This is a genomic window from Bordetella genomosp. 6 (assembly GCF_002119705.1).
In the GTDB taxonomy this organism is placed as follows: Bacteria; Pseudomonadota; Gammaproteobacteria; order Burkholderiales; family Burkholderiaceae_B; genus Bordetella; species Bordetella bronchiseptica_F.
The window spans coordinates 4,608,049-4,665,719 of the sequence record NZ_CP021107.1 but is presented as its reverse complement, the minus strand read 5'-3'; the positions used below and the strand labels follow the sequence as shown (position 1 = coordinate 4,665,719).

At 66.3% G+C, this 57,671-nt stretch carries 50 protein-coding genes (2 of these 50 only partly in view); 33 read left to right on the top strand and 17 right to left on the bottom strand.

What is annotated here, in order from left to right; all coding sequences use genetic code 11:
* Window positions 1-321: the beginning of an efflux RND transporter permease subunit gene (locus CAL11_RS21945; protein WP_086094269.1), read on the bottom strand. Its footprint begins 2,865 nt before the window's first position; the window shows 321 of its 3,186 coding nt (coding positions 1-321); the start codon lies at window positions 319-321; the stop codon falls past the left edge of the window.
* A gap of 16 nt (window positions 322-337) precedes the next feature.
* Complete coding sequence (locus CAL11_RS21940; RefSeq protein WP_086094268.1) at window positions 338-1,519, bottom strand: efflux RND transporter periplasmic adaptor subunit; 1,182 nt, start codon at window positions 1,517-1,519, stop codon at window positions 338-340.
* A 243-nt stretch (window positions 1,520-1,762) separates the two neighbouring features.
* Here CAL11_RS21940 and CAL11_RS21935 point away from each other — a divergent pair, with 243 nt between their 5' ends.
* The 4 genes from CAL11_RS21935 to kch all read left to right on the top strand — a co-directional run bounded on the left by CAL11_RS21935 (window position 1,763) and on the right by kch (window position 6,249).
* Window positions 1,763-2,785, top strand: coding sequence for a LysR family transcriptional regulator (locus tag CAL11_RS21935; protein WP_033463048.1), 1,023 nt, complete (start codon window positions 1,763-1,765; stop codon window positions 2,783-2,785).
* 197 nt (window positions 2,786-2,982) lie between these two features.
* On the top strand, window positions 2,983-4,086 hold the full coding sequence (locus CAL11_RS21930) for an AI-2E family transporter (RefSeq protein WP_033463047.1): 1,104 nt from the start codon (window positions 2,983-2,985) through the stop codon (window positions 4,084-4,086).
* Between the two features lie 86 nt (window positions 4,087-4,172).
* On the top strand, window positions 4,173-4,937 hold the full coding sequence (locus CAL11_RS21925; protein ID WP_033463046.1) for a phytanoyl-CoA dioxygenase family protein: 765 nt from the start codon (window positions 4,173-4,175) through the stop codon (window positions 4,935-4,937).
* Between the two features lie 121 nt (window positions 4,938-5,058).
* A complete protein-coding gene (gene kch, locus CAL11_RS21920) occupies window positions 5,059-6,249 on the top strand; it encodes a voltage-gated potassium channel protein (RefSeq protein ID WP_086094267.1) in 1,191 nt (396 codons plus the stop codon).
* Window positions 6,250-6,256: 7 nt separating this feature from the next.
* Here kch and CAL11_RS21915 read toward each other — a convergent pair whose 3' ends face one another.
* Complete coding sequence (locus tag CAL11_RS21915; RefSeq protein ID WP_086094266.1) at window positions 6,257-6,652, bottom strand: RidA family protein; 396 nt, start codon at window positions 6,650-6,652, stop codon at window positions 6,257-6,259.
* 169 nt (window positions 6,653-6,821) lie between these two features.
* Between CAL11_RS21915 and CAL11_RS21910 the strand changes: the two genes are divergently transcribed.
* Together CAL11_RS21910 and CAL11_RS21905 are read left to right on the top strand one after the other, a co-directional pair.
* Entirely contained in the window at window positions 6,822-7,523 is a 702-nt protein-coding gene (locus CAL11_RS21910; RefSeq protein ID WP_086094265.1) for a glutathione S-transferase, read from the top strand.
* Window positions 7,524-7,776: 253 nt separating this feature from the next.
* On the top strand, window positions 7,777-8,637 hold the full coding sequence (locus tag CAL11_RS21905) for a prohibitin family protein (RefSeq protein ID WP_033463039.1): 861 nt from the start codon (window positions 7,777-7,779) through the stop codon (window positions 8,635-8,637).
* Between the two features lie 79 nt (window positions 8,638-8,716).
* On the opposite strand, the gene CAL11_RS21900 is transcribed toward CAL11_RS21905, so the two are convergent.
* From CAL11_RS21900 to CAL11_RS21890, 3 genes are all read right to left on the bottom strand, one after another.
* Entirely contained in the window at window positions 8,717-9,052 is a 336-nt protein-coding gene (locus CAL11_RS21900) for a YegP family protein (RefSeq protein WP_086094264.1), read from the bottom strand.
* Between the two features lie 140 nt (window positions 9,053-9,192).
* Complete coding sequence (locus CAL11_RS21895) at window positions 9,193-10,338, bottom strand: DSD1 family PLP-dependent enzyme (protein ID WP_086094263.1); 1,146 nt, start codon at window positions 10,336-10,338, stop codon at window positions 9,193-9,195.
* 27 nt (window positions 10,339-10,365) lie between these two features.
* The gene (locus tag CAL11_RS21890; protein WP_086094262.1) at window positions 10,366-11,022 is read right to left on the bottom strand and encodes an HAD-IA family hydrolase; all 657 of its coding nucleotides are present in this window, start codon (window positions 11,020-11,022) and stop codon (window positions 10,366-10,368) included.
* 92 nt (window positions 11,023-11,114) lie between these two features.
* On the opposite strand from CAL11_RS21890, the gene CAL11_RS21885 reads away from it, so the two are divergent.
* The 14 genes from CAL11_RS21885 to CAL11_RS21820 all read left to right on the top strand — a co-directional run bounded on the left by CAL11_RS21885 (window position 11,115) and on the right by CAL11_RS21820 (window position 28,981).
* On the top strand, window positions 11,115-12,023 hold the full coding sequence (locus CAL11_RS21885; protein WP_086094261.1) for a LysR family transcriptional regulator: 909 nt from the start codon (window positions 11,115-11,117) through the stop codon (window positions 12,021-12,023).
* Window positions 12,020-12,244 carry an Arm DNA-binding domain-containing protein gene (locus CAL11_RS21880; RefSeq protein ID WP_086094260.1) on the top strand — a complete coding sequence of 75 codons (225 nt, stop codon included), beginning with the start codon at window positions 12,020-12,022 and terminating at the stop codon, window positions 12,242-12,244. The genes CAL11_RS21885 and CAL11_RS21880 overlap by 4 nt, the downstream gene beginning before the upstream one ends.
* Before the next feature lie 114 nt (window positions 12,245-12,358).
* Complete coding sequence (locus CAL11_RS21875) at window positions 12,359-12,730, top strand: hypothetical protein (protein ID WP_086094661.1); 372 nt, start codon at window positions 12,359-12,361, stop codon at window positions 12,728-12,730.
* Between the two features lie 31 nt (window positions 12,731-12,761).
* Window positions 12,762-12,893, top strand: a complete 132-nt coding sequence (locus CAL11_RS21870; RefSeq protein ID WP_086094259.1) for an entericidin A/B family lipoprotein — start codon at window positions 12,762-12,764, stop codon at window positions 12,891-12,893.
* 440 nt (window positions 12,894-13,333) lie between these two features.
* Complete coding sequence (locus CAL11_RS21865; protein ID WP_157668873.1) at window positions 13,334-19,717, top strand: autotransporter-associated beta strand repeat-containing protein; 6,384 nt, start codon at window positions 13,334-13,336, stop codon at window positions 19,715-19,717.
* Window positions 19,718-19,855: 138 nt separating this feature from the next.
* A complete protein-coding gene (locus tag CAL11_RS21860; RefSeq protein ID WP_086094258.1) occupies window positions 19,856-20,428 on the top strand; it encodes an ureidoglycolate lyase in 573 nt (190 codons plus the stop codon).
* 490 nt (window positions 20,429-20,918) lie between these two features.
* On the top strand, window positions 20,919-21,896 hold the full coding sequence (locus tag CAL11_RS21855; RefSeq protein ID WP_086094257.1) for a Bug family tripartite tricarboxylate transporter substrate binding protein: 978 nt from the start codon (window positions 20,919-20,921) through the stop codon (window positions 21,894-21,896).
* 13 nt (window positions 21,897-21,909) lie between these two features.
* On the top strand, window positions 21,910-23,484 hold the full coding sequence (locus tag CAL11_RS21850) for a class I adenylate-forming enzyme family protein (protein WP_086094256.1): 1,575 nt from the start codon (window positions 21,910-21,912) through the stop codon (window positions 23,482-23,484).
* A gap of 7 nt (window positions 23,485-23,491) precedes the next feature.
* The gene (locus CAL11_RS21845) at window positions 23,492-24,232 is read left to right on the top strand and encodes an IclR family transcriptional regulator (RefSeq protein WP_086094255.1); all 741 of its coding nucleotides are present in this window, start codon (window positions 23,492-23,494) and stop codon (window positions 24,230-24,232) included.
* A 23-nt stretch (window positions 24,233-24,255) separates the two neighbouring features.
* The gene (locus CAL11_RS21840) at window positions 24,256-25,020 is read left to right on the top strand and encodes an enoyl-CoA hydratase/isomerase family protein (RefSeq protein WP_086094254.1); all 765 of its coding nucleotides are present in this window, start codon (window positions 24,256-24,258) and stop codon (window positions 25,018-25,020) included.
* Window positions 25,021-25,062: 42 nt separating this feature from the next.
* Window positions 25,063-25,398: a carboxymuconolactone decarboxylase family protein gene (locus CAL11_RS21835; RefSeq protein WP_086094253.1), complete on the top strand. Its 336-nt coding sequence runs from the start codon at window positions 25,063-25,065 to the stop codon at window positions 25,396-25,398.
* Window positions 25,399-25,451: 53 nt separating this feature from the next.
* Window positions 25,452-26,432, top strand: a complete 981-nt coding sequence (locus CAL11_RS21830) for a Bug family tripartite tricarboxylate transporter substrate binding protein (RefSeq protein WP_086094252.1) — start codon at window positions 25,452-25,454, stop codon at window positions 26,430-26,432.
* A 101-nt stretch (window positions 26,433-26,533) separates the two neighbouring features.
* Window positions 26,534-27,556: an MDR family oxidoreductase gene (locus tag CAL11_RS21825; protein WP_086094659.1), complete on the top strand. Its 1,023-nt coding sequence runs from the start codon at window positions 26,534-26,536 to the stop codon at window positions 27,554-27,556.
* Window positions 27,557-27,727: 171 nt separating this feature from the next.
* Entirely contained in the window at window positions 27,728-28,981 is a 1,254-nt protein-coding gene (locus tag CAL11_RS21820; RefSeq protein ID WP_086094251.1) for a CaiB/BaiF CoA transferase family protein, read from the top strand.
* Here CAL11_RS21820 and CAL11_RS21815 read toward each other — a convergent pair.
* Window positions 28,959-29,921 carry a LysR family transcriptional regulator gene (locus CAL11_RS21815; RefSeq protein WP_086094250.1) on the bottom strand — a complete coding sequence of 321 codons (963 nt, stop codon included), beginning with the start codon at window positions 29,919-29,921 and terminating at the stop codon, window positions 28,959-28,961. The two genes, CAL11_RS21820 and CAL11_RS21815, sit on opposite strands and share 23 nt — an antisense overlap.
* Window positions 29,922-30,052: 131 nt before the next feature.
* Here CAL11_RS21815 and CAL11_RS21810 point away from each other — a divergent pair, with 131 nt between their 5' ends.
* From CAL11_RS21810 to CAL11_RS21800, 3 genes are all read left to right on the top strand, one after another.
* Entirely contained in the window at window positions 30,053-30,550 is a 498-nt protein-coding gene (locus tag CAL11_RS21810; protein ID WP_167382559.1) for a MaoC family dehydratase, read from the top strand.
* Window positions 30,547-31,779 carry a CoA transferase gene (locus CAL11_RS21805; RefSeq protein WP_086094249.1) on the top strand — a complete coding sequence of 411 codons (1,233 nt, stop codon included), beginning with the start codon at window positions 30,547-30,549 and terminating at the stop codon, window positions 31,777-31,779. The genes CAL11_RS21810 and CAL11_RS21805 overlap by 4 nt, the downstream gene beginning before the upstream one ends.
* Window positions 31,780-31,843: 64 nt before the next feature.
* Window positions 31,844-32,809 carry a Bug family tripartite tricarboxylate transporter substrate binding protein gene (locus CAL11_RS21800; RefSeq protein ID WP_086094248.1) on the top strand — a complete coding sequence of 322 codons (966 nt, stop codon included), beginning with the start codon at window positions 31,844-31,846 and terminating at the stop codon, window positions 32,807-32,809.
* Here CAL11_RS21800 and CAL11_RS21795 read toward each other — a convergent pair.
* A complete protein-coding gene (locus tag CAL11_RS21795) occupies window positions 32,796-33,782 on the bottom strand; it encodes a LysR family transcriptional regulator (RefSeq protein WP_086094247.1) in 987 nt (328 codons plus the stop codon). The two genes, CAL11_RS21800 and CAL11_RS21795, sit on opposite strands and share 14 nt — an antisense overlap.
* A 143-nt stretch (window positions 33,783-33,925) precedes the next feature.
* Here CAL11_RS21795 and CAL11_RS21790 point away from each other — a divergent pair, with 143 nt between their 5' ends.
* The 6 genes from CAL11_RS21790 (at window position 33,926) to CAL11_RS21765 (ending at window position 42,743) form a co-directional block, all read left to right on the top strand.
* A complete protein-coding gene (locus CAL11_RS21790) occupies window positions 33,926-34,330 on the top strand; it encodes a RidA family protein (RefSeq protein ID WP_086094246.1) in 405 nt (134 codons plus the stop codon).
* 178 nt (window positions 34,331-34,508) lie between these two features.
* Complete coding sequence (locus CAL11_RS21785; protein ID WP_086094245.1) at window positions 34,509-37,880, top strand: molybdopterin-dependent oxidoreductase; 3,372 nt, start codon at window positions 34,509-34,511, stop codon at window positions 37,878-37,880.
* Window positions 37,881-37,910: 30 nt separating this feature from the next.
* Window positions 37,911-39,371 (top strand): short-chain fatty acid transporter, encoded by a 1,461-nt coding sequence (locus CAL11_RS21780; RefSeq protein WP_086094244.1) that lies wholly within the window; start codon window positions 37,911-37,913, stop codon window positions 39,369-39,371.
* 8 nt (window positions 39,372-39,379) lie between these two features.
* Window positions 39,380-41,008: an L-glutamate gamma-semialdehyde dehydrogenase gene (gene pruA, locus CAL11_RS21775; protein ID WP_167382558.1), complete on the top strand. Its 1,629-nt coding sequence runs from the start codon at window positions 39,380-39,382 to the stop codon at window positions 41,006-41,008.
* Window positions 41,009-41,093: 85 nt separating this feature from the next.
* Window positions 41,094-41,753: an FCD domain-containing protein gene (locus CAL11_RS21770; RefSeq protein ID WP_167382557.1), complete on the top strand. Its 660-nt coding sequence runs from the start codon at window positions 41,094-41,096 to the stop codon at window positions 41,751-41,753.
* A gap of 84 nt (window positions 41,754-41,837) precedes the next feature.
* Window positions 41,838-42,743 (top strand): LysR family transcriptional regulator, encoded by a 906-nt coding sequence (locus CAL11_RS21765; RefSeq protein ID WP_086094241.1) that lies wholly within the window; start codon window positions 41,838-41,840, stop codon window positions 42,741-42,743.
* A gap of 25 nt (window positions 42,744-42,768) precedes the next feature.
* Here the strand turns inward: CAL11_RS21765 and CAL11_RS21760 are convergent, their stop codons facing one another.
* From CAL11_RS21760 to CAL11_RS21735, 9 genes are all read right to left on the bottom strand, one after another.
* Complete coding sequence (locus tag CAL11_RS21760; protein ID WP_086094240.1) at window positions 42,769-43,743, bottom strand: Bug family tripartite tricarboxylate transporter substrate binding protein; 975 nt, start codon at window positions 43,741-43,743, stop codon at window positions 42,769-42,771.
* A 10-nt stretch (window positions 43,744-43,753) separates the two neighbouring features.
* Window positions 43,754-45,340 carry a choline-sulfatase gene (betC, locus tag CAL11_RS21755; RefSeq protein WP_086094239.1) on the bottom strand — a complete coding sequence of 529 codons (1,587 nt, stop codon included), beginning with the start codon at window positions 45,338-45,340 and terminating at the stop codon, window positions 43,754-43,756.
* Between the two features lie 7 nt (window positions 45,341-45,347).
* A complete protein-coding gene (locus tag CAL11_RS21750) occupies window positions 45,348-46,376 on the bottom strand; it encodes a Bug family tripartite tricarboxylate transporter substrate binding protein (protein ID WP_244172873.1) in 1,029 nt (342 codons plus the stop codon).
* Between the two features lie 152 nt (window positions 46,377-46,528).
* On the bottom strand, window positions 46,529-47,761 hold the full coding sequence (locus tag CAL11_RS21745) for a glycosyltransferase (RefSeq protein ID WP_086094237.1): 1,233 nt from the start codon (window positions 47,759-47,761) through the stop codon (window positions 46,529-46,531).
* On the bottom strand, window positions 47,758-48,339 hold the full coding sequence (locus CAL11_RS21740) for a TetR/AcrR family transcriptional regulator (RefSeq protein ID WP_244172872.1): 582 nt from the start codon (window positions 48,337-48,339) through the stop codon (window positions 47,758-47,760). The genes CAL11_RS21745 and CAL11_RS21740 overlap by 4 nt, the downstream gene beginning before the upstream one ends.
* A 689-nt stretch (window positions 48,340-49,028) precedes the next feature.
* Window positions 49,029-50,189, bottom strand: a complete 1,161-nt coding sequence (locus CAL11_RS24450; protein ID WP_157668872.1) for a PIN-like domain-containing protein — start codon at window positions 50,187-50,189, stop codon at window positions 49,029-49,031.
* Window positions 50,190-50,378: 189 nt separating this feature from the next.
* Window positions 50,379-50,966 (bottom strand): Swt1 family HEPN domain-containing protein, encoded by a 588-nt coding sequence (locus CAL11_RS24445; protein WP_157668871.1) that lies wholly within the window; start codon window positions 50,964-50,966, stop codon window positions 50,379-50,381.
* Window positions 50,963-51,607 carry a DUF5343 domain-containing protein gene (locus CAL11_RS24440; protein WP_157668870.1) on the bottom strand — a complete coding sequence of 215 codons (645 nt, stop codon included), beginning with the start codon at window positions 51,605-51,607 and terminating at the stop codon, window positions 50,963-50,965. The genes CAL11_RS24445 and CAL11_RS24440 overlap by 4 nt, the downstream gene beginning before the upstream one ends.
* A 176-nt stretch (window positions 51,608-51,783) precedes the next feature.
* Window positions 51,784-52,017: an antitoxin VbhA family protein gene (locus CAL11_RS21735; protein ID WP_086094235.1), complete on the bottom strand. Its 234-nt coding sequence runs from the start codon at window positions 52,015-52,017 to the stop codon at window positions 51,784-51,786.
* A 1,166-nt stretch (window positions 52,018-53,183) separates the two neighbouring features.
* Between CAL11_RS21735 and CAL11_RS21725 the strand changes: the two genes are divergently transcribed.
* The 4 genes from CAL11_RS21725 to CAL11_RS21710 form a co-directional block, all read left to right on the top strand.
* Window positions 53,184-53,609: a serine/threonine protein phosphatase gene (locus tag CAL11_RS21725; RefSeq protein WP_086094657.1), complete on the top strand. Its 426-nt coding sequence runs from the start codon at window positions 53,184-53,186 to the stop codon at window positions 53,607-53,609.
* 575 nt (window positions 53,610-54,184) lie between these two features.
* Window positions 54,185-55,048, top strand: a complete 864-nt coding sequence (locus tag CAL11_RS21720; protein WP_086094234.1) for a hypothetical protein — start codon at window positions 54,185-54,187, stop codon at window positions 55,046-55,048.
* A 2-nt stretch (window positions 55,049-55,050) separates the two neighbouring features.
* The gene (locus CAL11_RS21715; protein WP_157668869.1) at window positions 55,051-57,258 is read left to right on the top strand and encodes a UvrD-helicase domain-containing protein; all 2,208 of its coding nucleotides are present in this window, start codon (window positions 55,051-55,053) and stop codon (window positions 57,256-57,258) included.
* A 267-nt stretch (window positions 57,259-57,525) separates the two neighbouring features.
* Window positions 57,526-57,671 carry the beginning of a GIY-YIG nuclease family protein gene (locus CAL11_RS21710; protein ID WP_086094232.1) on the top strand. It continues 424 nt past the right edge of the window, so only the first 146 of its 570 coding nucleotides appear in the window; the start codon lies at window positions 57,526-57,528; its stop codon lies off the right edge, out of view.

Genomic DNA, 57,671 nt, shown 5'->3' with positions numbered 1-57,671 from the left:
CTGCTGCGCCTGGTCGGGGTCCACTCCCAGCTTGAAGTTGACCGTCAGCGTCAGGTTGCCGTCGCTGTTGGCCTGCGACTGCATGTAGAGCATGTCCTCGACGCCATTGATGGCTTCTTCCAGCGGCGAGGCCACCGTCTCGGCGATGACCTTGGGGTTGGCGCCCGGATACTGGGCGCGCACCACCACCGACGGCGGCACCACTTCCGGATATTCGGCGATGGGCAGCTGGAACATGGCCAGCAGGCCGGCCAGCAGCACCACCACCGACAGCACGCCCGCGAAAATCGGGCGATCGATGAAGAATCGGGAGATATTCATGGGAATCCCGCCTTGTTCAGCGCAGCGCCGCCGCCGCGGTCTTGACCGCGCCCGGCGCCGTGTCCATGGAAACCTGGCTGGGCGCGACCACATCGCCCGGCCGCACGCGCTGCATGCCGTTGACGACGATGCGCTCTCCCGCCCGCAGGCCGTTCTCGACCACGCGCAGCGGCCCGACGTTGGCGCCCAGCGACACCTCGCGGTAGGCGGTGCGGTTGCCGTCTTCCAGCACCAGCACGAAGCGCTTGTTCTGGTCGGTGCCGATGGCCCGTTCGTCGACCAGCACCGCGTCGCGCGGCGCGCCGCCGCCCAGGCGGATGCGCGCGTACAGGCCCGGCACCAGGCTGCCGTCGGCGTTGTCGAACACGGCGCGCACCCGGATGGTGCCGGAGGTGGGATCCAGGCGGTTGTCCACCGATTGCACCCGGCCTTCGCGCGAGTAGCCGTCCTCGTTGGCCAGGCCCAGCTGCACCGGCACCGTGCCGTTGCGCGCCGGATTCACATACTTGAGGAAAGTCTGCTCGTCCACGTCGAACGAGGCATACATGCGGGCCACCGATACCAGCGTGGTCAGCGGCACCGACGCGGCGCCGGCGGCCACCACGTTGCCCACCGTCACCTCGGCGCGCGACACGCGGCCATCGACCGGCGCGGCGATGCGCGTATAGCCCAGGTTCAGCTCGGCCGACTCCAGGGCGGCCTGCGCCCCTTGCAGGTTGGCGGCGGCTTCGCGGGCGGCGTTCTGCTTTTCCTCGAAATCGCGCCGGGCGATCGCGTTCTCGGCCAGCAGGCGCTGGCCGCGCGCCAGGTCGGCGGCGGTGTACGACACGCGGGCACGCGCCGCCGCCAGCGCCGCGCGGGCCCGGTCGACCTCGGCCACGTAGGGCCGCGGATCGATGGTGAACAGCACGTCGCCCTTTTTCACCAGGCTGCCGTCCTGGAAATGGACCTCGGTCAGGGTGCCGGAGACCAGCGGCCGGATGTCGATACGGTCGATGGCTTCCAGGCGCCCCGAGTAGCGCTGCCAGTCCACGATGGTGCGGCCCAGCGCCGGCGCGACATCCACCGGGGCGGCCGCCGGGGCGGCCTGGGCCTGGGCGGGTCCGCCCGGCGAGCGAAGCAGGGAATAGGCGCCGCCCGCCGCAAGCAGCGTCGCGACGACCGCCAACAGCGCGATACGATGGCGTGAAACAATCATGGTGTTTCCTTGAAACTGGGCTGATAGGGGAGAAACGGGCCCGGCCGGCCGGGGCTGCGAGCGCAGCGCCCCGGGGGTGCAAGGGACGGCGGGAGAGCCGGCGGGCGATTCGGATGGGCAAATTCTGAGTGTTTTGTCGGCCCGGATAAACAATGCCTGGCCGTCAACACTGTTTGTTCCGGGCGAACAATCCGGGCCAAAACAGCGTTATGCTTTGCGCACACACTTATTCAGGACACCGCCATGGACCGTTTCCAAGCCATGCAGGTCTTCGTGCGGGTGGTCGAAGCCAACAGCTTCACCCGGGCCGCCGACGCGCTGGTGCTGCCGCGCACCACCGTTACCACCGTCATCCAGGGCCTGGAGCGCCACCTGGGCGTGCGCCTGCTCAACCGCACCACGCGCCGCATCAGCCTGACGCCGGATGGCGCGGCCTACTACAAGCACGCCACCCGCATCCTGGCCGAGGTCGAGGAAACCGAGGCCTGCTTCCAGGACGCCGCGGCGCGCCCGCAGGGGCGGCTGCGGGTCGACGTGCCCCCCTGTATCGGCCGGCTGGTGCTGATTCCGGCGTTGTGCGAATTCCACACCCGCTATCCCGATATCGAGCTGGTCATCGGCATGGGCGACCGCCGGGTCGACCTGGTGCAGGAGGCCGTCGATTGCGTGATCCGCTCCGGCGAGCTGGAGGACTCCAGCCTGGTGGCGCGCCGCATCGGCACCTTCCAGACGCTGACCTGCGCGGCGCCGTCGTACCTGGCGCGCAAGGGCATGCCGCATACGCTGCAGGAGCTTGCCGAGCACCAGGCGGTGCATTATTTCTCGGCCACCGGGCGCAACTGCAGCTGGGATTTCGTGGTGGACGGCAAGGAAACCCTGGTCGACGTTCCCGGCGTGGTGTCGGTCAACGACCTGGGCGCCCATCTGGCTTGCGGCCTGCAGGGGTTCGGCCTGATCCAGACGGCGCGCTATATCGCGCTGCCGCACCTGCAGTCGGGCGACCTGATCGAGGTGTTGCCGCAATGGAAGCCCAAACCCGTGCCCATGTCGCTGCTTTACCTGCAAAGCCGCCAGCTTTCGCCGAAAGTGCGGGTGTTTTCGGACTGGGTGGCGGAATTGTTCGCCCGTTGCCCGCTGCTCAGCGGCCGCACCGAGCGGGACGGCGAGTTGGAGCAGTGCCAGGTCGAGAAGGCCGAGCTCACCCCGGCGGCGGCAGCCGCCGCCCGCCAGCGCATGCCATCCGAGGCGCCGGAATTCGTCATGTAGCGGGCGCGGGGCCGGGGGCGCCTGTCCCCGCGGGGACAGGCACCGGACTCCTGCGGAGACAGGCGCCCTGCGACCCGGGCGCGCCCGCCCATCTGTAACAGGAGCGCCCCGGACAATTCAGCTTGCGGTCAGGGCCGTAAAACTCTGTATATTCCCAGGGTTCGCCCCGAATCCATGCAGAGAGACCGCTTTCGCCTATGCATCAACCCGTACTGCCCGCCTTCCTGATCGCCCGCTGGCTGCTGTTGCTGGTCCTGCTGGCCGGCATTTATTTCCTCAGCGGCTTCCTGGTGCCGGCGCTGGCGGCGCTGATCATCGGCCTGGCGACCTGGCCCCTGTTCCAGCGCCTGGTGCGCGCATTCGGCGGACGCACCACGCTGGCTGCCACCCTGGCCCTGGTCGCCGTCATCGTGATCCTGGTGGTGCCGCTGTCGATGGCGCTGTCGTACGCCATCAAGGAGGCCGGCAACTTCTTCGCCTGGGCGCTGGCGGCCAACAAGCACGGCGTGGACGTGCCGGCCTGGATCATGTCGCTGCCCATGGTGGGGGAGCGCTTGGCCGAATACTGGCGCACCTACCTGGGCGAACCCCATGCCCTGGGCGCCCTGGTCGAGATCGTCAGCGGCGAGCACCTGGGCAACATCTACCGCATGGTGCTGTCGGCCACGGGCAACGCCTTCCAGCTGCTGCTGACCGTGCTGTTCATGCTGATCACGCTGTTTTTCGTCTACAAGGACGGCACCCGCATGGTGGGCCAGCTCGACATCCTGGGCGAGCGCGTCCTGCCGGCGCGCTGGCAGCGCTTTTCGCGCGTGGTGCCGGCCACGGTCAGCTCCACCGTGACGGGCATGTGCCTGATCGCCCTGGGCGAGGGGGTCGTGCTCGGCCTGGCCTATTGGGTGGCCGGCGTGCCCTCGCCGGTGCTGCTGGGCGTCATCACCGGGTTCATGGCGCTGGTGCCGGGCGGCGCGCCGCTGTCGTTCACGCTGGTGTCGCTGTACCTGGTCGGCTCGGGCCATCTGGTGGCCGGCATCGGCCTGTTCGTCTGGGGCACGGTCGAACTGTTCATCGTCGACAAGACGCTGCGGCCGCGCCTGGTGGGCGGGCCGGTCAAGCTGCCGTTCCTGCCGACCTTCTTCGGGCTGGTCGGCGGCGTCAAGACCATGGGCATCGTCGGGCTGTTCGTCGGCCCGGTGCTGATGGCGCTGCTGGTGGCGATCTGGCGCGAATGGGTGCGCAATGTCGAGCGCGAGCGCGACCAATCGATCCTGGACCTGGAAGGCGACGAGCCGGCGGCCTGACGACGCCCGGCAAAGGAGTATGCTTGCAGGGCGCGCGGCCAAGGGTTGAGCCGCGCGCATCCAATCTGCCAGTCAAGAGGTTCGGGATGTCCGCCGCATTGGTCGCACAGCAGGTCGCTACGCTGCGTGAGCAGGGTTTCGTGGTCGTGCGCAATTTTGCTTCCCCGCCGGCGCGCCAGGCGCTGCGGGAATTGGCCTTGCAACACCTGGCGCAGACCGTGGACCCGGTCGAGTACGAGGCCGATCTCAAGTACCCGGGCGCGCCCAGCTCGCGCCAGGCCGCCGGCGGCCAGACGGTGCGCCGGCTGCTCAACGCCTACGGACGCGACCCGCGTTTTCGCGACTGGGCCACGCAGGCGGCCATCGGCGCCTTCCTGCGCGCCTATTTCCAGGACACGCCGGTGCTTTCCACGGTGCATCACAACTGCATCATGACCAAGCATCCGGCCTTCGGCAGCCTGACCGGCTGGCACCAGGACATCCGTTACTGGTCATTCAGCGACGACGACCTGGTGTCCTGTTGGCTGGCGCTGGGCGACGAGCGGGCCGACAACGGCGGGCTGTACTTCGTGCCCGGTTCGCACACGGCGTCGTTCATGCCCGAGCAATACGACGCGCGCAAGTTCTTCCGCGACGACCTGCCGCAGAACCAGGAATGGATCGGCCAGGCCGTCTGCCCGGAATTGCAGGCCGGCGACGTGGTGTTCTTCCACTGCCGCACCCTGCATGCGGCGCGCCAGAACGCCACCGACACGGTCAAACTGTCGCTGGTGCACACCTACCATCCGGCCAGCTGCCACGCGCTGCCCGGTACGCGTTCGGCCGGTTCGCCCGGCGTGCCGCTGCCTTGACGCCCGGCCACGCGCGGCGCCTCGCGCCGCCCGGCCGCGTCGGACGCATGCCGCGGGGGCGCACGGCGGCGCGGCGCTACGCTACACTGGCCGCGCTGTTTCGTCCGCGAGCGCTTGCCCCATGATCAGACTGCGCAATTTCCTGCGCCGTATCGGCCGCTACTTCCCGCCCAATTGGTGGTTGGCGGCGCTGGTTGCCATCGACGGCTATCTGTTCGTACGCCCCGTGCTCGGCCGGGCGGCCGACTACCCCCTTGATTACTGGCTCTCGTTCGACAGCTGGCGCGATGCGATGGACGCCGTCGGGCTGCTGCAGATCCCGCGCGTCATCCTGGGCGCCGGCCTGCTGCTGATGGCGGCCGGGCTGGTGCTCAAGGCGCGTATCGCCTGGGCCTTCTCGCTGGTGCTGCTGGGCGCCGTCGGCGTGGTGGCAGGGTGGGACGGCGGGCATGGCCTCCTGCTCGCCTACACGGGCGTGCTGATCGCGGCGCTGGTTTGCTTCTGGCGCCGCTTCGATCGCCCCAGCCTGGCGGCCGGCAGCCTGTTCGCGCTGATCAGCATCACCTCGCTGCTGATCTATGCCGTATTCGGCACGCTCTATCTGGGCGCCGAGTTCTCGCCCAAGGTCGAGAGCCCCGCCACGGCGTTCTATTTCTCCATCGTGTCGATGTCCACCGTGGGCTATGGCGATATCACCCCGCAGACGACCGCCGCGCGGCTGTTCGCGGCCTCGATCATCATCCTGGGCATCACGGTGTTCGCCACGTCGATCAGCGCCATCGCGGGGCCGGTGATCGGCGGCAATCTCAAACGGCTGGTCCGAGGACGGATATCCCACGCCATGCGCAAACATCACATCATCATCGCCGGCGCCACGCCGCTGGCGCAAAGCGTCTACGCCGGCATGCGCGAGCGCGGCAACAACGTCACCGTCGTGGTCGCGCCGGGCATCGCGCACGATTATCCGGAGGATGCCGACCTGGTGACCGGCGATCCCTCCAACACCGCCGTGCTGGCCGAAGCCGGCGCCGCCCATGCGCGCTACGTGCTGGCGCTGCGCGACGACGACGCCGACAACGCCTTCATCGTGCTGGCCGCCAAGGAGGTGGCCGGCCCGGACACCAGGACGGTGGCGGTGGCCAATACCGCCATGCACCTGGCCAAGATCCGCCGGGTACAGCCCGACATGGTGTTCTCGCTGCAGCTGCTGGGCGCCGAACTGCTGGCTCGCACGCTCAGCGGCGAGACCATCGACAATGCGCTGGTCACCGACCTGTTCTTCACCAAGGCCACGCCTGCCGGCGCGGCCTAGCCGCGCTTCACGCCAGCGCCACGGCTTCCACTTCCACCTTGAAGCCGTAATGCAGCGGCCCGGTCGGCACCACCGCGCGGGCCGGGCGCGCCGAGCTCGCCCACTCGGCGTAGATGGCGTCGAAGGCCGGCCAGTTTTCCACGCTGTCCACATACACGCGCACCTGGACCAGGCGGTCGATGCCGCTGCCGGCCGCCGCCAGCGCGGCCGCCACGTTGTCCAGCACCTGGCGCGCCTGCGCCTCGAAGGGCGCGTCGGCCAGCTTGGTCCCGTCGGGGCCGATCGGCAACTGCCCGGACACGTACACCATGCCATTGGCCACGCAGGCGTGGCTGTAGTGGCCGCCCGGCCGGGCCAGGGTGTCGGGGGCAAGATAGCGGGCAGGGGCGCTCGGGGCAGGCATGGACGGCTTTCCAGAAAATGGGGGCAGGCTCGACTATAAACCGCGGGGCGCGCGGCGGCCTTCAGCCCCGCTGCACCTATCGTTCAACCGGGGTTAAGGCGGGTGGACGCTTTCGCCGGCCCCGTGGCTTGCGTTACAACAGGCATATCGCGACCCGCAAGGAGCACCCATGGCTTACGACCTCTGGTACTGGGACGGCATACCCGGCCGCGGCGAGTTCGTGCGGCTGGCGCTGGAGGCGGGCAAGATCCCCTATCGCGACCGCGCGCGCGAGCCCGGCGGCGACATGCTGGCCGACATGCGGCGCCGGCGCGACACGGCGCCGTTTGCGCCGCCCTATCTGGTCGCCGATGGCATGACCATCGCGCAGACGGCCAATATCCTGCTGTTCCTGGGCGTGGAGCATGGCCTGGCCCCGCCGGACCGCGCCGGCCGCCTGTGGGTCAACCAGCTGCAGCTCACCATTGCCGACCTGACGGCCGAAGCGCACGACGTGCACCATCCGGTGGCCGCCGGCCTCTACTACGAAGACCAGCAGGACGTGGCGCTGCGCCGGGCCGCCGATTTTCGCGAGGCGCGCATGCCGAAGTTCATGCAGTACTTCGAGCAGGCGCTGGACAGGCCGGGCGGCTGGCTCACCGACATGGGCCGCTGGAGTTATGCCGACCTGTCGCTGTACCACGTGGTCGAAGGCCTGCTGCACGCTTTTCCGCGGCGCATGCGCACCTTGATGCACCGCTATCCGCGGCTGATGGCGCTGCACGCGCGCGTGGCCGAATTGCCGGAGTTGCGCGACTACCTGGCCAGCGACCGCCGCCTGCCCTTTGGCGACGGCATTTTCCGCCACTACCCGGAGCTCGACGGCGCCTAGCCCGGGCGCCCAGCCTCGCCGTTTTTCGCGCCCAAAAGGGCGTTTCGTCAACTTTTGTTGCGTTTCAACTCATCTCGTCGTGCCTTGCGGCAAGCCCCGGATAGAATTGCGTCCGCGCAATATTCGGAGGGCTTGCCATGAGGTATTTCCTGATCCTGGTGGGGGCCGCTGTGGTGGCCTATTTGTTGGCGCGCGGCATCGCCGCCGTGCTTGCCGATAGAAGGGCCCGGAAAACCCAACGGAGAGAAATCGAGTGATCCCGCGTAACGCCAAACTTGCCGCCGGCGCCGGCGTGCTGTTTGTATTGATTCTGATGCTGGCCTTCAGCTCGTGGTTCCAGGTGGACCAGGGCGAACGCGGCGTGGTGCTGCGCAACGGCAAGCTGGTGCGCGTTTCCGAGCCGGGGCTCGATTTCAAGACGCCCTTCATCGATTCGGTCAGCACCGTGTCGGTGCGGGATCACACCTTCATCTTCGAGAACCTCGAAGCCTATAGCTATGACCAGCAGCCCGCCACGCTGCGCGTGTCGGTAACCTACCGGGTGCCGGCCGAGCACGTGGCCGAGCTGTATGCCGAGTACGGCACGATCAGCAACCTGCAGATGCGCGTGCTCGAGCGCAAGACGCCTGACGCGGTCAAGAATGTGTTCGGCCGCTACACCGCGGTGCGCGCCATCCAGGAGCGCCAGAAGCTAGGCGTGGACGTGAATACGGCGGTGCTTTCGGCCATGGACGGCGCGCCGGTGCAGATTGTTGGCGTGCAGGTCGAGGAAGTGGGTTTCTCGAAGGCCTACGAGCATTCGATAGAGCAGCGCATGCTGGCGCAGGTGCAGATCGAGACCACCCGGCAGCAGAAAGAGACGGCCATGATCACCGCCGAGATCCAGGTGGTCAAGGCCAAGGCCGAAGCCGATGCGCGCCGCCAGCAGTTCACCGCCGAAGCCGACGGCATCCGCCTGCGCGGCGAGGCCGAGGCCGCCTCGATCCGCGCCAAGGCCGAGGCGCTGGCCGCCAATACCAACCTGGTCAGCCTGAACGCCGTGGAAAAATGGGACGGCGTGCTGCCGGCCACGCAAGTGCCGGGCGCGGCCCTGCCGTTCATCGGCATCAAGTAGCCAGGGTACGCCCATCCCTGCGAGAAACCCCGCCGGCGCTGGCCTGGCGGGGTTTTTTCATGGGTGGACGCGCGGCGGCTCAGGCCTGGGTCTGGTCCTTGGTGGGCGCCCCGGGGGCGTTGGACTTGACCGAGGCGATGCCGTTGTCGCGCGCCTGGGTGGTCTTGTACATTTCGCTGCGCCCGATCGACTGTCCGTTGGTCGCCGTCAGCGAAAAATAGGGCGAACCGTCCTTGGCGGTCAGCCGCTGGTAACGCGCGTCGTCGGGCGCGTTCTTCTGCACCGACGCGATGCCGTCCTGCGCCGCCGCCTTGCTGGTGTAGCGTTCGCTGGTCAGGATGATTTCGTGATTGCCCGCGTGCAGATTGAACATGTACTGCGTACCGCTCGCCTTGAGTACAAAGTAGCCGCTCATGGATATTCTCCGCCTGGTGGAAGGATGAGGGGGTGACTACGGGGTGTGACTACGCTGGGTACGGCGCTGCGCCGGCGAAAACGGCGGCGCGCGTCGAGCATAGCGTATTGCGCGGCGGGTAGCCAGGCGGGCGCGGGCCGCTACCAGCCGTGCGCGCGTTCCCAGGTCTGCAATCCGCCGCCGGCTTCCAGGGCATGGTATTGCGGGAACTGCGCTCCGGTGGCGCAGGCATGGTTGGGCAGGATGCGCAGCCGCATGCCCACCGGAAAACGCGTCGTCACATCCTCGCCGGCCGGCCCGCCGGCCATGATGCCGTGCTCCTGGTTGGCGCCGATCAGCGTATAGCCCGCCAGCGGCGCGCCGTCCACCGTGCAGACCTGGCCATAGCCGAAATCCTGCTTTTGCTTCTGCGTGCCGCGGTCGCGGCTCATCGCCATCCAGCCCGCGTCCACGATGACCCAGCCCTTGTCGGCCTGGTGCCCGATCACGGTGGCCAGCACGCTGAGGGCCAGCTCGTCGACGCGGCACACGCCGATGTTGTGCATCACCAGGTCGAAGAACACGTAGACGCCGGCGCGCACTTCGGTCACGCCGCGCAGCTGCGCGGCCGACAGCGCCGTGGGCGTCGAGCCGACGCTGACCACCGGGCACGGCAGGCCGGCGGCGCGCAGGCGCTCGGCGGCGCGCACGCAGCCGGCGCGTTCCTGTTCGGCCATGGCGGCCAGGGCTTCGGGGGTATCCAGGTCGTAGCTCGAGCCGGCGTGCGTCATGACGCCGCCCAGACGCATGCCGCCCTCATGCAGCGCCGCGCCCACCGCCAGCAGCGCCGCTTCCTCCGGCTTGATGCCCGAGCGGTGGCCGTCGGTGTCGATCTCTATCCACACCTCGAACACTTCGTCGTGGGCGCGGCCGAAGTCGGCAATGGCGCGGGCCGACCCGGCGTTGTCGGTAATGATCTTGAGGTCGCAGCCGCGCCGGCGCAGCGCCAGCGCCGCCGGCAGGCGATGCTCGGCCATGCCCACGGCGTACAGGATGTCGGTGATGCCGGCGGCGAAGAACTGTTCGGCTTCCTTCAGCGTCGATACGGTCACGCCATGCGCGCCGGCGGCCAGCTGCGCCAGCGCTACCGGCGTGCATTTGCTGGTCTTGACGTGCGGGCGCAGGCTTACGCCCAGCCCGTTCATGCGGTCCTGCATGCGGGCGATGTTGTGCTGCATGCGCGCCACGTCGATGATGGCGGCGGGCGTGTCGAGGGTATCGAGAGAATGGGCGTGAGTGGCGGTCATGGTATGCGGATGGATGGGAAATTCGGGTCAGCCGGCGCGCCTGAACGCCTGCAGCCAGGGCAGCGCGGCGGCCAGCGTCGCGGATTGCAGCTCGGGTTCGGGCGCGCCTTGCGGGCGAGCCAGGCCAAGGCGGTTGTGCCAGCATGTGCGCAGCCCGACCGCGGCGGTGCCGAACAGGTCGTGGCCGGAGCCGGCCACGAAGGCGGCGTCGTCGGCCGGCACCTGCAGCGCCTGCAGGGCCATGCGGTACGGGCGCGGGTCGGGTTTGTAGAAGCCGGCTTCCTCCGCCGTCACGATCGCGTCCCAATCGACGCCCAGCAGGCCGGCGGCCTGGCGGCCCAGGTCGCGCGAGCAATTGGTCACCACCGCCAGCTTGCAGTGCGGACGCAGCGCCCGCAGCAGCGCGCGCGCGTCGTCCCAGACAGGCAGTTCATGCCAGCCGGCCTCCAGCGCGGCGGGCGCGCTGCCGGGCAGGCCGGTGGCGCGCGCGGCCTCGCGCACCAGTTGCTCGTAGGGAACATAGCGCCCGCAGCCGTACGCCAGGCGCAGGTATTCGGCGCGCCAGGCGCGGCCGGCGGGCTCCGAGCCCGCGGCGGCGTTCCACGCCGTCCATGAATCGAGCAGGCCTGTCAGCAGGTCGAACAGGACGGCGCGCGGATAACCCGTTGGCGTGGCGATGGACATGGATCGCTCCAGGTGGGGGAATGCATCGACTATAGGACAGCCAGCCATCTGCATGATTTAATGATTCTTCATCAATCGTTAAGCAGAACTGAATGCTCAGAATCGAGGACCTGCAACTGGCCGCGGCCCTGGCGCAGGCGCCGTCGCTCAGCGCCGCGGCGCGCGCGCTGAACGTGACGCCGCCGGCGCTGTCGATGCGGCTGCGCAAGCTGGAGGCCGGCCTGGGCCTGGCGCTGGCGGTGCGCAGCGCGCGCCGTCTCAGCCTGACGCCCGAGGGCGAGCGCCTGGCCCGCGAAGCCGCCGTCCTGCTGGCGCAACTGCAGGCGTTGCCCGAATCGCTGCGGCGCGACGACACCCGCCTGACCGGCACGCTGCGGATCGCCGCGCCGTTCGGCTATGGCCGCCGGCATATCGCGCCCGTGCTGGCGCGGCTGGCGCAACGCCATCCGGATCTGCGCGTGCAGCTCGACCTGCGCGAAACGCCCTGGCCCGATCACCAGGACGCCGACGCCGTCGTGCACATCGGCGCGGTGCGCGATTCGTCGTGGGTGACGCGCCGGCTGGCCGACAACGAGCGCTGGCTGTGCGCCAGCCCGCAGTATCTGCAAGACCACGGCATGCCGCGCGAACCGCGCGATCTGCTGCATCACCGCTGCATCTGCATCCGCGAAAACGACGAGGACGCCAGCCTGTGGCGCTTCCGCCGCGCCGATGCCGGCGCATCGGGCCGCAAGGCGGCCGAAACCGTGCGCATCGCGCCCGCCTACGTATCCAACGACGGCAACGTGGCGCGCGCCTGGGCCGAACAGGGGCTGGGCCTGGTGGTGCGCTCGCAATGGGATGCCGAAGGCGCGGTGGCGCGCGGCGCGCTGGTGCGCGTCATGCCGCAATGGCAATTGGACAGCGCGCCCGTCATGCTGCTGGTGCCCGGCCGCAAGGGCCGCAGCGCCCGCGTCAAGGCGTTGCTCGAATGCTTCGACGAACAGGCGGGGCACGCATGAGCGGCAAGTTCGAAGGCGTGCGGCCCGCGTCCGAATCCTCGATAGAGATCAGCTTCGTCTACCAGGGCAAGACTTGCGTGCGGCGCCTGCGCATGAAGCCCACCGCCGCCAACCTCAAGCGCGCGGCCGAGCAACGCGCCGCCATCGTCGAGGCCATCGCGCGCGGGGAATTCGACCCGGTGGGGCAGGGCCAGGCGGGAATGAACGGCAACACTCGATAGCCGTCTTCGCGGGAGCGTGGGCACACCACTTGCTGGGGGCGTTGGCGCACAGGCCGATCGCTCCCACGGCAAGCGGCACGAGTGCGCCTTTCATACCTACCGAAGGAAGACAACATGAAGACCTGCATCCATGCCCTTGCCGCCGTATTGATCGGCGCCGGCGCTCTGGCGCTGCCTGTCCACGCCCAGAGTACGGGCGGCGTGCTCACCGACGATCAGATCGACGCCCGCTACGACGCCGCCAGAAAGCAATGCGATGGCCTGAGCGGCAACGATAAAGACGTCTGCATGCAAAAGGCCAAGGCCGACAAGGAGAGCGCCCAGGCCCAATCCAAGGCCGGCAAGGAAAAGGCCGAGGCCGACCGCGAGGCGAGCAAGGAGCGCCGCAAGGCCGACTACGACGTCGACATGAAGAAATGCGACGCCATGTCGGGCGACGCGCAGGACAAGTGTGAGGCGGACGTCAAGAAGCGCTACGGCAAGTAGCCGCGGCCCATCCAACGACAAGGAGCCAATCATGAACAACCGTATCCGGGCGGCCCTGCTTGCCGCCATCACGCTCGCCGCGCTGGCGGGCTGCAACACCATGTCGGGCGCCGGCAGGGACATCGAGCGCGGCGGCGAAAAAATCCAGGAGAAGGCGCAGTAGCAACAGTGCGTCGGACGGGGCGCGCTGCCGCCCCGGTAAATCCACACCGCGATGCGCGTTCCGCGCATGGCGCCATCCAGGCATTGCCCGGCACCGTGCCGGGCGCCGGCGACCGTCGCAAATCCAGAGTATTACGAGGTTGAGATGTTTCCTACTCAACCGGGCAGGTAGCGCCTGCATCTTTGAATGCCGAATCTCCCTAGGATTTCTAGCTTGCTGGTGTCAGTAGTCACTGGCAAGCAAGCTGGGAAGACTACGACTTCCTGTCAGGTTTCCGTTGCAATGCACGCGTACGGCCACTGACCGCGTCAGATCGCCGCGGCCGTACCGCCCAAATCGCTGCGCGGCCGCTTCATCCCTCTTGCTTCATCCATAGACCTTGCCGGCGTCGTGGGGAGTTCCCCGCGTGCGCCCATACATTTCATTTCGCGGGAGAGATCATGAGACGGTTAAAGGCCCAGGCTTTCGAGGGGCGCCGCAGCAGGCCGGCAGGACATGGGGTGGCGCCTACCTTGCTGGCCCTGGCCCTGGGGTTCCAGGGGGCGGCGGCGTGGGCGAATTGCACCACCTCGGGGTCTGCCACCACCTGCACCACGGCAGGCGGAACGCATCGCGCCAAGGTGGGCGGCGGCTCCGGCGGGAACAACCAACAGGTCACGGTGCAGGCCGGTGCGCGGATCGAGGCCGGCGACAGCACGGCCATCAGCGTGGGCAATAACAGCCGGGTCCGGATCCACGACGGCGCCGTCGTGCAAAGCACGGTGGTCACGCCACCCACCAACGGGGCCCCTCACGCCAATACGCTGGAGGGAGTGGGCGGCAACACCATTGACATCGATGCCGGCGCCCAGGTGCTGGCCAAGGGCACCGACTCGGCGGCCGAGGCGATCGGGCTGGCAGGGGCCGGCAATACCGTCACCAACCGTGGCACGATCCGGGCCGACCAGGCCGCGGCGATCTGGGTGGACGCCAATTCCGCCAATGCCGCCAACACCATCCACAACCACGGCACGATCGAGACCCGCGTCAACGGCGGGGAGGCGACGGTCATAGGCAGCTCGCGAGCCCCGGCCTCCACCGGGGCGGGCGTGACGGTGCACAACCATGCCAACGGGCGCATCGTCGGCCACCTGGAACTTGCGGGCGGCGACGACCGCGTCATCCTCGATGGCGGTTCGACCCTTGCCGGATCCTTGAACGGCGGCAGCGGCAACAACAGCCTGAAGCTGAACGCCGGCGCGGGCACGCTGGACCGGGATATCCGCAACTTCGGCACGATTACCAAGGCAGGTGCCGGAACCTGGGCCTTGAACGGCCAGGTCGGCCGCAACGACAACAATCTCAAGTCCACGGTCCAGGCGCAGGGCGGCACGCTGGTCCTGCGCGGCGACAACAGCGGCGCCACCCAGGGCGGCGTGCTGCAGGTGTCCGCCGGCGCCACGGCGGACGTAACGGCCGCCAGCGCCATGCGGTCCATCAGCAATGCAGGCACGGTCCAGTTCACGCAGGACGGCAATGCCGCGTATGGGGGCGTGCTGAGCGGCGCGGGGCGCATCGTCAAGCGTGGCGGCGGCGACCTGGCGCTGACGGGCAACAACACCCATACCGGCAAGCTGGTGGTGGAGGCGGGCAGGCTCAGCGTATCGGCGGCCGGCAACCTGGGCGGCAACGGCAGTTCGGTGCAGCTCCACGGTGGCGCCCTGGCCATCAAGAACAGCATCGCGGTCAATCGTGGCCTGACACTCGATCCCGGGGCGCAGACGTTGATCATCGAGCCGGGAACGACCACGACCTGGCAAGGCCAGGTCACCGGTTCCGGCAAACTGGTGACCCAGGGCGGCACGCTGGTGCTGGAGCACGCCTCCAATACGTATGGCGGCGGCACGGAAATCAACAACGGAACGCTGCGCGTGGCGCATGACGCCAGCCTGGGTTCCGGTACGTTGGCGCTCAAGCACAGCCAGCTGGCCGCCACGGACAGCTTCACGGCAACGCGTGCATTGACGCTCGCCGGCAACGAAAGCATAGACGTCGCGGCCACCAAGATACTCAGCTGGAACGGCGAAATCAGCGGCGCCGGCGCACTGGTGAAGGAAGGCCAGGGAACCTTGCTGCTGCGCGGCACCAATAAGCACGATGGCGGCACGACCGTCAATGCCGGCAAGCTGCAGATATCCAGCGACGCCAATCTTGGCCGAGGGCCGCTGGCGCTGAACAACGGCACACTGCAGGGCACCGGCAGCTTCGCGACCTCGCGCGCGGCCGCATTGAGCGGCCAGGCCACCATGGAGGTCGACGCCTCGCATACCGTGACCTGGAACGGCAATCTGAGCGGCGGCGGCATGTTGCGCAAGTCAGGCCAGGGCACGCTGGTCCTGGCCGGCGCCAACACGCACTCGGGCGGTACGGTGGTCGCGGCAGGCGTGCTTCGGGCAGGCCACGAAGACAACCTGGGACGGGGCGCAGTAACCCTGCAGGGCGGAAATCTGCTTGCCGGCGGCAGTTTTTCGAGCAACCGCGATCTCACGCTGGTCCGTGGTTCCTTGGACGTGGCTCGCGGCGCCACCCTGACCTGGAGCGGCGCGATATCGGGCGCCGGCGATCTGGTCAAAATGGGGGGCGGGACCCTGGCGCTCACTGGCGTCAACGAGTACGCCGGCCAGACCGTGGTCCGGGCAGGCAAGCTGCGCGTGGCCAGAGAGGAAAGCCTGGGCCGCGGTGCACTGGTGCTGGAAAACAATACGGCGTACGAGAGCATGGGTTCGCATGCCACCTCGCGGCGGGTCACGCTCAAGGGCGCGGCAACCGTGGCAACGCCCGCGGGCGACACGCTCGAATGGCGCGGCACGGTCGACGGCAATGGCAAGCTGTCCAAGCAGGGCGGCGGCACGCTCGTGCTGAGCGGCAACAATACCTACGCCAAGGGCGTCGAGGTCTTGGGCGGGGTCGTGCAAGTCTCTCGCGACCAGAACCTGGGCGCGGCCAAGGGCGCGGTCACGCTCAACGGCGGCGGGTTGGCGGCCAACGGGGATTTCACCAGCAATCGCCAGCTGACGCTGACCGCCGGGGCCAAGGCCGTCGACGTCGCGGCCGGCAAGGAGGTGGCGTGGCGCGGCGTCGTCAACGGCGCCGGCGCGCTGACCAAGGCCGGCGACGGCACCCTGAGGTTGGAGGGCGTCAACACGTACACCGGCGGCACGCGCCTGCGGGGCGGCACCGTGCAGGTATCGCGTGACGCCAACCTGGGCCGGGCCAACGGCATGGTCACGTTCGACGGCGGGCGGCTGGCCAGCACGGGCAGCTTTGCGACCGCGCGCAGGGGCCAGCTCGAGAACGCCGGCCTGATCGATACCGCCCAGGCCACCACGCTGACGTGGAACGGCGCCATTGGCGGCAAGGGCGAGCTGCGCAAGCAAGGGGCGGGCACCCTGGCGCTGGCCGGCGCCAACACTTACAAGGGCGATACCCGCGTCGAGGCCGGCACGCTGCAGGTGTCGTCCGATGCCAACCTGGGTGCCGGACAGGGCGCGGTGACGCTGGACGGCGGCACCCTGGCGGTTTCGAGCGGGTTCTCCAGCGGGCGCGAGATTGTCGTGGGCGCCGGGCACGGCGCGCTTTCGGTGGCGGGCGGCCACACCCTGCAATGGCAGGGCCAGGTCGGCGGGGCGGGCGCGCTGACCAAGACGGGCGCCGGCACGCTCGTGCTGGAGCACGACAATACCCACGCCGGCGGCACTCGGGTTACCGGCGGGGTGCTGCGCGTCGCGCGCGACGAAAACCTGGGCGAAGCGCATGGCATGCTGACGCTCGACGGCGGCACGCTGTCGACCACCGCCGGGTTCGCGAGCCGGCGCAACGCCACCGTGGGCAACGGCGGCGGCCGGATCGTCGTCGCCGACTCCGCCACGCTGGATTTGCAGGGCGACGTTGCCGGCGCGGGCCGGCTGGTCAAGCAGGGCGCTGGCACGCTGGCCCTGGGCGGCACGAACACGTACGCCGGCGGCACCGTGGTCGAGGCCGGCACGCTGCGGGTTGCGCGCGACGCCAACCTGGGCGGCGGCGCGCTGACCCTGGACAACAGCCGCCTGCATGCGACCGCCGGCTTTGCCACCGGCCGCAACGCGACGCTCACCGGGCGCGCCTCGATCGACACCGACGATCGGGCGACGCTGCAATGGCGCGGCACGGTCGATGGCGCCGGCACGCTGGTCAAGCAAGGCCCGGGCACGCTGGTACTGGACGGCGACAACCGCTACGCGGGGGGCACCGAGGTCAATGCCGGCACGCTGCAGGTCTCGCGCGACGCCAACCTGGGCGCGGGCGACGTGGCGCTCAATGGCAGCCGCCTGGCCGCGACCGCCAGCTTCGCGACCGCGCGCACGGCCACGCTGAGCGGCGCGGCCGTCATCGATACGGCCGACGGCGCCATCCTGGGCTGGAACGGCCTGCTCGACGGGGAGGGCGTCCTGGTCAAGCAGGGCACCGGCACCCTGGTGCTGGCCGCGGCCAACCATTATGGCGGCGGCACCATCGTCAATGCGGGCACAGTGCGAATCGCGCGCGACGCCAACCTGGGGCGGGCCGGCACGGGCGTGACCCTGGACGGCGGCGCGCTGGCCACCACGGCGGATCTCGCGACCAGCCGCGCAGCGACCCTGGGCGCGGCCCACGGCACGCTGGACGTGGCCGCCGGCACCCGGCTGGACTGGAACGGGGCGATCGGCGGCGCCGGCGCGCTGACCAAGATCGGCGCCGGCACGCTGGCGCTGAACCACGACAACCAGCATGCCGGCGGCACCCTGGTCTACGGCGGCACGCTGCGCATCGCGCGCGACGCCCACCTGGGCGCGGCGGGCACGGCGGTGACGCTTGACGGCGGCACGCTGGCCACCACGGCGTCGTTGGCGCTCGACCGCGCGCTGCGCGTCGGGGCGCGCAACGGCGTATTGCTGCCGGACGCGGATACGACCCTGGATTGGCGGGGCGTGGTAGCCGGCGCGGGCAAACTGACCAAGGCCGGTCCGGGCACGCTGGTGCTGAGCGCCGATAACCGTCATGCCGGCGGTACGGCAGTCACCGGCGGCACGCTGCAGGTCTCGCGCGACGCCAACCTGGGCGCGGCGGCCGGCGCCCTGACGCTGGACGGCGGCACCTTGGTGACCACCGCCAGCTTTGCCTCGACGCGTGCCGCCACCCTCGATACGGCAGGCGGCGTTTTCGTCACCCGCGACGGCACCCGGCTGGATTGGGACGGCGCGATAGGCGGGGCGGGCGGCCTGGTCAAGACAGGCGGCGGCGAGCTGCGGCTTGGCCAGGCCAATACCTACCGGGGGCCGACCCGCATCGCCGCCGGCCGGCTGGCCGTCAACGGCAGCATCGCCAGCCCGGTCACGGTCGAGCAGGCCGGCGTGCTGGGCGGCACGGGCCGCATCGTCGGGAATGTAGCCAACCGCGGCGTGGTCGCGCCGGGCAACTCGATCGGCGCGTTGACGGTGGCCGGCGATTACGCTGGCGCGGGCGGCAGCCTGGAAGTGGAGGCGGTGCTCGGCGGCGATGCCGCGCCAGCCGATCGGCTGGCGCTCGACGGCGGCGCGGCCAGCGGTGTCACGCCGGTCGTGGTCAAGCCGCAGGGCGGGTTGGGCGGCCTGACTCTGCGCGGCATTCCGGTGGTCGTGGCCCAGGGCGGCGCCACGACCGCGCCCGGGTCCTTCCGCCTGGCGCAGCCGCTGGTCGCGGGCGCCTACGAGTACCAGTTGCTGCGCGGCGCGGGCGACGGCGCCGCGGCGCAGGCGCAAGACTGGTACCTGCGTACGTCCCGCGTCGTGCGCGACGAGGCGGGACGGATCGTCAAGGTCGTTCCCTTCTACCGGCCCGAGGTGCCGCTGTATGCCGGCGCGCCCATGCTGATGCGCATGATCGGCACGGAAGCGCTGGGCAGCTACCGCGAACGCGCGGGCCGGCCCGCCGTGGCCTCGCCCGGGGCGGGCACCGTGGAGCGCGCCGTTTGGGCGCGCACCTTCGGGCGCCGTTTCGAGCGTTCCGCCGGTGGCGAGGCTGCGCCGTCCTTCGATGGCCATTTGACCGGCGCGCAACTGGGCGTGGACCTCTACGCACGCCGCTCGGCCGCGCGGCACGCCGACACTTTCGGGGTGTTCGGCGGATACGCCACGGCGCGCGGCGACGTGCATGGCCTGGCGCGCGGCGAAATCCAGGCCGTGGGCACATCCACGCTGCGGGCCACCCAATTGGGCGCCTATTGGACGCACACCGGTCCGGGCGGCTGGTACATCGACTCGGTGCTGGCGGGCACGCGCTACAAGCAACAGACCACGTCGTCGGCCCATGTCGGCGCGACCAGCCGCGGCTGGGGCATGACGGCCTCGGTGGAGACGGGCTATCCGTGGCAGCTCGGCCCGCGTTGGCAAATCGAACCGCAAGCCCAAGTGGTGTATCAGCGGCTCAGCATCGCCAATGGCGCCGATCGCGTGTCTTCGGTGTCATACAAGACGCCGGATGCGCTGACGGCGCGCCTGGGAACGCGCCTGTCGGGCCAGTACGCATACGGAAAGACGCTGTTGCGGCCGTTCATGGGCGTATCGCTGCTGCATGATTTCGCTGGCGCCGACACCGTGACGTTTGCGGGCGCGCACAGCGTACGCGCCAGCCGCCAGAGCACGGCCGTCGATCTGAAGGCGGGCGTGGACACGCAGCTGGGCAAGAGCGTGGGCCTGTGGGGGCAGGTGGGCTACGGCAAGTCGGTGGGCAGCGGCGATGGCAGCGACCGTGGCTGGAGCGCCAACCTGGGGCTGCGCGTGGCGTACTGACCTGGGGTCGGGCCGGCCGCGTGCTGGCCGGCGTTGCGGCTATATTCGCGTATGCCGCGGACGCGGGGCTCGCGTCGAACCTGTTTCGATGCGAGCCCCCGCATTTGTCCGGCCCGTGTCTTTCTCATCGAGATATCCATGCCGACCACGCCTGCCCTGCGCCCGCAAGCCCTGACCGAAGCCGCCTTCGCGCCTTATGGCTGGATGCTGGGCAAGCCCCTGCCAGCCGGCGGGGATGCGCCGCGGTTCAGCAACCCGGCCACCGACTTCTGGCAGGAGCACGTATTCGACACCGGCGCCGGCGTCGGCAGGGAAACGGAAGTGCTGTGGGTCAATTACCGGCTCAGCCAACCCGGTTTCGACACGCTCGAAAAACACTTGTTGACGCAGCAGGCCATCGTGCCGCTGACCGGCGCCATCGTCCAGATCGTCGCGCGCAGCGCGTTCGATGGCAGTCCCGATCTGGCCAGCCTGGCCGCTTTCGTGGTGCCGCCGGGGCAGGGCGTCTGCATGCGGCCGGGCTGTTGGCACGCCACCCGGGTTTGCGGCGGCGAAGTGACCTGCCTGATGCTGACACGCCGGTCGACCACCCTGGACCTGGTGCGCCACCTGCAAGGCGAACCGGCGCGCGAAAGCGAAATCGCGGCCATCGTGCCGCATGGCCTGGCGCCCGTCTCCGCGGCGAACAATGGAGCGTCCCTCCCCGGATGAGGACTGGCATCGGCGGCATGACGTGCCTGTCCCTGCGGAGACCGGCGCCTGCGGCATGGTGTGTCTGTCCCGGCCGGGACAGACACACCGCTCTACGCCATGAACGGTTGACTGCCAAGACGGTATCTGTCCCAGTGGGGACGGGCACACCTCGCCGCGGATGTCAGCTCTCGTCCGGGTACAGGCACGTCATGCCGCAGACGCCAGTCCCCGTCGGGACAGGCGCGCGGTCGCTGGTGCCGCGCCGGCCTGGCTCGTGCGGCCTTCCTTCCTTCCTTCCTTCCTTCCTGCAGCCCACGTTTCGAGGCGGCCCATCCGGGCCGTTTTTTTTGGATGTACCGCATTGCGATTCCGCTTGCATGGAAAATAATTGTCCCGTAGTATGGGATCAAATCTCAATTTGCGGGATTCATAAAAAGCCGCGCCAGCGGCTGCCATTACCCATTGCGCAACCGGGCTGCAATCCAGTGCGCGCATCAGGAGACAAGCGATGTACCGAATCGTCAGCGCGCTCGCGGTGGCCGTTACCTGCCTGGCCGGCGTCGGCGCCGCGCATGCGGACCAGGGCGCGGCCGCGTACCCCGACAAGCCCATCAAGATCGTCATTCCGTATTCCGCGGGCGGGGGCACCGACCAGTTCATGCGCATCGTGTCCGAACGCGCTTCCCGGGTGCTGGGCCAGCCCATCACCATCCTCAACAAGCCGGGCGGCAGCACCGTGATCGGCGTGAACGCCGTCATCGGCGCCGCGCCCGACGGCTATACGCTGCTGGTGTCCACCAACACCAGCTATACCCTGATCCCGTACGTCATGTCGCCGCAGCCCTACGCGCCCGCCAAATCGCTGGACTACGTGGCCACGCTGGGCCAGACGTCCATGGTGCTGACCGCCAACAAGACCATGCCGTCCGATCTGAAGACGGTGCTGGATGCGGCCAGGCAGAGTCCCGGCCGCTACACCTACGCCACCTATGGCGTGGGTTCGTCCACCCATCTGGCGGGCGAAGTGTTCATGAACGATACCGGCGTCGAGTTCCGCCACATCCCGTACAAGGGCGTGGAGGCGGTGACGGCGCTGGCCGGCAACCAGGTGGACCTGATGATCGACGGCATCAACGCCGCGGGCACCATGCTGGATGCCGGCAAGACCCAGGCGCTGGTGGTGCTGCAACGCACACGCTCGCAGTTCCTGCCCGATACGCCGACGCTGGTCGAGGCGGGCTACCCCGAGGCCGCCGAGAACGTCATTTCCTATGTGATGGCGGCGCCCAAGGGCACGCCGGCCGCCGTCATCGACAAGCTGCAAAGCAGCTTCGCCGAGGCCCTGCGCGACCCCGGCGTGCTGGCGCAGGTCAAGGCCATGCGCACCGAGGCGGCCTTCAAGGGGCCGGCGCAGACGCAAGCGTTCGTGGACAGCCAGTCGGCCTTGTTCAAGGACATCGTCGAAAAGAAAAACATCAAGTTCTGAACGGACAAGGGCAATGAGCAGTCTCGAACAGCACATGCAGCCGCCGGGCCATACCTGGTGGGACATCATCGAAGAGCACGCCCGGCGCTTTCCGGAGCGCGACGCGCTGGCGCACGGCGACGGCGCCATCACCTACGGCGAGCTGGCCGCGCGGGTGCGGCGCTGCGCCGCCGGCCTGAGCGCACGCGGCATCGGCGCGGGCGACTGCGTGGCGCTGCTGGCCCCGCCCACGCCCGACGCCATGGTCTGCCTGCTGGCCGCGGCGCGGCTGGGGGCGTTGTGGGTGGGACTGAACCCCAGGTACCAGCCGCGCGAAATGGCGTATGTGATCGGCCACGCGCGGCCCAAGCTGGTGCTGTCGGTGCGCGAGTTCGAAGCGCGCCGCTACGCCGACGACCTGGACGCGGCGCTGGCCACGCTGGCGCCGCAGGCCCGGCGCCCCGAGCTGCTGTTCTACGACAGCCAGGCATCCTGCGACGAGGCGATGCTGCACGCGTTGTGCGACGCGCCGGATGCGCCGTGCCCGAAGCCGTTCGACGATGCCGCCCAGCCTTGCATGCTGGTCTACACCTCGGGCACCACGGGCAATCCCAAGGGCGTGTTGCTGAGCCAGACGGCGCTGATCTACCGCTCTACCGTGCAGGCCCGCACCTTCGCCACGCAAAGCCACCCGGTGGTCATCAACTTCGCGCCGATCAACCATATCGGCGGCATGCACTTCCGGGGCCTGTCGCAGATCCTGGCCGGCGGCACCATCATCTACCAGGAACGCTACCGGCCGGCCGAGGTGATGGGCCTGATCGAGAAGCATCGCGTCAACATGCTGATGCTGGGTTCGACCATGCTGCAGATGCTGATCCGCGAGCCGTCCTTCGACATGTCCATCATGCGCGGGATGGAGTGGTTCATTTTCTCGGGCGCGGCCATTCCCATGCCCATCCTGCAGCGGGTCAAGGAGCACTGCCCGCGCATCGGCTCCACCTACGGCCTGACCGAGTCGTGCGGGTCGGTCAGCTACATCGTCGCCAGCGACTCGCTCGAGGCGGCCGCCTATACCGTGGGACGCGCCATTCCCGAGGGCCAGTTGCGCGTGGCCGACGAGCAGGGCCAGCCGTTGCCCGTCGGGACCCAGGGCGAGCTGCAGGTGCGCGGCCAGTACTGCATGAATGGCTACCTGCGCGACGACGCCGCCACCGCCGGCGCCTTTACGCGGGATGGCTGGCTCAAGACCGGCGACATGGCCCAGCGCGACGACGACGGCAACTTCCGGCTGGTCGGACGCATCAAGGAAATGTATAAATCCGGGGGCTACAACGTTTACCCGCGCGAGATCGAGGTCGTGCTCGAGCAGCACCCCAACGTGTTGATGTCGGCCGTCATTGCCGTCGACGACGAGCTCTACCAGCAGGTCGGCCACGCGCACCTGATCCTCAGGCCCGACACCGACGTGTCGGAGCCCGAACTGGTGCAGTGGTGCCGCGAACGCATGGCCAACTATAAAGTGCCCAAGCGCATTTTCGTCCGCAACTCACTACCGATGCTGTCCATAGGCAAGGTCGACAAGATGGCCTTGCGGCAGCAGCACTAGAGCACCCATGTCCAATCCGCTGAACCGTTACGACCACATCCTGCATGCCATCGCCAGCCGTCCCGGCGGCCTGTCGCTGGCCGAGCTGGCCGCCGCCACCGGCCTGCCGCGCAGCACCACCCATCGCATGGCAACCATCTTGCGCGAGATCGATTATCTGGGCCAGGACGACGCCAGCGGCAACTTCGTGCTGGGCGATGGCCTGATCGGCCTGATGCGCAGCAGCCTGGCCCAGGACAGCAAGCTGGCGCTGTTCGATCCCGCCCTGAACTTCGTGGTGGGGCGCCTGGAGGAAACCGCCTTCTGCGCGCGGCTGTGGAACGACGAGGTGGACCTGGTGCAGGCGGTCACGCCCACCCGCAAGGACCAGCTGTACATCTACCCCGGCGTGGGCAGCCGGCCGCTGGACAAGTGCTCGTCGAGCAAGGCCATTCTGGCCTACCTCGATCCGGCCCGGATCCAGGCGCTGCTCGAACCGGTGGCCAGCAGCACGCCGGGGTTGCGGGTCGACACCCTGATGCAGGAACTCGACCAGGTGCACCGGCAGGGCTTTGCCATCTGCGACGGCGAAATCGACGAAGGCGTGCTGAGCGTGGCCTGCCCGGTGATGAGCGGTCCGGCGCGCGGCCTCTACAGCATCGGCGTGGTCGGCCCCGCCGCCCGCCTCAAATCGCATGACCTGCAGGAAATCGTCGCAGTCCTGCACTCGGCCGCCGACCTGGCCGCCGCCGAACTGCTGAACAGTTAGCGACTCACAAGGGGAACACCGGTATGAAGGAAATCATCTCGCTGGAGAAAACAGGCGCGGTGGCGACGGTCACCATAGACCGCGGCGGCAAGCGCAATGCGCTGAGTCAGGAGATGGTGCTGCGCCTGACCGATATCGCGCTGGCGCTGCAGCAGGACACCTCCGTCGCGTGCATCGTGCTCAGCGGCAACCAGAACGAATTCTCGGCCGGCATCGACCTGGGCGATGCCACGCGCTGGAGCCTGGACGACAAGACCCAGCTCGAGCGGCGCGCCATCGCCTTGCGCGGCACCCGCCTGTGCAAGGCCTGGGAAGACCTGCCGCAGATCACCATCGCCGCCGTCGAGGGCATGAACGTGGGCGGCGGCATCGCGCTCACGCTCGCCTGCGACTGGCGCGTCATGGGCAAGTCGGCCTTCCTGTTCGTGCCCGAAGTGCAGATCGGCATCCCGTTGGGATGGCAGACCATTCCGCGCCTGGTGAACCTGGTCGGTCCGGCGCGCGCGAAACAGATCGTGCTGCTGGGCGAAAAGATGTCGGCCGACACGGCGCTCGAATGGGGCGTGGCAGATTTTGTCGTGGCCGATGGCGCGGCCCGCGCGCATGCCCAGGACCTCGCCGCGCGCATCGGCAAGATGCCCGAGCTCGCGGTGCGCATGTCCAAGCAAAGCATCAATGCGTATGCCAACGCGTTGAATCACCTGGGCAGCCACATGGACGTGGACCAGGCCATGCTGTGCGGCCAGACCCAGGACGCCGTCGCCGTGCGCGACCGCTACGCCCGGTAGGCGGCAACTTTCAATCACCCCCTCACCCATAAAGGATCAATCATGCTGGACTGGAACCAATACCGCTCGGAACTGATGACGCGCATCGGCGAAATCGCCAAGGCCAGCCCGGAAACCGTCAAGGGCTATCAGCAGCTTTCGGCGGCCGGCAAGCAGACCAATCAGCTGGACGCCAAGACGCGCGAACTGATCGCCCTGGCGGTGGCCGTCACCACCCGCTGCGACGGCTGCATCGCGGTGCACGCCAAGGCGGCCACCGAAAACGGCGCCACCAAGGGCGAGATCGCCGAGGCGCTGGGCGTGGCCGTGGCGCTGAACGCCGGCGCCGCGCTGGTCTACTCGGCGCGCGTCATGGACGCCGTGGACGCTGCCCAATAACCGCCGCGCCGTCGCGGCGCATCCGGTACAAAACCATACAAGGGGAATAGGGAATGTCGAGACTTGCACGCTTGCTGCTGGCCGGCTGCTGCGCGCTGGGCGCGGTGGCGCCCGCCGGCGCCGGCAACTGGCCGGCCGGCCCGGTTACGTTCATCGTGCCGTTTCCGGCCGGTGGTTCCATGGACACCTTCTCGCGGCCCATCGCCGGGCAGCTCAGCAAGGAGCTGGGCGTTCCCGTGGTGGTGTCCAACCGCTCCGGCGCGGGCGGCGGCGTCGGCATCGCCGCCATCGCCCGCTCCGCGCCCGACGGCTACACCATCGGCATGTCCAGCGTCGGCAACATGGCCATCAACCCGCATATCTATCCCGACCTTCCCTACAGTCCGCTCAAGGACTTCACGCCCATCGGCCTGGCGGGCCGCTTCGTCAACGTGCTGGTGGTCAACAGCAAGATCCCGGCCCGCAATCTCCAGGAACTGATCGAGCTGGACCGCAAGAAGCCCGGCAGCATCACCTTTGCCTCGGCCGGCAATGGCTCGACCAACCATCTGTCCGGCGAGCTGCTCAAGCAGCTCACCCACACCAGCTTCCTGCACGTGCCGTACCGGGGCAGCGGCCCCGCGCTGGCCGACGTGGTCGCGGGCAACGTGGCGTTCATGTTCGACACCCTCAACACTTCGATGCCGCTGATCGAATCGGGCGCGCTGCGCGCGCTGGCCGTGACCAGCGCCGAGCGCAGTCCCTTCCTGCCCGACGTGCCCACCATGAACGAAGCGGGCGTGGCCGGCTACGCCAAGTCGGGCGAAGATCTGTGGTGGGCCATCATCGCCCCCCGGGGCGTACCGGTCGATGTGCGCGACAAGCTCAACGCGGCGCTCAACAAGGCGCTCGAATCCCCCGCCTTGCAGGCCCAGGTGCGGGCCCAGCGGGTCGAGACGCTGACCAGCACCCCGGATGCGCTGCAAACCATCCTGCGCGACGACTACAACCGCTGGGGCGGCATCGTGCGCGACGCCGGCGTCAAGCTGGATTGACGGGGCGCGCGCCGTCCATGGCGCGCCCGCCGTTCGAGTGCGTAAACTGGAGGCGTTCCTGGACGGGGCGCGAGGCCGGCCTCGGCCAGGGTCCCGGGCTCATGCCCTGCCTGGCCCGATCCGAGGAGCCCTCTATGTTCGACGCCCTGTTGCTTACCCAGAACGACGACAGCACTATCCAGGCGCAACGCACCCGGCTCGACGAGGCGCGGTTGCCCGATGGCGACGTGCTGGTCGACATCGCCTGGTCCACCATCAACTACAAGGATGCACTGGCCATCACCGGCCGGATTCCCATCGTGCGGCAGTTCCCCATGGTGCCCGGCATCGATTTCGCCGGCACCGTGCTCGAAAGCCATGACTCGCGCTACCGCGCGGGCGACGCCGTGCTGCTCAACGGCTGGGGGCTGGGCGAAACGCACTGGGGCGGCCTGGCGCGCAAGGCGCGCGTCAAGGCCGACTGGCTCGTTCCCATGCCCGGCGGCATGGATGCGCGCCGCGCCATGACCATCGGCACGGCCGGCTACACCGCCATGCTGTGCGTCATGGCCCTGCAGCGCGCCGGCGTCGGCCCCGAGGCGGGGCCGGTGCTCGTCACCGGCGCCAACGGCGGCGTCGGCACCATCGCCATCAGCCTGCTGGCCCGGCTGGGCTTCGAGGTGCATGCCAGCACGGGGCGCCTGCACGAAGCCGACTATCTCAAGCAGCTGGGCGCCACCGAACTGATCGATCGCGCCACGCTCAACCAGCCCGGCAAGCCCCTGCAGAAAGAGCGCTGGGCCGCCGCGGTCGACAGCGTGGGCAGCCACACCTTGGCCAACGTCTGCGCCAGCATCCGGTACGGCGGCACCGTCGCCGCCTGCGGCCTGGCGCAAGGCATGGACTTTCCCGCCACCGTCGCGCCCTTCATCCTGCGCGGGGTCACCCTGGCCGGGATCGACAGCGTCTACGCGCCGTTCGCGCGCCGCGCCGAGGCCTGGGGCCGCCTGGCCAGCGAATTGCCGGCCGCCGTCACCGATGCCAACACGCGCGCCATTACGCTTGACGAGGTGGCCGGGCTGGCGCCGCAGCTGCTGGCGGGCCAGGTGCGGGGCAGGGTGGTGGTGGACGTCGGCGCCGGGTGAGCGGTGCTGGCCGGCGCGCTCGGCCAGCACCGGCCAGCTCGTCCGATGGCGCGCCGGCGACCCGCGCAGCCTTTGGCCAGATCGCGGATCCGTCACAAAACTGAATAAACCTTCGGATAATTCGATTGGTCAGGGTCGAGGCGAGCCGCTAGCCTGCGAGAGTGACAGCAGATGCAGTCGTTCTACCAGGAGCTCGCAGTGGCAGCAGATCTGAAGCAGGCCCATCAACCGCCCAAGGCCCTGTCGGGGTTGCGGGTATTGGATATCGCAACCTTTCTCGCCGCGCCGTTTTGCGGAACCATCATGGCCGACTTCGGCGCCGACGTCATCAAGATCGAGCAGCCCAAGGGCGGCGATTCGCTGCGCAAGTTCGGCACCCCGTCGCCGTGCGGCGATACGTATATGTGGATGAGCGAGGCGCGCAACAAGCGGTTCGTGACGCTGGACCTGCGCACCCCCGAGGGCGCGGCGCTGTTCAAGGAGCTGGTGCGCGAGTCCGATGTGGTGCTGGAGAACTTCCGGCCCGGCACCCTGGAGAAGTGGGGGCTGGGCTACGACGTCCTGTCCGAACTCAACCCCGGCCTGATCCTCCTGCGCGTGAGCGCCTATGGGCAGGACGGGCCCAAGCGCGAAGAGCCGGGGTTCGCCCGCATCGCGCATGCTTTCGGCGGCCTGGCGCACCTGGCCGGCGAGCCGGACGGCCCGCCGGTCGTGCCGGGCTCGACCTCGCTGGCGGACTATATCTCGGGGCTGTGGGGCGCCATCGGCGTGCTGACGGCGCTGCAGGCCCGCAACCACACCGGCCGGGGCCAGGTCGTCGACATCGGCCTGTACGAGTCCGTCTTCCGCCTGCTGGACGAACTCGCGCCCGTGTACGCGGCCACCGGTTTCGTGCGGCGCCGGCTCGGCGCGGACGTCCCGAACGTCGCGCCGCACAGCCATTACCAGACCCGCTGCGGCCAATGGGTGGCGATTGCGTGCAGCAACGACCGGATGTTCGAGCGCCTGGCCAGCGCGATGGGCACGCCCGGGCTGGCGGGCGACGCCAGGTTCGCCAGCGCCGCGGCCCGGGCCGAAAACCGGCAGACCATCAATGCGCTGGTGGCGGCGTGGAGCGCGCGCTTCGATCTGCAAGCCTTGCTCGATCTCTGCCGCGACGAGGGCGTGCCGTGTTCGAAGGTGTATTCGATTGAGGACATCTTCCAGGACGAGCAATACCGGGCGCGCGGGAACCTGATGGAAGTCGATGATCCACGCATTGGCAAGACGGTGCTGCCGGCGTCCGTGCCCAGGCTGTCCGGCACGCCGGCCCGGTTCGTGCGGGCCGGCGGCGCGCTGGGGCAGGACAACGCCGGGGTGTACGAAGAGCTGCTGGGCGTGTGCGGCGAGCGGCTCGCGGCGCTTAGGCAGGCGGGCGTCGTGTAGCCGCCCGGGCGGTTCGCCGCCCGACCGGCCCGTGGATCAGGTCGCGCACCAGCTGCGCCAGCCTGGCGGCCGCGGGTGTCAGCTTTCTGTGGCGCAACCGGACGATCGCCACGTCCCGGGTCATCCGGGGGCTCGCGATGGGCAGCACCTGCACGTTCTTGTGCGGCTTCGCGGGCAGGACCATGGCCGGCAGCACCGCCGCACCGAGCCCGGCGGTGGCCATCGATATCAGCGTCTGCGCCTGCGAAAACTGGAGCTTGGTGTTGATCGTCAGGCCGCGGCTGCGCGCCGTATCGTCGATCAGGGCGCGCAGCGCCGTGCCGGGGTTGAGCAGCAGCAGCGGCATCGAAGCCAGCCGCGCCAGGGTGATCTGCTCGGCGGTGTCGGGGAAGAGATTCCTGGGCACCACCGCGTACAGGTTCTCGGTCAGGATGGGCTCGAAATCGAATTCCGGCAGCTCCATGATGGGGCCTATGCCGAAGTCCGCCTGTTCGCGGCGCACCGTCTCGAACATATCGCCCGAGGTCAGCTCCCGCACGAACACTTCCACGCCGGGATAGTCGCGCTCGAACGCCGCCAGGATGGGCGCGAGCCGCGTCGATGACACGGTGGTCGAGCACGAGAGGAAAATGCGGCCGCGCTTGAGGTCCACCGTTTCCTGGATCTGCCGCAGCCCGTTTTCCATTTCGTGGACCGCCCGGCGCGCGCTCTCCAGCAATTGCGCGCCTTCGGCGGTCAACCTGACCTGCCGCGTGGTCCGATGGAAAAGGTCCACGCCCAGCTGCGCTTCGAGCTGCTTGATCTGCCCCGTCACCGCGGCCTGGGACCGGTGCGAAAGTTCGGCGGCCTGGCGGAAGCTGCAATGCTCGGCCACCAGCATGAAGGTATGCAGCAGCTTCAGATTGATGTTCGGTAACGGTCGACTCTTTTCTTTGCCCATGCGGCCAGCTCCGGTCGCTGCGCGCCGGTCGGCGCGGTCGCGGACTTCGATAGATGAATAATCGATAAGATTAATCACATAATAACTTTGCGCAAGCCTCCTATGATGCTTTCCGTGCATCACAGGAGAGCATGAGCATGGACGCCAAGAGTATGCTGCTGGCCCGGGGCCGGTTGCTGGAGGACTTCAAGACCGGTGACCGATACGCGCACTGGCCCGGCCGGACGATCACCGAGGCGGACAACATCCAGTTCAGCCTGTTGACGATGAACCGCCACCCGGCCCATTGCGACCATCACTACGCCTCGCAGACGGAATTCGGCAAGCCCCTGGTCAACAGCGGCCTGACCCTGGCGATCGTGCTGGGCATGAGCGTCGACGACATCAGCGCCAACGCCGTCGCCAACCTCGGGTGGCAGGAGATCGAATTGCTGGCCCCCGTGCATCCCGGCGACACCGTGTACGCGCGCTCCGAGGTGCTGTCGGTGCGCGAGAGCAAGTCCCGCCCCGGCCAGGGCGTGGTGACCGTGCGCACCGAAGGCGTGCGCGCCGACGGCGTGGTCTTCATGCGCTTTGTCCGCAGCTGCCTGGTGCCGTCGCGGGCGTCGCTCGCGGGGGCGCCGCAGTGAACCTGGATTTCCTCGAAGGGGTGCGCGTCATCGAGAGCTCCGCGTTCATCGCCGCACCCCTGGCCGGCCTGACCCTGGCGCAGTTCGGCGCCGAGGTGATCCGGCTGGACATGATCGGCGGGGGGATCGACCACGAGCGCATGCCCCGCATGCCCGGCGGCGCCAGCCTGTACTGGACGGGCCTGAACAAGCAGAAGCGTTCCGTGGCGCTGGACCTGCGCAAGCCCGCGGGCCGGGACCTGGCCAGAAAACTGGTTTGCGCGCCGGGGCCGGACGCCGGCATCCTGCTGACCAACATCGGCGTGCCCTGGCTGTCCCACGGCTTGCTGGCCGAGGGCCGCCCGGACGTCATCACCTGCACCATCGAAGGCAACGCGGACGGCTCGACCGCGGTCGACTACACGGTCAATTGCGCCACCGGCTATCCCCACGCCACCGGCGACGGGCGCGAGCCGGTCAACAGCCCGCTGCCGACCTGGGACGCGTGCTGCGGCTATCAGGCCGCGATGGCGGTGGTGTCGGCGGTGCTCAGGCGGCGCCAGACAGGGCAGGGCGCCGAGCTGCGGCTGGCCCTCTCGGACGTGGCGTTCTCGCTCATGTCGCACCTTGGCACGCTGGCGCAGGCCGAACTGCTGGGCGAAGACCGCGAGCCATTGGGCAACCACCTCTACGGCGCCTTCGGCAAGGATTTCCTCACCAGCGACGGATGCCGGGTCATGGTCGCGGCCATTTCTAAAGGGCAGTGGCAAAGCCTGGTGCGGGCATGCGGCCTGGCCGAGGCGACGGCGGCCATCGAAGCGCGCACCGGTGCCAACCTCGCCGACGAGGCGCAGCGCTTCGCGCACCGGGAAGCCATCGCCGCCGCGTGCGAGCCCTGGTTTCGGGCCCGCACGCTGGCGCAGGTCAGAACCGCGTTCGACGAGGGCGGCGTCTGCTGGGGCCTCTACCAGACAGCCACCCAGATGCTGGCCCGGGACGGCCGGGTGGGCAGCGCGAACCCGCTTTTCGAACGGATCGCGACGGCCGGCACCGGCGAACACTGGACGGTCGGCACGCCGGTGCGCGAACCGCGCGCCACGCGCCGGCCAACCCAGGGCGCCAGCCTGCTGGGCCAGCACACCGACCAGGTGCTGGGCGACGTTCTTGGGCTGAGCGCCAGGCAGATATCGGACCTGCATGCCGCCGGCGTGGTGGCGGGACCATCCGGCGACCCACGGGTCGCCCCTTAGGCAACTGGGCGAGCGCGTGCTCGGGCCAGCTTGCAAAAAAGACTTTTACAACAAGGAGACTTTCATGACATTGCGCTTTGCTTCGCTGGCCGCGGCACTTTGCATACTGGCGCCCCAGGCGCACGCGACCCAGGCCTACCCTGACAAGCCGGTGCGCATCATCGTGCCGTGGACGCCCGGCCAGGCCACCGACGTGGCCGCCCGCGCCGCGGGCGAAAAGCTGGCCGCGGCGCTGGGCCAGCCGTTTATCGTGGAAAACAGGGCAGGGGCCGGCGGCACCATCGGCGCGACGGCGGTGGCCAAATCGGAGGCGGACGGATACACCTTGCTGGCCGGCTCGTCCGGCTCGGTGACGGTCAACCCGCTGCTGATGAAAAGCGGCTTCTCGCCGTCCGATCTCGAACCGGCCGGCCTGGTCGCGAAGGTGCCCTATGTGCTGGTGACTTCGTCCAGCTTCCCGGCCAAGAGCGCGCAGGAATTGATCGACCTGCTGCGCAAGAGTCCGGAAAAGTACACGTTCGCCTCGTCGGGCAACGGCTCCATCGGACACCTCACCGCGGAAGTCTTCATGGACAGCGCGGGCATCAAGGCCCAGCACATTCCGTACAAGGGCAGCGCCGCGGCGCTTACCGATGTCCTGAGCGGGCAGGTCTCGTTCATGTGGGACTCGGTCGCGTCGGTGGCCCCGCACGTGAAATCCGGACGGGCGCGCGCCTACGCCGTCTCTTCGGCCCAGCGCTCGGCCAGCATGCCGGATGTGCCGGTGTTGGCCGAAGTCAGCGAGATCAAGGGCTTCGACATGGTCGCCTGGGTCGGGCTGATGGCGCCCAAGGGCACCCCCGAGGACCGTCTGGAGCGCATCAACCAGGCCTTGCTCGAATCCTTGCGCGCCAGCGACGTCGCCAGCCAGTTCGTGACCCTGGGCATCGACCCCTATCCGGCATCGCGCCAGGAAGCCAGGAAAGTACTGGCTGCCGAAAACCAGCGCGTCAGCGAGATGATCAAGCGCCTCGGCATCACGCCCCAGTGATATCGGGCGGCGCGGCGTCCGGTCCGCCTGGCAGGCTGGCGGACCGGCGCGGCGGCGGTGCGTCCGTCACGGGCGCATGCCGCGCCATCAGTTCCACGACCCAGTCGATGAAGGCCCGCAGCTTGGCGCTGACATGCCGGTTCTGCGGATACGCGATATACAGGGGCATGGGGTCGAGCTGCCAGTCGCCGAACAGCCGTATCAATGCGCCGCGCGCGACGTGCGCCTCGGCCATGTAAGTCGGCACCCCGATCACCCCCATGCCGGCCAGGCCCGCGGCAAGATAGGCATTGCCTTCGTCCAGCAGCAGGGCATGGCGGCCGGTCACCTCGATGCGCTCGTCCGCCCGCCGCATGGCGCAGGGAAACAGACGGCGCGCGCGCGACCACGAGAAGCCGACGATGCGGTGCCGGGCGTCTTGCAGCTCGCGCGGATGGGCGGGCGCGCCGGCGCGCGCCAGATAGCCGGGCGAGGCGTAGACGCCCAGTTGCAGGTCGCCCACGTGGCGCGCCGCCAGCGACAGGTTGTTGATCTGGCCGCCCCGGATGACGCAATCCACGTTCTCGTCGATCAGGTCCACCTCCCGGTCGCTGACGCCCAGGTGCAGCAGGATGTCCGGATACCGCGCCTGGAAGGCCGGCAGCGCCGGGACCAGGATCGTGCTGGCGAACGGACTGGGCACATCGACCCGTAGCCTGCCCCCCGGCGTGGCCGACGCGCCGGACAGGCTGGTCTCGGCGTCCTCCAGGTCGGCCAGCAGCTGCTGCACCCGCTCGTAGTAGGCGGCGCCGTCGGCGGTGGCGTTGACCTTGCGCGTGGTGCGATTGAGCAGCCGCACGCGCAGGCGCGCCTCCAGTTGCTGCACCAGTTGCGTCACGCTGGTCCTGCTCATGTGCAGGGTGTCCGCCGCCTTGGTGAAGCTGCCGGTCTCCACTACACGGGCGAATGCCCGCATCGCATCGAAACGATCCATCGTTGTTCCAGGCTGTCCGATTGTTTGGATTCTACAAACAATGTTGGGGACGATCGCCGGTTTATCGGCTCGGCCACGCTCGTTAGAGTGGATCGCACTGCCCCGACGGGCACGTTTCAATCACCCATGATGGAGAGGCTTCAATGTCCGCACGCAACGTGGTTTTCCCGGCCGGCCGCCAGGCCTTGTACGACCGCAACCGCTATTCGCCGGCCATCCGGTCCAACGGCTTTCTGTTCGTCTCCGGCCAGGTCGGCAGCCAGGAAGACGGCTCGCCGAAACAGGGGCTGCAGGAGCAGGTCCGCCAGGCATTCGACAACCTCAACGCCATCCTGGCCGCCGCCGGGTGCAGCTTCGACGACGTCGTCGACGTTACCGTGTTCATGGTCGACCCCCAATCCCGGTTCGAGCAGATCTGGGAAGTGGTGCCCGAATACTGGGGCCAGGCGCCGCATCCCACCCTGACCGCCGTGGGCGTGACCTGGCTGTATGGCTTCGATTTCGAGATCAAGGTGATCGCGAAACTGCCGCCGGCCGGCGAGGACTGAGCCGGCCCGCGGAGGGCGCGGCTTGCTGGACCGGCGGCGCGGCCTGCGGCGGCGGCCGCTTTCCCGCGCCGAAGGCCGCCATCCCTATCCGTGTTTCCCCTCATTCTTGTGTAATGCGTGACGCGCTACTATTCGCCCAAGTTAAGTAGCGCGTCACGCATTACATGGCAGGGGCAACATGAAGCAAGTCACGGGGTACTGCACGCTGTGCCGGTCGCGCTGCGGATCCGTCAACCACGTCGAGAACGGCCGGCTGGTCGCCGTGACGCCGCTTGCCGGCCATCCCACGGGCGGCGCCCTGTGCGCCAAGGGCCGCGCGGCGCCGGAAATGATGGCCGAAAGCCATCGCCTGCTGCGCCCGCTCAGGCGGACCAATCCGCGCGGCGCGGCCGACCCCGGCTGGCGGGAAATCGAGTGGTCCGAAGCCCTGGACGAAGTGGCCGCGCGGCTGGCGGTCGCGCGCCGGCGCGACGGCGCCGAAAGCGTTGCGTTCGCCGTCACCACGCCCAGCGGCACGCCCATGGTGGACAGCTTCGAGTGGGTCGAGCGATTCGTGCGGGTGTTCGGCAGCCCCAACCTCATCTACGCGGTCGAGGTCTGCGGCTGGCACAAGGACTATGCCCATGCGCTGACGTTCGGGCGCGGCATCGGCGTTCCGGACCTGGAGCACACCGACACCATGCTGCTGTGGGGGCACAACCCCGCGCGGACCTGGCTGGCGCAGGCTGCGCGGATCGCGGCGGCGCGCCAGCGCGGGGCCAAAGTAGTGGTGGTGGACCCGAACCGGGAAGGGGCCGGCCAGCAGGCGGACTTGTGGCTGCGCGTGCGCCCCGGCGCCGATGGCGCGCTCGCGCTGGGCGCCATTCGCCACTTGCTGCATACCGGCCGCTTCGACCGCGACTTCGTGGCGCGCTGGACCAACGGGCCGTTTCTGCTGGACGGCGCGAGCGGCGCCTTGCTGCGTGCCGTGGATCTCTGGCCCGACGCCGACCCCGCCGCGCGCGTCGTGGTGCAGGACGGCAGCCCGGCCGCCAGCGGACGCGGCGCGGATACCGCGCGCGCCGAGCTGTTCGGATCCTGGACCTTGCGCCTGCGCGACGGCCGCACGTGCGAGGCGGTTACCGTCATGCAGGCCCTGCGGGCGGCGGTGGAGCGCTACACGCCGGCCGAAGTCGCCCGGCTGGCCTGGCTGGACGAGGCGGATCTGGCGCAATTCAACGCCATCTTCGAGAACGCGCCCCGGCTGTCCTATCACTCGTGGACCGGCGTCGGCCAGCATACCAACGCCACCCAGACCGACCGCGCCATCGCCACGCTGTATGCCCTGACGGGCGCCTGCGACAGAGCGGGCGGCAACCTGTGGACCGTGGCGCCGCCGTATCGCAACGTCAACGGGTATCGGGAGCTGCTGCCGCCCGTGCAACGCGCCAAGGCGCTGGGGCTGGACGAGCTGCCCCTCGGGCCGCCCAGCCTGGGCTGGATCACAGCGCGCGATTTCTGCCGGGCCGTGCTGCGGCAGGACCCCTATCCGGTGCGCACGCTGGTCAGCTTCGGCACCAACCTGCTGGTCTCGCAGGCGGAGACCGCCCGCAATCGCGAGGCGCTGCAGGCCCTGGACTTCCACGTGCACGTCGACATGAGCATGAACCCGACCGGCATGAACGCGGACATCGTCCTGCCGGCCAACATGCCATGGGAGCGCGAAGCCCTGAAGCTGGGTTTCGAGATCACGCAGGAGGCCGTGGAGCACGTGCAGTTGCGTCCCAGGATGGTGGAGCCCGCCGGCGAGTCGCGCGCCGACTACGAGATCGTGCTGGAGCTGGCGCGGCGCCTGGGGCTGCGCGATGCGTTCTTCGGCGCGGACATGGACGCATGCTGGAACCACCAGCTGGCGCCATTGGGCATCGATGTGCGGGCCTTGCGCGGGCAGCCCGGGGGCATGCGCTTTCCGCAGGCGTTCACGCACGAAAAGTACAAGGCCGTGCGCGACGGGCAGCCCGTCGGCTTTCCCACGCCGGACGGCAGGGTGCAAATCCACTGCGCGGCCCTGCATGACATCGGCCAGCCCGCGCTGCCCGTCCATGTCGAGCCGGCCGACACGCCGGCGCGGCACGCCGGCGCATATCCGCTGGTGATGAGCACGGCCAAGAGCGGCTGGTTCGTGCATTCGTCGCACCGGTACGTCGCTTCGTTGCGGCGCAAGTCGCCCGATCCCCAGGTGTACCTGAGCGCCCAGGCCGCGCGGGCCCGCGGCATAGCCAGTGGCGATTGGGCGCGCGTGCGCACGCCCTACGGCGAAGTCGCCCTGCGCGCGAAAATCAACGCCGATCTGCACGAGAACGTGGTGATCGCCGAATTCGGGTGGTGGCAGGGCTGCGAGGGACTGGGGCGGGCCGACGGCGCCATCGTCGGGCCCGCGTCCAGCAATATCAACGCCATCATGACCGATCGCCACCGCGATCCGGTCAGCGGCTCGGTGCCCCTGCGCGCCACGGTGTGCGACATCGTGCGCGACGACGCGCGCAACCGCGGCAGCTGGAGCGGCGCGCGCGAATTCGTGCTGGCGCAAAAACGCGGCATCGCGCATGACGTGGCGGAGTTCCGCCTGCTTCCCTGCGATGGACAGGCGCTGCCCGATTTCCTGCCCGGGCAGCACGTCATCGTCTCCATGCCCGGCGGCGCGGCCCGGCGCGCGTACTCGCTCACCGGTCCCAATCGCCAGCCCGCCTACCTGTCCATCGCCGTGCGGCGCGTACGCGATGGCGACGGCCCCGCCGGGGTGATGTCCAATGCGCTGCACGAGCTGGCCGAGGGCGCGCGCGTGCTGCTGTCCGCGCCCGCGGGCGTCTTCACGCCGCCCTTGCGCACCGCGCGGCCCGTGATACTGATGGCCAGCGGCATCGGCATTACCCCTTTTCATGGCTACCTGGAAGCGCTGGCGCAAGACGGCGCAGCCGCCCCGTCGGTGCTGCTGGTGCACGCCTGCCGCGATGGCTCGTCGCACCCGTATGGGGCCGAGCTCAAGCGGCTGGCGCAGCGCATCGGGTCGGTGCGCACCCTGACCGTGTATGCCGAGCCGGCAAGCGCCGACGCGCCGGGCCGCGATTACCAGCAGCGCGGCCGGCTGGATTTCGCGTGGCTGTCGCCGGCGACGGTGGCGGCGCGGCCGCTGGTCTACCTGTGCGGCTCGCCGGGTTTCCTGGCGTTCTGCACCGATGCGCTGGTGGCGCGCGGCGTCCCGCGCTTCGATATTTTCTCGGAAACGTTCAGCAGCGAAAAACGCGTACCGGACACCCTGGCGCCCCAGCCGATCCAGATCGAGGGCGAGCAGGGCGGCTTCACCTGGGACCCCGCGGCCGGCACCTTGCTCGACGCCGCCGACCGCGCCGGCCTGGCCCTGCCGAGCGGGTGCCGCGTCGGCCAATGCGAGAGCTGCGCCATGCGCATCGTCTCCGGCCAGGTCGCCCACCTCATTGACTTCGATGGTTCCGCGGACACCTGCCTGACCTGCCAGGCGGTTCCGATCACGCCTTTGACGCTGCGCAGGTAATCCCATTCTTGTCTTTCTCAGGAGTTTGCCATGCCCGACCATCATCTAGCCGCCGCCCCCGCACCGGGCAGGCAGGCCATCGCCAGCCCCATGGAACGCTTCTCCCAGGCCATGGTCGCCTGGGCCGAGAAATGGTTTCCCGACGCCTACGTCTTCGTGGTGGTGGCGTGCGCGGTGGTCGCGCTTGGCGCCATCCTGCACGGCGGCGACCCGCTTGCCGTCAGCAAGGCGTTCGGCGAAGGCTTCTGGAGCATCATTCCCTTCACCATGCAGATGGCCATGGTGGCCATCACCGGCTACGTGCTGGCGTTGTCGCCGCCCGTGGCGCGGCTGCTGCGGGCGCTGGCGCGCGTGCCATCGACCCCGCGTGGGGCCGTCGTGTTCATCGGCACCCTGAGTATCCTGCTGTCGCTGGTCAACTGGGGCCTGAGCCTGATTTTCTCTGGCCTGCTGGTGCGCGAAATGGCCCGCCGCACCGACCTGCGCCTGGACTACCGGGCCGCCGGCGCCGCCGGGTACCTGGGGCTGGGCTGCGGGTTCACGCTGGGCATGAGTTCGTCGGCCGCGCAGTTGCAGGCCACGCCCGCCAGCATCCCGGCCTCGCTGATGCCTATCACCGGCGTGATCGGCTTCTCCGAAACCATACTCACCTGGCAGAACCTGGTGGTGGTGATCCTGGTGACCGTGGTCTCGGGGCTGGTGTGCTACTTCACGGCGCCCAGCCCGGAACGCTCGCTGACCGCGCAGGACCTGGGCGTGGATCTGACGGAACCCAAGGCCGAGACGGCGCAGCGCCAGCGTCCCGGCGATTACCTGGAGTTCAGCCCCTGGCTGACCGTGGCCGTCGTCGGGCTGGCTTCGGGGTGGCTGTATCTCACCTTCCGCAGCGGCAACCCGTTCATCACCATGTCGCAGCTGAACACCTACAACTTCGTGTTCCTGTTGCTGGGCCTGCTGCTGCACTGGCGGCCGCGCAGCTTCCTGGAAAGTTTCGGCCGCGCCATGCCGAGCATCGGCGGCGTGATGCTGCAGTTTCCGTTCTACGGCGGCATCGGCTACGTGCTGACCAAGGTCGTCAACGTGCAGGGCCATACCCTGTCGGACGCGATTGCGCACTGGTTCGTCAGCCTGGCGCACGACAGCAGCGTGTTCTCGATACTGGTCAGCATCTATTCGGCATTCCTGGGCTTCTTCATTCCGTCGGCCGGCGGCAAGTGGGTGATCGAGGCGCCGTACATCATGGACGCGGCCAACCAGATACAGGCCCACCTGGGCTGGACCGTCATGGTCTACAACATCGCCGAAACGCTGCCCAACTTCATCAACCCGTTCTGGATGCTGCCGCTCCTGGGGATACTGCGCCTCAAATCCAAGGACCTCGTCGGCTACACCGCCATGCAGTTCCTGGTGCACTTCCCCATCGTCGTGGCCGCCGGCGCGATCCTGATGCACACCTTCAGCTACGTTCCGCCCGTCATCCCCGGACAGTGAGACCACTCGTGAACAGCCCGATCAACACCTCGCACATCGCCAACGAACCCGTCCTGGATTACCGCCCCGGCAGCGCCGAGCGCCAGTGCCTGGCCAACGCGCTGGATGCGCTGCGCGTCGGCCAATCGCATGTTCCGCTGGTCATCGGCGGGCAGCGCCGGCGCGGCGTGGCCGCCCGCGCGCTGCATTGCCCGCACGACCACGCGCGCACCCTGGGCATGGTCGAGCAGGCCGACGAACTTGCGGCCGGCGCCGCGGTACGGGCGGCCGTGGCGGCCCAGGCAGAATGGGCCGCCATGCCGTTTGGCGAGCGCGCGGCGATTTTCCTGCGCGCGGCCGAGCTGCTGGCCGGACCGTGGCGCCAGACGCTCAATGCGGCGACCATGGCGGGCCAGAGCAAGACCGTGCACCAGGCGGAAATCGACTCGGCCTGCGAGCTGATCGATTTCCTGCGCTTCAACGTCGCCTTCGCCGAACGCCTGCAGCAAGTGCAGCCGCTGTCGACCCATGGCGCCCTCAACCGGCTCGACTACCGTCCGCTCGAGGGATTCGTCTATGCCGTCACCCCGTTCAACTTCACGGCCATCGGCGGCAACCTGCCGTGCGCGCCAGCGCTCATGGGCAATACCGTGGTCTGGAAGCCCGCGTTCACGGCGTCGCTGAGCAACTACCTGATTCTCGAACTGCTCGAAGCCGCCGGCTTGCCGCCCGGGGTCATCAACTTCGTGCCCGGCGATTCCGCCGCGGTCTCGGCCGCGGTGCTGCGCTCGGCCGATTTCGCCGGCCTGCATTTCACCGGCTCGACCGCGGTCTTCGACGGATTGTGGCAGCAGGTGGCGCGCAACCTGCCGTCGTACCGGAGCTACCCCAGGCTGGTCGGCGAGACGGGCGGCAAGGACTTCGTGCTTGCGCACGCCTCGGCCGACCCCGAGACGCTGGGCGTCGCCTTGCTGCGCGGCGCCTTCGAATACCAGGGCCAGAAATGCAGCGCCGCGTCGCGCGCCTATATTCCGGCCTCGCTGTGGCCGCGCGCCAGGCAGGCCCTGCTCGACAACCTGGCCACGGTGCGCATGGGCGACGTCGCCGATTTCGGCAACTTCATGGGCGCCCTGATCGACCGCAAGGCCTATGAGCGCGTCATGCGGTACATCGACCGCGCGCCGGCGCAGGGCTCCACGGTGCTGGCCGGCGGCAGGGGCAACGACCGCGTCGGGTACTTCGTCGAACCCACGGTGATCGAAGCCGCCGACCCCAAGGCGGCCACCATGCAGGAAGAAATCTTCGGCCCGGTGCTGTCCGTCCACGTCTATCCCGACGCCGGCTGGAACGACGCGCTCGCGCTGGTCGACCAGACGAGCCCCTATTCCCTGACCGGCGCCGTGTTCGCGAACGATCGCCAGGCCATCGGCCAGGCCGCCGCCGCGCTGCGGTTCGCCGCGGGCAACTTCTACGTCAACGACAAGCCCACCGGCGCCGTGGTCGGCCAGCAGCCCTTCGGCGGCGCCCGCCGCAGCGGCACCAACGACAAGGCGGGTTCGATGCTGAACCTGCAACGCTGGGTGTCGCCGCGCACCGTCAAGGAAACCTGGGTGCCGGCCCGCCATTACGGCTACCCGTCCATGGACGATGCAGGCTGAAATCCACCGGCTGTCCGGCGCAGCGCGTCACGCGCTACACCATGGGTTTTGTTAAAGTGAGGGCTACGACAACGCACGAACCAGCATGGAGGTAAACCGAATGGCGAGGATGGCGCCGCCCGCGAATTTGCGAGAGTCCGTTATTGCGCAATTGCGTTCCCGGATCGTGTCGGGCGCCGCGGCGCCGGGCATGATCTATTCGGTTCCCAGCCTGGCCAACGAGCTGGGCGTCTCCACCACGCCCGTGCGCGAGGCCTTGCTGGAATTGAGCCGCTCGGGCCTGGTCGAACCCTTGCGCAATCGCGGCTTCCGGGTCCGGGCCATCACCCTGCAGGACCTGGAGAACCACTTCGACGTGCGCGTCATGCTGGAGTCCGGCGCCCTGGCCACCCTGGCGCGCCAGGGCCTGACCGACACCGCGCCGCTGGTCGCGCTGGCCGACGAGGTCGCCCAGGCGGTCAAGGACCAGGACGTGGGGCAGTACATCGAATCCGACCGCCGCTTCCACGAGGCCCTGGTCTCGCGCGCCGGCAACCCCTTGCTCACGCGGATGATCATGCACCTGCGCGCCGACATGCGGCTCTACGGCATCAACTCCGAGGAGGGCCGCGTGCGCCAGCGCGCCTCGGTGGAAGAGCACTACGAAATGATCGACCTGGCCGTCAAGCAGCAGCCCGACGCCATCGTGGCCCTGATCACGCGCCACATCGAATCGTGGAAACCGCTGTTCGCCGCGGCGCTTTGAGCGCGCGCGAATCCGGATGGGCCGCGGCGGCGTAACTTGATACGATGCGGACTGACCTCTCCATGTTCGCCAACCCCCCGGGCTATGGAACTTCGCCAGCTGCGCTACTTCGTCGAGACCGCCCACCGCCGCAGCATCACCAAGGCGGCGTCGGCGCTGCACATCGTGCAGCCGGCCCTGACGGCGCAGATCAAGGCGCTTGAAGACGAACTGGGTATCCTGCTGCTGGAGCGCTCGGCGCGCGGCGTCAGCCTCACGGTCGAAGGCGAGGCCGTGCTGCGCGACGCCGTCGCCGTGCTGCGGGCGGTGGACGACCTGAAGCGGCGCCATGCCGTGGCGGCCCGTTCCGGCCGTGCGGTGAAGATCGGCATCCCCAACGGCATGACCCGGACCTTCGCCGGGCAGTTGATCGAACGCGCCCGGCAGCAATGCAGCTTCGATATCGAGCTCATCGAGGGCATGTCGGGCCACCTGCTCGAATGGCTGAAGTCCGGGCGCCTGGATATCGCCGTGCTGTTCGCCAGCCAGCCGCTCAGGCAGCTGGAGGTGCGCAGGCTGACGGCGGACTCGATCGACCTGGTCGGCCCGCCGGACGCGCTGGACGCCCAGCGCCCGGTCGCATTCCGCGACCTGGCGCAGTACCCGCTGATCCTGCCCAATGCCAAGCATGGCCTGACGCGCCACATCCAGGCCCAGGCGCGCGTGCTGGGCGTCGAGCTGCGCCACCATACGACCCTGGACTCGATCGCCGAGATCAAGCACCTGGTGTCGCAAGGCGTGGGATACACCCTGCTGGCGCCCATGGTGTACCGGCTGGAAATGGAACAGGGGCTACTGTCGGCAACCCCGGTCCGCGATCCGGCGCTTACCCGCGAGCTGGTGACGGCCACCCGGCGCCTGCACGAAGCCGGCGACGACATCGCCCAGGTGCGCGCACTGGTGCACGAGATCTGCGGCAGCCGGCCAGACCCCGTCGCCGCGCCCGGCTAGCAGGCGCGGCTGCGCGCATGCCGTGTCAGGCGGCCGTGACCCCCGCGCGGCGTACCGTGCCCTGCCAGAGATCGGCCTCCGTGGACAGGCGCTGCTGAAAGGCTTCGCGTCCCTCGGGCACCACCATCAGGCCCATGGCTTCCAGCCGTTCGGCGATACCCGGTTCGCGCGCCGCGCGCAGCACCGCCTGTTCCAGCCTGGCGATGCGCGAAGGCTCGGTGCCGCTGTGCGCCACCACGCCGATCCAGCCCATGCCCGACAGCTTGCTCAAGCCCAGTTCGGTCATGCTGGGCACGTCGGGCAGCAGGGGCGAACGCTTGTCGCCCAGCGTCGCCAGCGCGCGCACCTTGCCGCCGCGCACCGAAGCCACTTGCGCGAACAGATTGTCCATCGCCGCGTCGACCCGGCCGCTGACCAGGTCGGGCATGAGCGCGGCGCTGCCCTTGTAGGGCACCGGCACCACGCGCACGTTCAGCTCCTGCCCGATCAACAGGCTGACCAGGTGCGGCACGGTGCCGATGCCGGGCGAGCCGATCGTGATCGTGTCCGGCTTGGCCTGGGCCGCCTCGAACAATTGCTGCGGCGTGCGGAAGGGCGAATCGGCCGGCACCACCAGCACGTTGGGATTGAGCGCCACCAGGCCGACCGCCTGCGTATCGCGCAGCGGCTGGTAGCTGAGCTGCGGGTACAGGGCCGGGTTGACCACCAGGGGCGGCACCGCCAGCAGCAGCGTATAGCCGTCGGGCGCCGCCCTGATGGCGGCTTCCGTGCCGATGTTGGTCGCGCCGCCGGGGCGGTTGACGATCACCACCGGCTGGCCGAGCTGCTCGCCCATGGACGTCGCGATGGCGCGCGCCACCGAATCGGTGGCGCCGCCCGGCGGGTACGGCACGATCCACTGCAGCGCGCGGTCGGGAAACTGCGCGGCCCGCGCCGGCAGGCCCAGCCCGATACCCGCGGCGCCCGCCAGCATGCCTTGCAGCAAGGTTCGTCGATGCATGGTGTTCTCCCTATTCGGGCTGATTGGACCGCGCGGGGCGCGGATGTTGGGGCGCCACCGGCGCGACCGGCGGATAGCGCAACTTGCCCTTGACCAGCGCCGGGCTCGACTGCGCGCCGGCCCGCACATACTGGCGGCTGGCGTCGGTAAAAGGCTGATAGTCCCAGGCGGGGAAGTCGCCCTTCAGGCGGCTTTGCTGCACCAGGCGGCGTCGCGCCTGGCTATGCAGGATGTTCTGGTGCAGGCCGGCGGCATCCCATTTCGCTTGCACCAGCGCGGTCAGCTGCTGCTCGATGTCGAGCGCGGCGGGCTGGCCGGCCAGGTTGCGCAGCTCGTGCGGATCGTCCTGCAAATTGAAGAGCTGCGGCGGGTCGCCCTCCGCGACCACCAGTTTCCACCAGCCCTGCCGCACCGTCAGGCAGGGCGCGTGCGCCCCTTCGCCGTTCATTTCGCCATAGACCACGCCCGTGGGCTCATCCTGCTGCGCGCCCAGCCCCCCGGCCAGCGAGCGGCCATCCGGCGGGCTGGCCCCGTCGTCCGGCGCCGTCACGCCGGCCAGCTCGAGCATGGTCGGGAAGATATCCACCAGCGACGCCAGTTCGTGGCGCACCGCCGGCCGGGTGCGCCCCGGCGCCGAAATCAGCAGCGGAATGCGCACGGCCGGGTCGAAGTGCACCCACTTGTACCAGAGGCCGCGCTCGCCCAGCATATCGCCGTGGTCGGCGGTGAACACCACCACGGTCGACTCGTCCAGGTCCATGGCTTGCAGCGCGTCCAGCAGGCGGCCCACCTGCGCGTCCACATAGCTCACCATGGCGTAGTAGGCATGGCGCGCGGCGCGCACATGCTCGTCGCCCACGTCGTACTCGTCCTGGCGGAACATGTACCACAGGCGCTGGCTGTGCGGATCCTGCTGTTCGAACGGGATCGGCGGCACCGCGGGCATGTCGATGTCCTCGGGCCGGTACAGATCGAGAAACTCGCGCGTCGACACATACGGGTTGTGCGGATGCGTCATCGACACCGCCAGGAAGAACGGCCGGTCGCGGTGCAGCCGGCCCAGGTCATAGATCTTCTGCACGCCGCGATACACCACATCGTCGTCGTAATCGATCTGCATGCTGCGGCGGCATTCGCCCGCCTCGATCACGCTGCGCATATTCATGCCGGTGGGCGCGATGGGAATCTCCTCGCGCCAATCCGGCGTCCAGCCGAAGTCCGACGGATAGATATCCGTCGTCAGCCGCTCCTGGAAGCCGTGATGCTGCTCCGGGCCCACGAAATGCATCTTGCCCGACAGAATCGTCGAATAGCCCGCCAGCGCCAGATGGTGCAGGAAAGTCGGCACCTCGGCCGAGAACTCCGAGGCGTTGTCGTACACCCCCACCGAACTCGGCAGCCGGCCCGTCAGCATCGCCACGCGCGACGGCGCGCACAGCGGGAAATTGCAGTACATATTGGCAAAGCGCGTCGAGCGCGCCGCCAGGCGGTCCAGATTGGGCGTCTGGCATACCTTGTTGCCGTACATGCGCAACGCGAAAGCCGTCAACTGGTCGGCCATCAGGAACAGGAAATTGGGTTGCTTGGTCTGCGGCATGTCGCTCTCAACGTTGGGGGGCCGGCTGGATGCTGGCCAGCAGGGTCGACCACTGCGCGCCCTCGCGCGCGATGCGCTCGCGCACCGCCGCCGCATCGGCGTAGAAGGGATCGATACCCGCGGCGTGCAAGCGCTCCACGACCGCCGGGCTGCGCAGCGCCTGCGACAGGCCGGCCGACAGCTTGTCGGCCACGCCGGGCGGCACGCCCTCGGGCGCCATCAAGGCCAGCCACGACGCGCCCGTGAACCCCGGCAAACCCAGCTCGGACAAAGGCTTCAGGTCCGGCAGCAGCACCTGCGGGCGGGCCGACGTCAGCCCCAGCGCGCGCAGCGAGCCGGCGCGTATGTGCGGCAACACTCCCGGGATGAGCGCCACGATGCAATCGATATTGCCGGCCAGCAGATCCTGCACCGCGGGGCTCAGCCCCTTGTACGGCACATGCGTCAGCTGCACCCCGAAATCGCGCTTGAGCTGCTCCGCGTACAAATGGCCCGCCGTCGCATTGCCGCCCGAACCCGCGGTCAGGTTATTGCGGCGGCCATACTCCAGAAAATCCGCCACCGACTTGATCGGCGAACGCGCATTGACCACCAGCACGCTCGACAACTCGCCCACCATCCCGACCGGCGCCAGCGTCCGCACCCCTTGGGTGGCGTCCTTGCCATAGAAGTACGGATTCACCGTCAGGATCGAATCCAGCGCCAGCAGCACCGTGCCGCCATCGGGCTGGCTGCGGGAGACTTCCTCGGCGCCGATATTGCCGCCGGCGCCGCCCTTGTTCGACACCACCACCGGCGTGCCCAGCTGCTGCCCGAGCTCCTGCCCGACCACGCGCCCCGCGATATCCACCGGGCCGCCCGGCACGAACGGCACCACCAGGTTCAGCTGCCGCTGCGTCAAGGCATCCGCCCGCGCCAACCCCGCCAGGGGCAGCGTGCCCAGCAGCGCGGCGGCGCCATGCAGCCACCGGCGCCGCGCCGCATCGGGCGCGTCCGCGCGCAGGACTGGCGTCTCGCCACCAGGCTTTTTCTCCATTGCCGCCTCCATTTATCGTTATGCGTCCGGCATGACCGGCAACTGATCGTAATCGCGTGGCGGCGGGCGGCGGTAATAGGAAAGGATGAGGCGAGCGATCAGAAAAAGTGATGACTGACGGGCGCACGGCGACGCGCCAGGCCGGGTAAGGGCTACCGGTTTGAACCGTGCCGGATAAGCAGCGACTCGATTTCCCTGATCGCCGTCGCTGTGCCGTCTTCCCGCGACATCGCCTGCGCCAGGGCCGCGGCGCTGGACCGCGTGGCCGGCAACCTGGCGAACCCGACGGCCGCCCTGATCGCATCGGCGTCGGGCTGCCGGGTCGAAACCGGCGCATCGGCCACGCCCAGGCGCGCCAGTTGATGCGCCCAGAAAAACTGGTCCCCCGCGAAAGGCAGCACCACGGAAGGCACGCCGGCGCGGCATGCCGAATGCGCCGTGCCGCTGCCGCCGTGGTGCATCACCAGCGACGTGCGCGGAAACAGCCAGCCATGCGGCGTATTGCCGATCACCAGGCAATCCCGCGGCAAGCGCACATCCGGCAAGCCCGACCAGCCCGGATGAAACAGCACACGCTCCCCCTCCAGGCCAGCGAACACCGCGCGCAGTAAGGCCTCCCGGTCAAAGCCCGTCATGCTGCCGAACCCCACATAGACAGGCGGCTCGCCCGCCTTCAGAAAATCCTCCAGTTCGGCCGGGGGCGACCAGGCATCGTCGGCCGGCTCCAGCCACTGCCCGCACAGCCTGGCGTTCTCCGGCCAATCGGCAGGCGGCGGGAGCAAAGCGGGGGACACCCCATAAAGCATCGGATGCCCGGTCCACAGCCGGTGGCGCGGCCCCTGGTCCAGCACCTGCCGCCGCGCCCGGTTGACCGACTTCCGGAACGACAGCCACAGCAACCAATTCACCAGATGATGGCTGGCCCTGTTCAGGGCGGACGGCAGCTTGCCCGCGGGCAGAAACGGCGACGCAAACGCGCTCGTCGGCGAAATCGGGATCATCCCCGCGCCGATCGCCGGCATGCCAAACCGGTCCGCGATCGACAGCCCCACGAACGCAGCCAGCCCGGAAACAATAATCCCATCGCAGCCCGCCGCCGCCTCGGCGGCCTGCCGCATCCAGCGCTCCGCCTGGGCATTGGCGATACTGGACAAAGCCGCCACCGTCGCGTTCACCCCCTTGCCCTGCGACACCAGGTCCGCCAGGCTCTCCTGGATATCCCCGCTCAATGCCGCATGCGGCACGGCAAGGCGCCGGGCGCTGGCCAGCGTATTCCCATCGGCCAGCAACAAGGCCTCGTGCCCAGCGTCCATCAATGCGCGGCACAACGCCGCAAGCGGACGCGTATCCCCCTCCGTGCCATACGTAAGAACCAGCAGCCTCACGACCCGCTCCCCTTCATCGCGTCACGCGCAGCACACCCCTGCAAAAACAGACCCAACGCGCACGAGAACTCCGCATCCAGCGACAGCGCAGGGTCGGCAAGCCAGCGCATCAACGCACCCAGATACAAGTGATGAAACATCGTCGCCAGATACGGCGCCGGCAGATCGGCGCGGATGCCGCCCGACGCCTGGCTATTGCCGATCATCCGCGCATAAAGCGCCAACAGACCATCGCCGCCATGCGCCGCCTCCGGCGACTGCATATCGAGAAAACAGAACCGCAGATACGCCGGCAGCAAATCCCGATGCGCGGCACACCACCGCGCGGACAACCCCAACAACTGCGCCGCGCCCGCCGCGAACTCCTCGCTCGCCAGCGCAGCCAGCGGCAGACTCCCCAAATCGCGCGCCAACTCCTGATGGACCCAGGCCGCCAGGATGTGATCCTTTGTCGGGAAATGGTTGTAGAGCGTCCCCCGCGCCACATCCGCCGCCTGCGCCACCCGCTCCATCGTGACGGCCTCGTAGCCATCCTGCCGGAACAGCTGCCCGGCGACGGTCGTGATGGCGTCGCGCACGTTCTGGCGCTTGCGGGCTCGCAGGCCTGGAGGAGGAGGCATAGGGTTTGGTTTTGAATTGAACGTTGATCAAAATTGTACTGTGTTCAATTTTTTAGTCAATGAGGGCTGGCCGGTGTTTGGGTGGGACGGCGATTGGCCGTTGGGAGGGGGAAGGGGCAGGCAGGAATTTCCTTGAAGGGGCTCTAAGGAAATTGCGGGCACAAGCAGGCGAGGGGGGAAGACGTAGCGCCGGGAGACTTGTGGGGCTTGATGGGCATCATGGGCCAGGTTTTATTCTGGGGTCATGATTTTCTTGATGGGCTGGCGCGATGTGGGTGTGCTTTAGGGCAATCGTGGGTGTACTGAGATCGGAGTTGGATCGGAGCGTGTTGGGGTGGGGAATTTTGAGTTGGTGATTTACTGTGTTTCTACAGGGAAATGGGGCGAATTCTAGTGTAGGTTGAAATGGGTAAAAACAGTTTCAAATCAGTAGGTTAGAGCATTTTAAGTGAATTGGTGAAAACTGGTCACTGTACCTGTACTGTACCGGATTTTCGGTACAGTAGTTGGGTGATTAGAACTATCCGTAGCTGTCGATCCAAAGCGATGCAAAAGCCATTTCAGTACGAACATGGAGCACCATTTCAGACTTGGTAGGGCGAAGGCCACCAATCTGGGTGCAGCGCAAGTCCTAAATGAGAGGTTTGTCATCGCTTTTCTGGTAAGCGAATTTTTGTAGACTTTGACCCGTCACTTCGCTGATGCTGGAAAATTTCGACAGCACCATTGTCCGCGAGTTTATTGAGCCGAGCATATGAGTGATTGATCTCGTAGTTTTGGCTACCAAGATAATTCACGACAAAATACCTCAATCCAACAGACCCATCCTCGGATGGATGTGATTCGAGAAACTCAGAAAGTTCAATAATTAGCTGCGTCTCGGATATAACAAGGTGATTGGGAGTGTTAATAGTAGTGTTATGTGACGTAGGTGAATCTACTTTTGATTCTTCGCTAATTTGAATGATCTCTGCGATGGCATCCTTGTTGACTTCAGTGTTATCAGCAGCAGCGACCTGTTCCATGAATTTGTCAACGGTATACATCCAGAATTTTCTGGAAGTTTCGTTTGCAAATTCTTCTATCAGCTCTGGTCGTGGTCCAATAGTTCTACCTGATTGTTCTAGCCACCAATCCTCTTTTCTATCATCCGTTATAAATATGATGGGGCGTGAGGAGATTTTGGATTTCTGGATAAGTTGGTGCCAAATAATCAAATCGCCAAATTTTCTATATGGATCCACCGTGGATTGTTTCTTACCATCTTTATACCCCGGAGGAATTTCTCTTTCATATCTTGAATCTCCTTCCTTAATTATTAAATCCAAATCACCTGTACTTAGGCTATTCCCGACTTTTTCATTGAACACATTTGCAACAAAATCAAGAATCTCATCGTTGCTTAAGCGGGCTAAAAGTTCATCTCTCTGAAATTCAAGTTGCGATATCAGCTTGGGCGAAAGTTCACTTAGACTTTGGAGCTCTTCACCGGCTAGAAATGGATGCTTTCGAGTGTCGGTAAGAATGGCAGTGATTTCTTTGAGCTTGGTTATTGCTTTTGTGTATTCTTCTGCTTGCCCGGCAGTAACATTTAGACGATGGTTGAAAAATTCTCGCGCTGCTTGATGTGGAAGAAATAACTGGTCAGCGATAGATTCCAAACTCCGCTCTAGGGCTTGACGAGTATTTGGCGAGTAACGGTAAAGATGGAGAATTACATTTGCATCTACCGCAAATAAGCACTCTCCCCACAAGGCTTTGAATTCCTCATCAGTAAGCCGAAAATGACTTGAGAACGTTTTTTTCATGGCTATTTTTATGAGAATGGATAGGTTGATAGCTTGGCTTGGAATTATTAAATCAAGCAAAGGTCGTGTTTTTTTAGAGGCTTTATCTTGGGTTTGGTATACATGATATCCAATCAATGGATTCGAGAGAGGTTGTATATGGATTTTGAGAAATCCATTCGTTAGATAGTCAAGCCTTAGATCAGAGACTTAACCAATCATTCTGAACCAATCTTTTACTGCCAACTTTAGCCTGTCCTCTTCATCTTCTTGTATCGGGCAGCAGTGTGCAATTGGGCCTCGGATTAGGTTTAGGTTTGCCATTACGCGCTCGACGGCACGCTTGCTTTTCAACGTTGGCTCGAAAAGGTCCCAATTAGACGTGATTACAACCGACAACTGACCGAACGTGGTGTAATCAATCATATTCTCTGATCGCGGCGTAACGCTGTTGTCACGCTCGCGTCTAATAAGCGAAGCAACGTCATTTTTAATATCTTGGGGTATACGCACACTATCCCACCAAGTCTGACCTTCGGCTTCCTCAAGAGTCTCTGTTATCAACTTTCGGATAGCCTGCTCAAGACAGTAAAAAACTTCGTAGTTTTCAGACATATCCGCCGCCTCTTGGCGGACGGTCTGTTCGAACTGCGGATAATACGCTACTGCACTGGCTACTTCAGTCTTCGGTGCGTGTCCTAGCTCAATTCCGAATGCTTTTTCAATCTGACGAAGATCTTCGCATATCAACAACCCGGACATGCCAAATGAGCGAATCGAGTCATCAATTCGATTCATTCTGAACTCCTAAGAAGATGTTCTTTTAGTGCCTTGAAAATCGCATTGAAAACGGCAGGATCAGATGTTGCAGGTAAGTTCAGATTTATTGTGTACCCTATATTTAAACCGACTCCGTGCGCGTATGGATTCAAGTTAGTTGTCAGGTCCGGTTTTGAGGTTGACAGGGGATCTGGTTCTATTTGGCTATTCTCTATTATGTCTTCGGTGGCGACCTGATCCCATTTGGCAAACTTTCTTAGTTGTTTTATGCAAGATAATATCAATGGTACTGCTGCCGAATCTTGTCCTGCACCTGTCTCCTCGAAGATTAATCCTTTAATCTCTTCATCTGCGAGTTTATGCATGTACTCATTGCGTGTGTAAAGTGGTGCGTATCCAACCTTCAAGGCTTGGGCTGCCGCCCATCCTTCTGTAGCAGAATTTCTAAATTTTTTATATAGAGCTGTTGGCGACCCATCTGCTGCCGCGAAACCAATTTTTTTTAGGTACGCAGTCATCTGATTTCCCGACCCCCCTTTGATACCTAAGATGGTTTTCACGAAGTCCTGGCTGACAGCTTCCGGTGTGGCTGCGGCTTTGATCCCTTTAAGAGCTTTTTCAATATTTCCCACAGCTGTAACGTAGGGCAATGTTGCCATTTGTCTTCCTTCTTTGGAGTGAATGCTGAAAACTCGAAATTGGTAAGATTTGCACTAAAGGCGCGAAATGGGAGTGCTGCATTAATTATCGTAGTACCACACTACCTCAGCTCGACTTGTAATACGAACCGGCGATAGCCTATCCTGCACTAGTTCCCAAATCCTAAATTTCTTCGTCATGACGAAGACTTGGGGAGCGTTAACGCGTCAGCGCGCGGTTGCACAAACTCTTGCAGGCTGATCTGACCATCGACGAAACGCTGAGCGTGGGCCTCATCTGCTTCACTGAGCGAGAAACCTTCTAGACCGACAGAGGCCCGCGCATAGTTAACTGCCGATTGCCGGCGGCTGCGTTCGGTATCCGATATGGTTTTGTGGGGCTGTTGCCTGCATTTACCCTTGCCAGCCATGGTGTCTCCTTGCCGTAGGTAACTCGATCTTACAAGAAGTATGGGTAATTTGGTTTAGGTACGCGCAGCCACAGAGGTGGTGCGCTGAGTGTCTTGTTTTACCTGCTATGGACGCCAATATCGGCTGCGTACTAGCCGTAGTTTCCAAAGAGGCTTTGCCTCTCTGGACTCTCCACCCTCGCCGGCGGGAGCCTCGGGAGCAGGGGGTGCGGGCCCTTGGCCCGGAACTCCTGCCCCCGGGCATAGCGTGGGGCGCTCCTGCCGCGTCAAGGGGCCGTGTCCTCGCCCTGTGGGCTGCGGGCCGCACCAACCCCTTGACCCGTCATCCGCTTGATAGCACCGCTACTGACGCCGTTTGGCCGGAAGAGGCGTCAAGGGCGGGACCGGAAGCCGCAGCCCGAAGCGCAGCGCAGGGAACGGGTGAGGATCCCGGGCGAAGCCTTCACCCTTGATGCCTCTGGAAGCCATGCAGCCTGTCGGCCGGGGGCAGGAACAAGGCGAAGCCGCTGGGCCTGCCCCCGCGGCCAGTCCGGCAAGAGCGGACGCGGGATGCAACCGAAGGGGTTGCCCAAGCGTAGCGCGGAGATATGTGCGGTCATAAATGAAAGGGCCTCGCTGATGGCGAGGCCGTTGCGGACGCAACATGCACATCGCTTACCGTTGACGAAGCCGCCCGTTGCCGGTCCCCAGTTCTTGCCCATGTTCTGCAAGACGTGTTGCCGATAGGCTGGGTTCCACATGGTGTTGCCTGCGATCACGTGGTTGGTTCGGCCAGCAGTAACCATCATGCCCGACTGCATATCGCGGCGCGTCGTCTTAGGATTCACCACGTTGCCAATGCCCTGCGCCATGCTCCTGAATGTCACAGCGTCAAAGGCGATGCCGCCATCCAGCCTCGCCCCTAAACCACTCGTTTTCTCTGCGCGAAGAAGATGATCAAGGCAAGAACGATGACCTACACAAACGAACTGATGGGATTGTCCGTGGTTTGGTGGGCTTGAAGTCGCGTTGGCTGCCGTCAAGTTCTCACCAGAAAAGGACAGATTGTTTTCCGTAGGGGACCTTGCAGACCGAGGCCCTGAATCGGCCGATGTTCTGAAATGGTGGAGCGCGCGTGGTTTCATGCGATCTGTGGGAATCCCGACCTGATGACGTGGCGACGGGCGATGGGCAATCCGATTCCGGACGTTGATCATCGCGTCCACGGCGGTGGGTGGTTGGATGCTTGCGTTGTTGGTGTTCGTGAACGCATTGCGGCCTGCTTGAGCGCCTTGCCGCTGGCTATCGGGGTGGAAACGCCAAGTGGCGTGGTCGGTATGGTTCACGCCGACTTTCCCTATGACGATTGGCAGGCCATTCATGGCGCTACTTTCAGCCCGGAGGACGAGGAGGCCTGTCTATGGTCTGTAGACCGCTATCGAATGCAGTATTCCCAGCCTGTCCGCAATGTACGTGCGGTAGTCCATGGACATATGACGCTGCGCAAGCCTGCACAGCTTGGCAACGTTTACTACATCGATACAGGTGGATGGCAGGATGCGGGGAGGTTTACGTTGCTGGACTTGCATACGCTTAAGTCGTGGCCGCGCTAATTCCAATCTGCGACCTCTGGAATACATGGCGCAGCCTTTAAAGGCCCGACAACCGGGCTGATCAGAGAAGTGATCTGAAAGGGCAAAAGAAAAGGTTCATCGCCGATTTCCGGGGTGCTTCTCGCATGACGTTTTCGAGATTGCGCAGTAGTAGCCAGCGCGGGGACCTGATGACCTTGCGCGGCACGCGTTCGGCGTGTAGGCGGGGATGATTCGCTCAGTGAGACGTAAGGCCGAGTTCGGCCAAAAGCGGAAATTCAGCAGGGAAGCCCTGTGGCTGCTCCACAGCGGTTGCGGTCGGTAGTCGCTGATACCCCTCGCGTCTGGTGCAAAGCGGTCATCGAACCGGGCAACGCGCTGCCGCCCGAATGGCGACTGTATGAGGTTCTGCAGCCGATGATTTTTCACGCGCAGCGCGTCGAGCTACGCCAGCGACTGCTTCTTTGCTGTTCGGTCTCACCTCAGCACAGTATTTACTCAACGTTCGGTCTTGCGCCCAGGCTGCAAGATTGGGGTGCTGTCATGTAACATTTAATCTGTGGGGCGCATTGTTGACAGATTCAGAGACAAGATATATGACTGGCTTTTTCGCGCAGATCGAAGACACGGACGAGGTGCGCCAAGGCGACATCATCCGCAAGCTCAACCCCAAGACAGGGGAAACAGAGAAGCTCGGAATCGTGATCACTGCCGATTGCGATATAGCCCAAAGGAAAGCCGGCGAACGCTACACCTGGCTAGAGATCGTGCCCATGGCAGCCTATATCGAAGGACCCTGGGCGCAGGAGCAGTTGCGCAAGCTCGCCGAGAGACGATCAAAGACGATATGCGACCATCTCAATGGCCAGATCCGCAAACGGCAACCTGACCTTACGGCACTAACACGTGAGTCATTGGTGCAATGGCTGCGCAGCAAGACTCCCAAAGAAATCCTGGTGAGCGCTACTGGCGAGGAGCCTGCCGCAGGTGGCAAGCCGCTACGTGATCTCCAGGGCTTCGCGCTCACGGTGAGCACCGACGAAACCCAGAGCGCTTTCAGTCGTTTGAAAGCGGCCTGGACGCTCTTTGGCATCGAAGAGAAGACCCAGCAGGAAAACGTGCGAAGTGCCTTCAAGGACGGGGGCGGTTTCCAGGACTATTTTGTGCTTCCGGAACTGCCCCGACAGACCGGTCTCGGTTTTGTGGTGATGCTGCGCTCAATGTGGACCATTATGGCCCCCGACCTGTATCTCACCGAGCAGGACGCGCGCATTCATGACCGCCCGGACGCTTTCCATCGTCTGGGGCGCCTCAACGACGGTATCCGCTTCTCAATCACTCAAAAGCTTGCCTTCCTGTTCTCCCGCATCGGCATGCCTGAGACCTTCGAAAGCGCCTGCGAAACAGCGGGCGAACTCATGGTTGAAGAATTTTTTAAGAAAATAGTGCAAAAGGCATGACCATGACGACGACCGTATCCGCCCTTGTCATCGACAAAAAGGCCATCAGCATCCTGGATCGGGCATTTGTTGAGGATGCCTGGTTGCAGAAATTCGAGGTGCCGCAGAACACCGACGGCCTGCGCCGTGTGGAGTTGAAGGACATTGTCTACTTGTTATCCGAGCATGCCGACCTGGATGATGGCTACTTGGTCATCAACACTGTCGTATTCGCCCCTACGGCCGGGCTTAACAAGCCAAGTACAGCCTTCGAGCGGGTGATCCGCGTGGCATTGCGCCACTTCGACCGCAGCATTGCGATTCCCATCCAATGGCAGCCGTATCACACTGGCTCGCGGCTTTCGGTTTTCGCGCAACCCTCCCGAGAATCCCGTCAACGGGTCTATTTCGACCAATCGCCGGATGGCACTGGCAATCTCTACGCGTTTGCGGTCACTGACAACCCAGAAGATCTGGACGGAGTGCCGGAAGACAATGCGCTGTATCAGCGCGCGATAGAAGGCATCTACGATGCCCTGCTGGCAGACCCTCCGGCCTCTCCCCCCGTCGGCAACTTCGGTGTATTGCTGTCGGAGCCCCTCGTCCGGCTGGCGAGTGCAGGAACATTGCAAGATTGGTACGAGCAGCGGCTGAACCGCGAACAACGCATATTTGTCGATCAGCCGCATGATCGGCCTGTGCGACTACGTGGTGCCGCCGGCACCGGCAAGACGCAATCGATGGTGGTGAAATGCTTGCGCGATTTGTACGCTGACGCGGACGGCGACAAAACTTTCGCATTCCTGACGCACAGCTCGGCATTGGCTCATACAGTTGTGCGAGGCATGCTCCATGCACTGGACCCCACGGAGCGCTGGACCTCGTTGAAGACGCCCTTTGAGCAACCCAGGCTGTGGATCGGCACCATCTATGAACTGGCGCAAGAGAAGCTGGGCTACGAGAAAAAGGGCCTTAGCCCCTTATCGCTGGACGGACGTGATGGACGCGAGTACCAGCGGATCCTCATCGAGCAGGCCATCGATCAGGTTGTGAAGGATCCTCGTATCGTGCTGGATCTGTTTCCCTGCTGTCGGGAGTTTGAGGAGCGCCTTAAGAATCGCGCCAAAGACGCCTCGCTCATTGACGAACTAATGAACGAGTTTGCCTGTGTGCTTGACCTCGAGTCCATTAAAAAGGATACCCCCGAGGCCAACCGCTACGTGCGTGGCTCTAGGGAACCCTGGCAGATGATCCTGCCAAGCGAAGCCGACCGTCGCGTGGTTCTGGAAATTCACGATATCTACCGTGCGCTGCTGAGGGCGCAGAAGATGCTGGGTATGGACCAGATGGTTGCTGACTTCGACCGATACCTCGGCACGCACGAATGGGGAGCTCTGCGCGAGCGCGACGGCTTTGATTTGGTATTCGTCGATGAGTACCACTATTTCACCCGCGCCGAGGCTATGTTGCTTCACAACATCTTCAAGACGCGGGCTCAGGTCGGTGGCCGCTGGCCCTTGCTCATGGCCTACGACATCAAGCAAGGCACTAACGACGTTGCTATCAGTGGCGGGATGGAAAAGTTTCGTAATCCGGGTGTCGGTGAGTCCGTATTGACCGAGCTCAAGCAAGTCTATCGCTCGACTCCCCAGATCACGGCGTTCCTACGCGACCTCGACGCTTCTTTTCCTGCCATGGACCTTGAGGGCGAGTACGCAACTTACGTGGCCGAGTCGCAGCAGGAGCCGGGCGAAACCCCGACCCTGACCGTATACGACACCGACATTAAGTTGGTCGATAGAGTCTTCGAGCAGGCCGCCCAGATAGTGCGCGACATCGATGGTGGCGGCAGCCAGGTGGCGGTGTTGTGCCTAAACGAAGCTCTGTTCGATAAGATCCGTTCTGCTGGTCGGGTTCAGGACAAATTCGTCCCAATCACCACGCGCGATGACATTAAGGAACTGCGCTACGCTAAGAGAAAATGCGTCTTTAGCATGCCAGAGTTTGTGGCCGGACTGCAGTTTCACACTGTGATCCTTATTCACGCAGATAGTGCGGACTACGACGAAGACCAAGGTCTAGGCACACGCCGGCGGTATGTGTCGCGTGTCTACCTCGGTGCCAGCCGGGCTGCACGCAACATACTGGTGGCGAGCTCCAAGGAGCACGGAGGGCCCTGCCGATTGTTGGACGTACCGCTGGCTAATCTCACCCTGCGGAGCGTCCCCTGACCCCAATCTCGCTGCGGCAAATCGACATCAAGGCCTGTCGCGACATCCTCGGACTATGTCAGGGACCCTAGGCACGAGTCACGGTCAAGACGCAGACTACGGTGATCCGCTCAGGGGCTCCGCTGTGGCGAAGATCCTTTAGCTCAAGCATGGGCCTTCGGCGATGGGAAGTTGGGCATCTGCGGCGGCATCGATGGCTACGCTGTTGAGCACCTTTGCAGCTTCGCTGATCCGGCGGCCGGTTACATCAAGTGTTAGCCATCAATCATGAATCCTTATTACATTTATGCACTGAAAGATCCGCGCACAACACCTGCTGTGCCGTTCTACGTTGGGAAGGGGACAGGAGTTCGGGCGTGGGAGCACACGCTTAAGGTGGACAATACCCGTAAGGGTAAAAGAATTGCAGAGAT

Coding starts and splice junctions, on each gene's coding strand:
- CAL11_RS21940 (WP_086094268.1), bottom strand. CDS start 1,519: ATGATTGTTTCACGCCATCGTATCGCGCTGTTGGCGGTCGTCGCGACG.
- CAL11_RS21935 (WP_033463048.1), top strand. CDS start 1,763: ATGGACCGTTTCCAAGCCATGCAGGTCTTCGTGCGGGTGGTCGAAGCC.
- CAL11_RS21930 (WP_033463047.1), top strand. CDS start 2,983: ATGCATCAACCCGTACTGCCCGCCTTCCTGATCGCCCGCTGGCTGCTG.
- CAL11_RS21925 (WP_033463046.1), top strand. CDS start 4,173: ATGTCCGCCGCATTGGTCGCACAGCAGGTCGCTACGCTGCGTGAGCAG.
- kch (WP_086094267.1), top strand. CDS start 5,059: ATGATCAGACTGCGCAATTTCCTGCGCCGTATCGGCCGCTACTTCCCG.
- CAL11_RS21915 (WP_086094266.1), bottom strand. CDS start 6,652: ATGCCTGCCCCGAGCGCCCCTGCCCGCTATCTTGCCCCCGACACCCTG.
- CAL11_RS21910 (WP_086094265.1), top strand. CDS start 6,822: ATGGCTTACGACCTCTGGTACTGGGACGGCATACCCGGCCGCGGCGAG.
- CAL11_RS21900 (WP_086094264.1), bottom strand. CDS start 9,052: ATGAGCGGCTACTTTGTACTCAAGGCGAGCGGTACGCAGTACATGTTC.
- CAL11_RS21895 (WP_086094263.1), bottom strand. CDS start 10,338: ATGACCGCCACTCACGCCCATTCTCTCGATACCCTCGACACGCCCGCC.
- CAL11_RS21890 (WP_086094262.1), bottom strand. CDS start 11,022: ATGTCCATCGCCACGCCAACGGGTTATCCGCGCGCCGTCCTGTTCGAC.
- CAL11_RS21885 (WP_086094261.1), top strand. CDS start 11,115: ATGCTCAGAATCGAGGACCTGCAACTGGCCGCGGCCCTGGCGCAGGCG.
- CAL11_RS21880 (WP_086094260.1), top strand. CDS start 12,020: ATGAGCGGCAAGTTCGAAGGCGTGCGGCCCGCGTCCGAATCCTCGATA.
- CAL11_RS21875 (WP_086094661.1), top strand. CDS start 12,359: ATGAAGACCTGCATCCATGCCCTTGCCGCCGTATTGATCGGCGCCGGC.
- CAL11_RS21870 (WP_086094259.1), top strand. CDS start 12,762: ATGAACAACCGTATCCGGGCGGCCCTGCTTGCCGCCATCACGCTCGCC.
- CAL11_RS21865 (WP_157668873.1), top strand. CDS start 13,334: ATGAGACGGTTAAAGGCCCAGGCTTTCGAGGGGCGCCGCAGCAGGCCG.
- CAL11_RS21860 (WP_086094258.1), top strand. CDS start 19,856: ATGCCGACCACGCCTGCCCTGCGCCCGCAAGCCCTGACCGAAGCCGCC.
- CAL11_RS21855 (WP_086094257.1), top strand. CDS start 20,919: ATGTACCGAATCGTCAGCGCGCTCGCGGTGGCCGTTACCTGCCTGGCC.
- CAL11_RS21850 (WP_086094256.1), top strand. CDS start 21,910: ATGAGCAGTCTCGAACAGCACATGCAGCCGCCGGGCCATACCTGGTGG.
- CAL11_RS21845 (WP_086094255.1), top strand. CDS start 23,492: ATGTCCAATCCGCTGAACCGTTACGACCACATCCTGCATGCCATCGCC.
- CAL11_RS21840 (WP_086094254.1), top strand. CDS start 24,256: ATGAAGGAAATCATCTCGCTGGAGAAAACAGGCGCGGTGGCGACGGTC.
- CAL11_RS21835 (WP_086094253.1), top strand. CDS start 25,063: ATGCTGGACTGGAACCAATACCGCTCGGAACTGATGACGCGCATCGGC.
- CAL11_RS21830 (WP_086094252.1), top strand. CDS start 25,452: ATGTCGAGACTTGCACGCTTGCTGCTGGCCGGCTGCTGCGCGCTGGGC.
- CAL11_RS21825 (WP_086094659.1), top strand. CDS start 26,534: ATGCCCTGCCTGGCCCGATCCGAGGAGCCCTCTATGTTCGACGCCCTG.
- CAL11_RS21820 (WP_086094251.1), top strand. CDS start 27,728: ATGCAGTCGTTCTACCAGGAGCTCGCAGTGGCAGCAGATCTGAAGCAG.
- CAL11_RS21815 (WP_086094250.1), bottom strand. CDS start 29,921: ATGGGCAAAGAAAAGAGTCGACCGTTACCGAACATCAATCTGAAGCTG.
- CAL11_RS21810 (WP_167382559.1), top strand. CDS start 30,053: ATGAGCATGGACGCCAAGAGTATGCTGCTGGCCCGGGGCCGGTTGCTG.
- CAL11_RS21800 (WP_086094248.1), top strand. CDS start 31,844: ATGACATTGCGCTTTGCTTCGCTGGCCGCGGCACTTTGCATACTGGCG.
- CAL11_RS21795 (WP_086094247.1), bottom strand. CDS start 33,782: ATGGATCGTTTCGATGCGATGCGGGCATTCGCCCGTGTAGTGGAGACC.
- CAL11_RS21790 (WP_086094246.1), top strand. CDS start 33,926: ATGTCCGCACGCAACGTGGTTTTCCCGGCCGGCCGCCAGGCCTTGTAC.
- CAL11_RS21785 (WP_086094245.1), top strand. CDS start 34,509: ATGAAGCAAGTCACGGGGTACTGCACGCTGTGCCGGTCGCGCTGCGGA.
- CAL11_RS21780 (WP_086094244.1), top strand. CDS start 37,911: ATGCCCGACCATCATCTAGCCGCCGCCCCCGCACCGGGCAGGCAGGCC.
- CAL11_RS21770 (WP_167382557.1), top strand. CDS start 41,094: ATGGAGGTAAACCGAATGGCGAGGATGGCGCCGCCCGCGAATTTGCGA.
- CAL11_RS21765 (WP_086094241.1), top strand. CDS start 41,838: ATGGAACTTCGCCAGCTGCGCTACTTCGTCGAGACCGCCCACCGCCGC.
- CAL11_RS21760 (WP_086094240.1), bottom strand. CDS start 43,743: ATGCATCGACGAACCTTGCTGCAAGGCATGCTGGCGGGCGCCGCGGGT.
- betC (WP_086094239.1), bottom strand. CDS start 45,340: ATGCCGCAGACCAAGCAACCCAATTTCCTGTTCCTGATGGCCGACCAG.
- CAL11_RS21750 (WP_244172873.1), bottom strand. CDS start 46,376: ATGGAGAAAAAGCCTGGTGGCGAGACGCCAGTCCTGCGCGCGGACGCG.
- CAL11_RS24450 (WP_157668872.1), bottom strand. CDS start 50,189: ATGAAAAAAACGTTCTCAAGTCATTTTCGGCTTACTGATGAGGAATTC.
- CAL11_RS24445 (WP_157668871.1), bottom strand. CDS start 50,966: ATGAATCGAATTGATGACTCGATTCGCTCATTTGGCATGTCCGGGTTG.
- CAL11_RS24440 (WP_157668870.1), bottom strand. CDS start 51,607: ATGGCAACATTGCCCTACGTTACAGCTGTGGGAAATATTGAAAAAGCT.
- CAL11_RS21735 (WP_086094235.1), bottom strand. CDS start 52,017: ATGGCTGGCAAGGGTAAATGCAGGCAACAGCCCCACAAAACCATATCG.
- CAL11_RS21725 (WP_086094657.1), top strand. CDS start 53,184: ATGGGCAATCCGATTCCGGACGTTGATCATCGCGTCCACGGCGGTGGG.
- CAL11_RS21720 (WP_086094234.1), top strand. CDS start 54,185: ATGACTGGCTTTTTCGCGCAGATCGAAGACACGGACGAGGTGCGCCAA.
- CAL11_RS21715 (WP_157668869.1), top strand. CDS start 55,051: ATGACGACGACCGTATCCGCCCTTGTCATCGACAAAAAGGCCATCAGC.